52 protein-coding genes and 2 tRNA genes are annotated in these 49126 nt (G+C 68.0%); 24 read left to right on the top strand and 30 right to left on the bottom strand.

Features of this window, described 5'->3' with window-relative positions; translation table 11 throughout:
* Positions 1 to 100: 100 nt before the first annotated feature.
* Positions 101 to 571, bottom strand: coding sequence for an S-ribosylhomocysteine lyase (locus tag IEY31_RS16185; RefSeq protein ID WP_188973871.1), 471 nt, complete (start codon positions 569 to 571; stop codon positions 101 to 103).
* A gap of 116 nt (positions 572 to 687) precedes the next feature.
* On the opposite strand from IEY31_RS16185, the gene lspA reads away from it, so the two are divergent.
* Entirely contained in the window at positions 688 to 1263 is a 576-nt protein-coding gene (gene lspA, locus IEY31_RS16180) for a signal peptidase II (protein WP_188973881.1), read from the top strand.
* Positions 1264 to 1366: 103 nt separating this feature from the next.
* Here the strand turns inward: lspA and rpmB are convergent, their stop codons facing one another.
* From rpmB to ruvX, 7 genes are all read right to left on the bottom strand, one after another.
* A complete protein-coding gene (gene rpmB / locus IEY31_RS16175; RefSeq protein ID WP_188973869.1) occupies positions 1367 to 1582 on the bottom strand; it encodes a 50S ribosomal protein L28 in 216 nt (71 codons plus the stop codon).
* Between the two features lie 162 nt (positions 1583 to 1744).
* On the bottom strand, positions 1745 to 3439 hold the full coding sequence (locus IEY31_RS16170; protein ID WP_188973867.1) for a dynamin family protein: 1695 nt from the start codon (positions 3437 to 3439) through the stop codon (positions 1745 to 1747).
* 62 nt (positions 3440 to 3501) lie between these two features.
* The gene (locus IEY31_RS16165; protein ID WP_188973865.1) at positions 3502 to 4347 is read right to left on the bottom strand and encodes a PilW family protein; all 846 of its coding nucleotides are present in this window, start codon (positions 4345 to 4347) and stop codon (positions 3502 to 3504) included.
* Positions 4344 to 4829, bottom strand: a complete 486-nt coding sequence (locus tag IEY31_RS16160; RefSeq protein ID WP_229723718.1) for a PulJ/GspJ family protein — start codon at positions 4827 to 4829, stop codon at positions 4344 to 4346. The genes IEY31_RS16165 and IEY31_RS16160 overlap by 4 nt, the downstream gene beginning before the upstream one ends.
* A 42-nt stretch (positions 4830 to 4871) precedes the next feature.
* Positions 4872 to 5333 carry a type II secretion system protein gene (locus IEY31_RS16155; RefSeq protein ID WP_188973861.1) on the bottom strand — a complete coding sequence of 154 codons (462 nt, stop codon included), beginning with the start codon at positions 5331 to 5333 and terminating at the stop codon, positions 4872 to 4874.
* Positions 5333 to 7573 (bottom strand): hypothetical protein, encoded by a 2241-nt coding sequence (locus IEY31_RS16150; protein WP_188973859.1) that lies wholly within the window; start codon positions 7571 to 7573, stop codon positions 5333 to 5335. Before IEY31_RS16150 ends, IEY31_RS16155 begins: the two co-directional genes overlap by 1 nt.
* Before the next feature lie 122 nt (positions 7574 to 7695).
* Positions 7696 to 8112, bottom strand: coding sequence for a Holliday junction resolvase RuvX (gene ruvX / locus IEY31_RS16145; RefSeq protein WP_188973857.1), 417 nt, complete (start codon positions 8110 to 8112; stop codon positions 7696 to 7698).
* 38 nt (positions 8113 to 8150) lie between these two features.
* Here ruvX and IEY31_RS16140 point away from each other — a divergent pair, with 38 nt between their 5' ends.
* A complete protein-coding gene (locus IEY31_RS16140; protein ID WP_188973855.1) occupies positions 8151 to 8939 on the top strand; it encodes an enoyl-CoA hydratase-related protein in 789 nt (262 codons plus the stop codon).
* Positions 8940 to 8983: 44 nt separating this feature from the next.
* Here the strand turns inward: IEY31_RS16140 and IEY31_RS16135 are convergent, their stop codons facing one another.
* The 3 genes from IEY31_RS16135 to IEY31_RS16125 form a co-directional block, all read right to left on the bottom strand.
* On the bottom strand, positions 8984 to 9727 hold the full coding sequence (locus tag IEY31_RS16135; RefSeq protein WP_188973853.1) for a hypothetical protein: 744 nt from the start codon (positions 9725 to 9727) through the stop codon (positions 8984 to 8986).
* A 115-nt stretch (positions 9728 to 9842) separates the two neighbouring features.
* Positions 9843 to 10730, bottom strand: coding sequence for an SMP-30/gluconolactonase/LRE family protein (locus IEY31_RS16130; RefSeq protein WP_188973851.1), 888 nt, complete (start codon positions 10728 to 10730; stop codon positions 9843 to 9845).
* Positions 10731 to 10877: 147 nt separating this feature from the next.
* Positions 10878 to 10967: transfer RNA gene (locus tag IEY31_RS16125), tRNA-Ser, on the bottom strand.
* A gap of 160 nt (positions 10968 to 11127) precedes the next feature.
* Here IEY31_RS16125 and plsY point away from each other — a divergent pair.
* The 3 genes from plsY to IEY31_RS16110 all read left to right on the top strand — a co-directional run bounded on the left by plsY (position 11128) and on the right by IEY31_RS16110 (position 13308).
* Positions 11128 to 11745, top strand: coding sequence for a glycerol-3-phosphate 1-O-acyltransferase PlsY (gene plsY, locus IEY31_RS16120; protein WP_188973879.1), 618 nt, complete (start codon positions 11128 to 11130; stop codon positions 11743 to 11745).
* A 73-nt stretch (positions 11746 to 11818) separates the two neighbouring features.
* Entirely contained in the window at positions 11819 to 12118 is a 300-nt protein-coding gene (locus tag IEY31_RS16115; RefSeq protein ID WP_188973849.1) for a hypothetical protein, read from the top strand.
* Between the two features lie 170 nt (positions 12119 to 12288).
* Entirely contained in the window at positions 12289 to 13308 is a 1020-nt protein-coding gene (locus IEY31_RS16110) for an aspartate-semialdehyde dehydrogenase (protein ID WP_188973846.1), read from the top strand.
* A 101-nt stretch (positions 13309 to 13409) separates the two neighbouring features.
* Here IEY31_RS16110 and IEY31_RS16105 read toward each other — a convergent pair whose 3' ends face one another.
* The 6 genes from IEY31_RS16105 to IEY31_RS16080 form a co-directional block, all read right to left on the bottom strand.
* Positions 13410 to 15080 (bottom strand): adenine deaminase, encoded by a 1671-nt coding sequence (locus IEY31_RS16105; RefSeq protein WP_188973844.1) that lies wholly within the window; start codon positions 15078 to 15080, stop codon positions 13410 to 13412.
* Positions 15081 to 15143: 63 nt separating this feature from the next.
* Entirely contained in the window at positions 15144 to 15965 is an 822-nt protein-coding gene (locus IEY31_RS16100) for a hypothetical protein (protein ID WP_188973842.1), read from the bottom strand.
* A gap of 186 nt (positions 15966 to 16151) precedes the next feature.
* Positions 16152 to 16955 (bottom strand): aminoglycoside N(3)-acetyltransferase, encoded by an 804-nt coding sequence (locus IEY31_RS16095; protein WP_188973840.1) that lies wholly within the window; start codon positions 16953 to 16955, stop codon positions 16152 to 16154.
* A gap of 95 nt (positions 16956 to 17050) precedes the next feature.
* The gene (locus IEY31_RS16090) at positions 17051 to 18100 is read right to left on the bottom strand and encodes a peptidase C39 family protein (RefSeq protein ID WP_188973837.1); all 1050 of its coding nucleotides are present in this window, start codon (positions 18098 to 18100) and stop codon (positions 17051 to 17053) included.
* Positions 18101 to 18158: 58 nt separating this feature from the next.
* The gene (locus IEY31_RS16085) at positions 18159 to 19166 is read right to left on the bottom strand and encodes an alpha/beta hydrolase (protein ID WP_188973835.1); all 1008 of its coding nucleotides are present in this window, start codon (positions 19164 to 19166) and stop codon (positions 18159 to 18161) included.
* Between the two features lie 196 nt (positions 19167 to 19362).
* On the bottom strand, positions 19363 to 21051 hold the full coding sequence (locus IEY31_RS16080) for a long-chain fatty acid--CoA ligase (protein WP_188973833.1): 1689 nt from the start codon (positions 21049 to 21051) through the stop codon (positions 19363 to 19365).
* 474 nt (positions 21052 to 21525) lie between these two features.
* Here IEY31_RS16080 and IEY31_RS16075 point away from each other — a divergent pair, with 474 nt between their 5' ends.
* Positions 21526 to 22143, top strand: coding sequence for a VOC family protein (locus tag IEY31_RS16075; RefSeq protein WP_188973831.1), 618 nt, complete (start codon positions 21526 to 21528; stop codon positions 22141 to 22143).
* Between the two features lie 37 nt (positions 22144 to 22180).
* Here IEY31_RS16075 and IEY31_RS16070 read toward each other — a convergent pair whose 3' ends face one another.
* Positions 22181 to 22810, bottom strand: coding sequence for a rhomboid family intramembrane serine protease (locus IEY31_RS16070; RefSeq protein WP_188973829.1), 630 nt, complete (start codon positions 22808 to 22810; stop codon positions 22181 to 22183).
* Positions 22811 to 22929: 119 nt separating this feature from the next.
* On the opposite strand from IEY31_RS16070, the gene IEY31_RS16065 reads away from it, so the two are divergent.
* Both IEY31_RS16065 and IEY31_RS16060 read left to right on the top strand, forming a co-directional pair.
* On the top strand, positions 22930 to 24051 hold the full coding sequence (locus tag IEY31_RS16065; RefSeq protein ID WP_188973827.1) for a GGDEF domain-containing protein: 1122 nt from the start codon (positions 22930 to 22932) through the stop codon (positions 24049 to 24051).
* 309 nt (positions 24052 to 24360) lie between these two features.
* Complete coding sequence (locus tag IEY31_RS16060; protein WP_188973825.1) at positions 24361 to 24756, top strand: 2Fe-2S iron-sulfur cluster-binding protein; 396 nt, start codon at positions 24361 to 24363, stop codon at positions 24754 to 24756.
* 92 nt (positions 24757 to 24848) lie between these two features.
* On the opposite strand, the gene IEY31_RS16055 is transcribed toward IEY31_RS16060, so the two are convergent.
* Complete coding sequence (locus tag IEY31_RS16055; protein ID WP_188973822.1) at positions 24849 to 26762, bottom strand: hypothetical protein; 1914 nt, start codon at positions 26760 to 26762, stop codon at positions 24849 to 24851.
* Positions 26763 to 26785: 23 nt separating this feature from the next.
* On the opposite strand from IEY31_RS16055, the gene IEY31_RS16050 reads away from it, so the two are divergent.
* Genes IEY31_RS16050 through IEY31_RS16040 form a run of 3 tightly spaced genes read left to right on the top strand, consistent with a single transcriptional unit; the run spans position 26786 to position 27793 of the window.
* Positions 26786 to 26926, top strand: a complete 141-nt coding sequence (locus IEY31_RS16050) for a hypothetical protein (RefSeq protein WP_188973820.1) — start codon at positions 26786 to 26788, stop codon at positions 26924 to 26926.
* A 10-nt stretch (positions 26927 to 26936) separates the two neighbouring features.
* A complete protein-coding gene (locus IEY31_RS16045) occupies positions 26937 to 27122 on the top strand; it encodes a hypothetical protein (RefSeq protein WP_229723717.1) in 186 nt (61 codons plus the stop codon).
* Positions 27119 to 27793: an HD-GYP domain-containing protein gene (locus IEY31_RS16040; protein ID WP_188973816.1), complete on the top strand. Its 675-nt coding sequence runs from the start codon at positions 27119 to 27121 to the stop codon at positions 27791 to 27793. Before IEY31_RS16045 ends, IEY31_RS16040 begins: the two co-directional genes overlap by 4 nt.
* Before the next feature lie 123 nt (positions 27794 to 27916).
* Here IEY31_RS16040 and IEY31_RS16035 read toward each other — a convergent pair whose 3' ends face one another.
* From IEY31_RS16035 to IEY31_RS16020, 4 genes are all read right to left on the bottom strand, one after another.
* Positions 27917 to 28852 carry a DNA polymerase III gene (locus IEY31_RS16035; protein WP_188973814.1) on the bottom strand — a complete coding sequence of 312 codons (936 nt, stop codon included), beginning with the start codon at positions 28850 to 28852 and terminating at the stop codon, positions 27917 to 27919.
* Positions 28853 to 28888: 36 nt separating this feature from the next.
* The gene (locus IEY31_RS16030) at positions 28889 to 29650 is read right to left on the bottom strand and encodes a metallophosphoesterase family protein (protein WP_188973812.1); all 762 of its coding nucleotides are present in this window, start codon (positions 29648 to 29650) and stop codon (positions 28889 to 28891) included.
* 121 nt (positions 29651 to 29771) lie between these two features.
* Entirely contained in the window at positions 29772 to 30836 is a 1065-nt protein-coding gene (locus tag IEY31_RS16025) for an SIS domain-containing protein (RefSeq protein ID WP_188973810.1), read from the bottom strand.
* 212 nt (positions 30837 to 31048) lie between these two features.
* Positions 31049 to 31125: transfer RNA gene (locus IEY31_RS16020), tRNA-Arg, on the bottom strand.
* Positions 31126 to 31170: 45 nt separating this feature from the next.
* Here IEY31_RS16020 and IEY31_RS16015 point away from each other — a divergent pair.
* The 3 genes from IEY31_RS16015 to IEY31_RS16005 all read left to right on the top strand — a co-directional run bounded on the left by IEY31_RS16015 (position 31171) and on the right by IEY31_RS16005 (position 35003).
* Positions 31171 to 33096 (top strand): peptidylprolyl isomerase, encoded by a 1926-nt coding sequence (locus IEY31_RS16015; protein ID WP_188973808.1) that lies wholly within the window; start codon positions 31171 to 31173, stop codon positions 33094 to 33096.
* A 148-nt stretch (positions 33097 to 33244) separates the two neighbouring features.
* Positions 33245 to 34243, top strand: a complete 999-nt coding sequence (gene trpS, locus IEY31_RS16010) for a tryptophan--tRNA ligase (protein WP_188973806.1) — start codon at positions 33245 to 33247, stop codon at positions 34241 to 34243.
* Positions 34244 to 34253: 10 nt separating this feature from the next.
* The gene (locus IEY31_RS16005) at positions 34254 to 35003 is read left to right on the top strand and encodes a segregation and condensation protein A (RefSeq protein WP_229723716.1); all 750 of its coding nucleotides are present in this window, start codon (positions 34254 to 34256) and stop codon (positions 35001 to 35003) included.
* 74 nt (positions 35004 to 35077) lie between these two features.
* Here the strand turns inward: IEY31_RS16005 and IEY31_RS16000 are convergent, their stop codons facing one another.
* Positions 35078 to 35758 carry a metal-dependent hydrolase gene (locus tag IEY31_RS16000; RefSeq protein WP_188973804.1) on the bottom strand — a complete coding sequence of 227 codons (681 nt, stop codon included), beginning with the start codon at positions 35756 to 35758 and terminating at the stop codon, positions 35078 to 35080.
* Positions 35759 to 35885: 127 nt separating this feature from the next.
* Between IEY31_RS16000 and cdaA the strand changes: the two genes are divergently transcribed.
* From cdaA to rsfS, 5 genes are all read left to right on the top strand, one after another.
* Complete coding sequence (gene cdaA / locus IEY31_RS15995; RefSeq protein ID WP_229723715.1) at positions 35886 to 36797, top strand: diadenylate cyclase CdaA; 912 nt, start codon at positions 35886 to 35888, stop codon at positions 36795 to 36797.
* Complete coding sequence (locus tag IEY31_RS15990) at positions 36794 to 37786, top strand: CdaR family protein (RefSeq protein ID WP_188973802.1); 993 nt, start codon at positions 36794 to 36796, stop codon at positions 37784 to 37786. The genes cdaA and IEY31_RS15990 overlap by 4 nt, the downstream gene beginning before the upstream one ends.
* 117 nt (positions 37787 to 37903) lie before the next feature.
* A complete protein-coding gene (gene yqeK, locus IEY31_RS15985) occupies positions 37904 to 38536 on the top strand; it encodes a bis(5'-nucleosyl)-tetraphosphatase (symmetrical) YqeK (RefSeq protein ID WP_229723714.1) in 633 nt (210 codons plus the stop codon).
* Positions 38533 to 39858 (top strand): LCP family protein, encoded by a 1326-nt coding sequence (locus IEY31_RS15980; RefSeq protein WP_188973800.1) that lies wholly within the window; start codon positions 38533 to 38535, stop codon positions 39856 to 39858. Before yqeK ends, IEY31_RS15980 begins: the two co-directional genes overlap by 4 nt.
* A complete protein-coding gene (gene rsfS, locus IEY31_RS15975; RefSeq protein WP_188973798.1) occupies positions 39855 to 40247 on the top strand; it encodes a ribosome silencing factor in 393 nt (130 codons plus the stop codon). Before IEY31_RS15980 ends, rsfS begins: the two co-directional genes overlap by 4 nt.
* Before the next feature lie 83 nt (positions 40248 to 40330).
* Here rsfS and IEY31_RS15970 read toward each other — a convergent pair whose 3' ends face one another.
* Together IEY31_RS15970 and IEY31_RS15965 are read right to left on the bottom strand one after the other, a co-directional pair.
* Positions 40331 to 40834 (bottom strand): DUF3809 domain-containing protein, encoded by a 504-nt coding sequence (locus tag IEY31_RS15970; protein WP_188973796.1) that lies wholly within the window; start codon positions 40832 to 40834, stop codon positions 40331 to 40333.
* A 37-nt stretch (positions 40835 to 40871) separates the two neighbouring features.
* On the bottom strand, positions 40872 to 41138 hold the full coding sequence (locus IEY31_RS15965) for a DUF3248 domain-containing protein (protein ID WP_188973794.1): 267 nt from the start codon (positions 41136 to 41138) through the stop codon (positions 40872 to 40874).
* 45 nt (positions 41139 to 41183) lie between these two features.
* Here IEY31_RS15965 and IEY31_RS15960 point away from each other — a divergent pair, with 45 nt between their 5' ends.
* Genes IEY31_RS15960 through coaD form a run of 3 tightly spaced genes read left to right on the top strand, consistent with a single transcriptional unit; the run spans position 41184 to position 42620 of the window.
* A complete protein-coding gene (locus IEY31_RS15960) occupies positions 41184 to 41459 on the top strand; it encodes a hypothetical protein (RefSeq protein WP_188973793.1) in 276 nt (91 codons plus the stop codon).
* A gap of 55 nt (positions 41460 to 41514) precedes the next feature.
* Positions 41515 to 42063, top strand: coding sequence for an RsmD family RNA methyltransferase (locus IEY31_RS15955; RefSeq protein WP_188973791.1), 549 nt, complete (start codon positions 41515 to 41517; stop codon positions 42061 to 42063).
* Complete coding sequence (coaD, locus tag IEY31_RS15950) at positions 42060 to 42620, top strand: pantetheine-phosphate adenylyltransferase (RefSeq protein WP_188973789.1); 561 nt, start codon at positions 42060 to 42062, stop codon at positions 42618 to 42620. Before IEY31_RS15955 ends, coaD begins: the two co-directional genes overlap by 4 nt.
* A gap of 79 nt (positions 42621 to 42699) precedes the next feature.
* On the opposite strand, the gene IEY31_RS15945 is transcribed toward coaD, so the two are convergent.
* The 3 genes from IEY31_RS15945 to alr are packed head-to-tail and all read right to left on the bottom strand — an operon-like array spanning position 42700 to position 45511.
* The gene (locus IEY31_RS15945; protein WP_188973787.1) at positions 42700 to 43530 is read right to left on the bottom strand and encodes a VC0807 family protein; all 831 of its coding nucleotides are present in this window, start codon (positions 43528 to 43530) and stop codon (positions 42700 to 42702) included.
* A 15-nt stretch (positions 43531 to 43545) separates the two neighbouring features.
* Entirely contained in the window at positions 43546 to 44391 is an 846-nt protein-coding gene (gene prmC, locus IEY31_RS15940) for a peptide chain release factor N(5)-glutamine methyltransferase (protein WP_188973785.1), read from the bottom strand.
* A 58-nt stretch (positions 44392 to 44449) separates the two neighbouring features.
* Positions 44450 to 45511: an alanine racemase gene (alr, locus tag IEY31_RS15935; RefSeq protein ID WP_188973783.1), complete on the bottom strand. Its 1062-nt coding sequence runs from the start codon at positions 45509 to 45511 to the stop codon at positions 44450 to 44452.
* Positions 45512 to 45576: 65 nt separating this feature from the next.
* Between alr and IEY31_RS15930 the strand changes: the two genes are divergently transcribed.
* A complete protein-coding gene (locus tag IEY31_RS15930) occupies positions 45577 to 47559 on the top strand; it encodes a hypothetical protein (RefSeq protein WP_188973781.1) in 1983 nt (660 codons plus the stop codon).
* Positions 47560 to 47644: 85 nt separating this feature from the next.
* Positions 47645 to 48151 (top strand): hypothetical protein, encoded by a 507-nt coding sequence (locus IEY31_RS15925; RefSeq protein ID WP_229723713.1) that lies wholly within the window; start codon positions 47645 to 47647, stop codon positions 48149 to 48151.
* A gap of 79 nt (positions 48152 to 48230) precedes the next feature.
* Here the strand turns inward: IEY31_RS15925 and IEY31_RS15920 are convergent, their stop codons facing one another.
* Positions 48231 to 48746: an HD domain-containing protein gene (locus tag IEY31_RS15920; protein ID WP_188973779.1), complete on the bottom strand. Its 516-nt coding sequence runs from the start codon at positions 48744 to 48746 to the stop codon at positions 48231 to 48233.
* Positions 48747 to 49126 lie beyond the last annotated feature (380 nt).

Genomic DNA, 49126 nt, shown 5'->3' with positions numbered 1-49126 from the left:
CTCTTTCACGCTTCACTTGTCATGCTGCCCGCCTCTCTCGAGGCTCAGAAAAGATACAGGGCATTCGTGAAACTGTCAACCCCCCTGTTCGATACGCCGCTCAGGAGCGGTCCAGCAACACCGTCTCCTGGACCTGTAAACCCTGTGCCAGTGCGTCCTGGGCATGTTTGCGGGCCGCTTCCAGATCGTGGTCACGGAAGTTACCGCACTCGAGTTCGCTGACTCCAGGGATAGGTTGGCGGTGCGCTGCGGTGTCCTTAAGAGCTGCCTCGAAGGCTTTCAGAACGCCCTGCTCGTCGGGTTCGCCGATCACGGCCATGTACATGCCGGTGCGGCAGCCCATCGGCGAGACGTCCACGATGCCGTCGAGGTGGTCGCGCAGGTAACCGGCCAGCAGGTGTTCGAGGGTATGAATGGCGGCAGGTTCAATGGCCCCGGCATTGGGCTGAAGCAGCCGCAAATCGTACTTGCTGATGCTGTCGCCACGCGGGGTGGTCTTGACTCCAGCCAGCCGCACGTAGGGCGCCCTGACTTTGGTGTGGTCCAGATCAAAAGATTCAACGTTTGCCATGCCGACTATTGTGGCCTGCCGTCACCAGGCAGAAGGTGGCCGGCGGGTGAAGTGCGCCTTTCATTTCCTTCTTCTGCTCTCACCGTTCCCGCCGATTCTGCCCGGCCGCGCTCCATATACTGCGCAGCGTGCCGACGTTGACCGACCGCGCTTCCCGTTCTTCTCTCTGGCTTCCGCTGCTGATTGCCGCCGTGCTGATCTTTGCGGACCAGGCGCTCAAAGCCTGGGCGCTGGCGAACCTGCAAGAGGGCGCGCCGCCCCGCGTGGTCGTTCCAGGGCTACTGGAATGGGTGCTGACCTTCAACACCGGCGCGGCCTGGAGCATGTTCAGCGGTTCTGCCGCTCCGCTGGCCCTGGGCCGGATGCTGGTGGGGCTGGGCATCCTGGTGTATCTGTTCCTGCGTCCGCAGCACCGCTTTCTGAGCGTGGTGCTCGCCCTGATCTCAGCGGGGGCCATCGGCAATGCCATTGATGGACTGCGTTTCGGCAAGGTCACGGACATGATTCACGCGCCGCCGCTGAGTGCCGTCACCCGCGCCATCGGGCAGGGCGACTTTCCCATCTTTAACATTGCGGACAGTTGCGTGGTGGTGGGCACCATTGCCCTGCTGATCGGCAGCTTCGTGATGGACCGCAAACCGAAGGCCCCGGGCCGCGCGTCGGACGATCACGAGGTGAACCGGAAGCCCTGAGCCTGGGTTATTGAGACCTGTGTCCATAGAAAACTTGCAACACAACGAAAAGCGCCCCCTCCCGGTTTGGAAGGGGGCGCGCTCTTGATGGATCTGAACTAGTTCAGGTCAGGCTCTTGCGGCACTTGGAGCAGACCCGCAGGCGCAGGCTGGTGCCCGCACGGGTAACTGTCAGGGGCTGGAGGTTGGGCTTCTGAACCCGCTTGCTCACGCCGGTGACCTTGCGGCCCACGCCGCCTGCCGCACGGGCCTTACCCCGGCGGATGACCGAGTTCACGACAATCGGTCCCTTTCCGCATACTTCGCATACTTTCGCCATGTTGGTTTCTCCTTAGATCCGCGTCGGATTTTTGCTGTGACCGGGGGCCTGCGCTGGCCCCACCCTCTAGCAGCAGGGGGCCTGACACCACGCCGGACGAAATCCGACAAGCCTTGCGACTCTAGCACACCCCGGCCTGTTCGGGGAAGTGCGGGCGTGGCCTCAATCCAGCGCCCCGACCTCTTCCTTCAGGGCCTCCAGCTGGGCACCCAGCCCCGCGGCCCGCACCTTGGCGTGTTCCAGCCTTACGCCCTCCTGCTCCGTGAAGCGGGTGTAGGGGCTGATAGCGTCGCGCAGGCGAGCGTCGGCGCGCTCCTGCTCACGCTCGTACTCGCGGCGGACAATGGTTTCAAGGGCGGAGCGCAGGCCCTCTATCTTGGTCCGCAGCTGCCGGTGGGCCTGCAACCGCTTGTTGGGCAGCACGAACAGCCCCAGGCTCCCCAGGGTCAGGCCCGCCAAGATGCCGCCCGTGAAGTCCAGCGCCGACGCGCCGATCAGGGCCCCGATGCCCGCCCCGATGCCCAGCCCACCGGCCAGACCGCCCACCGCCCCCTTCATCGCGTCCTCCGCGTCGCGGGCCAGCTGACGGGCCAGCTCGTTCTCGGTCACGTTCTCCAGATGATCGTGGGCGCTGCCGGCAATGCTTTCCAGCAGGGCGCCCCGGTCATAGGCAAAGCGGGTGCGGGCCACCTCGTTGGACGGCTGACGGCGGATCAGAAAGGCCTGCACGTCCTCCCAGAAGTGCAGGTTGGCCTCCACAAAGCGGTCAATCATGCTGCCGAACTGACGGTCAATCGCGCCGGGCAGGTCCGCCACCGCCTCGGCACGGAACTGTTCTTCCAGCTGGCGGCTGTTCAGCAGACCCCGGATGTTGCCGAAGCGCAATTTGTCGTCGATAAAGCGGTCGGCGCGTGTCTCGAACTCGGAAAGCAGCCGGGCCACCCGGTTAAGCTGGCCGTCGAGTTCGCCCAGCATGGTGACGCGGTGATGCTCACGCTGGCCTTCCAGATCGCGCAGGATGCTCAGGTCTTCCGCGAGGGTCTGGCGCGCCGCCTCGGCACGGGTGATCTCGCCTGACAGCAGTTCCGCCGCCGTGCCCAGCGGGTTTTGCAGCTTGAGGCGGGTGCGCTCGGTTTCGGACAGGCGCATCTTCAGCACCTCGCGCAGCGCGTGGAACCCAGGATCACCGCCGCGCTGCTCGGCCCGCGCGCTGATCAGCAGGACCGGCGGCGTCAGGCCCAGCACGCCGCGCGCCCCGGTTTCCACAAACTCGCGCACCTGTGCCTTCTGCTCCTGGGTTTCCAGCAGATCGGCCTTGTTGACCACCATGATCACGCTGCGGCCCCAGCGGGCGGCCAGGCTCAGGAACTGACGCTCGGACTCGGTGAAGGGGCGGTCACTGCTGGTCAGAAACAGCACCAGATCGGCGCGGGGCAAGAAGCCCTCAGTCAACGCCTGATGCTGGCGGATGATCGCGTTGGTGCCGGGGGTATCCACCAGCGCCACGCCTTCCAGGCTGGGCAGCGGGTAGGTCAGGCGGCTGACAAAGGGATCGCGGGTGGCCTGCATCTGCCCGGCCTTCTCGCCATGCACCAGCACGTAGATGCGGTCGGTGGTGGGCGTGACGCCCTCGGGCAGCACCTGTGCGCCCAGCAGGGCGTTGACAAAACTGCTCTTGCCCGCGTTGAATTCGCCCACCACCACCAGCAGGAACGTTTCATCCAGGGAGCGGGCCGCCGTGCGGGCGTGCTCGATCACTTCGGGCGGCGCCCCCTGGGTTTCCAGAAAGGCCTGAAGGTCCGAGAGCAGCGTGCGCTCACGCGAAAGCAGGGCCTGGACGCGGTCGGAAACGAGCATGGAAGAAGTGTAGGGCCTCCACGCAAGGGCAGGCGTGAAGGCTCAGAACTGGTGAACGGCGCTCAGTTGGAGGCGACTTTGCCCAGGTTGGTGGGATAGACCGAGATGGTGTACGTGCCGGAGGCGCTGGGCAGGCGCAGGGTGGTGCCAGCAACCTTGCGAGTGGTGGCCAGATTAAGGGTCACGCCAGTGACCGGTTTGCTGGCCGTGGCCGCTGTGCCGTCCGCCGCCACATAGGTAAACATGGTGTAGGTGTTATTGATGGGTGAGGTGGTCGTAAAGCCTGTCGTGGCGGTGGTCGGAGCAATGTAGTCAGAGAGAATGTTGGCGCTGTTGCCGGTCGGCACACTGGGAGGCGTGGTGGGGACCGATCCTCCGGCACCAGGGGCGATGGTGCCCCGGTACTCGGCCAGAATCCAGGTTTCCCCATTGGTGTCATCCGATCCTGGGTTCCTCCAGCTGCCTGTGCCCGTGCCCAGGACCCATACGGAGCGTTTGACCGGATAGTAGGCCAGGAAGCGGTAACAGCCATCTGGGCCGCTCGTACTGGTTGAGGTGGTCGTAGCGCAACTCAGGGTAGCGTTCCTGGGCGGCAGGACCATCGCCAGAACAGGATCAGTACCCACCACCCAAGTGTTGCCACCCGCAGGCCTCTGGGTCAGCGAGGTGCCTGTCATGTTTATGGTCAGTCCAGGTGGATAGATGTACCAGGCTTCTTTCAGTTTTCCAGCAATGAGCTGCTGGGCATTCAACATTTCCTGTTGCATCTCGGCGCGGCTGCTGGACTGCGTGGACACTTGAGTGCCCTGGGTAAAAATGTTCAGGAGGACTGTCAGCACGAGGCCCATCAGGGCCATGCCAATCAGCAGTTCCAGCAGGGTGAATCCTGCCTGTGTCAGCTGTTTCATTGGGGCCTCAGCACATCAAGGGTCAGGACAATATCCTGCGCGCCGGTGTTTGAGCTGACGATCAGGCGGCGCATAGGGTACGGTGTACCGCCCGTCATCTGGACAAGGGGCTGGGCCGAACAATTCGCCGTGATGATGACATTCGTCCCGCTGGGAGCGCTGATGACTGCGCCGCTGGCGTTGATCGGCTGTGCCCTGGAGTTGAGGTTAATGTACGTGGCACTCAGGCCGTTGAGGGCAACGGTGGATGACGGCGCGCAGGCCCGTTCATAGTTCGATGAGATGACCCCCGCCGACGTATCGGCCCACGCTCCCCGAATGCTCTCCAACACTTGCTGGGCACGGGTGGCCGTGTCGAGTTGGCGTTGACTCTGACGATTGAGGTTCAGGCTGCCTGTCAGGGTGGCCATCAATACTGCTGCCAGAATTCCCAGCAGGGCAATGGCCACGAGAATCTCGATGATGGTGAAGCCCTGTTCCACAGCCCTACTCCGCTGTCGGGTTGAGTTTGCCGCATCTGTCATTCAGGATCCCGCCTTGGTCAGAATGACCTTTCCGGTCACACCGACAATCCTGATCTCGAGATCGTTGATTCCGCTCACGGGACTTTTGACGGTGTAGACGCTTCCCGTCGCCCCCGCCCCCAGCTCCCCGTAGGGGGCCTGATAGGTCACATTGGTCGTTGTTCCACTGCCACAGGTCGTCTTGCAGATCACCTGGATCCCGTTCGGCAAGACCTTCTGCACAGTATCGACCTTGTAGAGCTGGCTTCCGCCCGTGCCAGGCAAGACAAGCACAACGTCCGCGCTGCCCCGCTGCGCCTGTGAGCGGGCACGCCGGAAGTCGGTGGCCACCTGTGTGGCGGCCTCGCGCAGCTCTGCGGTGCGGATGCTGCGGATGAGACTCAAGCCGAAGATGCCCATGAGGATGCCAATAATGGCCACAACAACCAGAATCTCGATCAGGGTAAATCCTTGACGGCTCATCAGAAGCTTCCCGAGTTGACCTGTTTCCAGGTGAGATTTGTCAGTCGCTTCTGGGTATTCAGGGCGTCTGCCCCGCCCCAGATCTGCACAATAGGAGAAGCGGGAAGGATATCTTTTCGCAATCTGTTGTCGAATGAGAAATCATCACCATAGCCACGCGTCAAGATCACTTTTCCGCTTGACAGTTGCGCCACACCGTTGAGTCCATAGCGATCTTCCACAACGCTACCAATCACATGCCGGGACCCCTGAACCCTCCGCTTATCGTAGTCTTCGACATCGAATGTTCCCTGGCTTGCCATGATTGCAGCATGGTAGGTTGCTTCACTCTGAGTCAGTGTGCTCATCGTAATATCTTTGTTGGGCGTGAAAATAACCAGAGCATTGGTTGGCTCCAGGCTTCCAGCCTTTGGACACCCCTTCTGAGAATTGGCGTTGTCACAGGGTGTATTGGACATGGTTAGATCAGTATTCAGGGTTATCTTGTCACTACCTGTCACGTTGATTCTGGCGAATGAGGCCAGAGCAGGCGGCATTTTGCTTACATCCGCCGACGTGCTGGTCTCCTTTCTGAAAGGCCCCGAAACGGCCACGTCCTTGTCGCTATAGATAACACCATTAAAAGTTTTACCAGTTGGCAGCCAGCTGCTCCCGCTCTTCATATATAAAATATTATCGCTGCCGAATCTATACTCCCGAGTATTATCGACAATTTTTGGACGGACGTAGTAAGGAGGCAATCCCGTAGAGTTAAATGAATTCCTGAATTCAGTAGGCCAATCTTTATAAATCTTTTCATCAACCTCAAGCCAAGTCGAGGTATTGTATCTTTTGGAATCATCCTTTGTTTTAATACGAATGTACTGATAAGTGGGCGTGGGTTCTTTCCAGGCAGACTTATCGACATCGTACTCTGCCAATGGATTGCCATTGACATCTCCAGCCAGCATTTCAACTCCAGCCTCGTTTTCCCCAAGGACCAAGCCGCCCGCGATAGCTGTATCCCGCTGGTCATTATTGTTTACAGGGAGACGCTGATAGCTTTCTGTAAAACTGACATCTTTAGGTCCGGTTGCATCGAACTTCGTACCCTGAGTTTCCATCTTCTTCCTGAGATCGGCGTTTATCGCGTCAATACCAGAAGAAACGGCAGCTGTGGCGGGCTTGATTAGCGTCTTATATTCCCCATAGAATCCCGCTCCATCTTTCTTCTCACAGTCCGATCCCAATGGAGCAGACGTCGATGGAAAACTTGTACATCCAACACTTCTCACCTTGCCTTTAAATACCGCTTTATTGACACCGAAGAGCATCCTCACTTTCTGGTTAGTAAACAGGTCGCCATCAATGACATCATTATAAAATCCGCCATCGTCGGAACGCCATTCATTGATGAACAAGACATTTTCGAATGGGTTGGGAATGGTTATTTCAAACCACCAATCGCCGTTGGTAGTTCTGTTCGCAGATAAAAAGCGTCTGGCCCCATCGACATCACCTTTCACAGATACGCTGGTGACCCCCATATAGAACCTGTAGCGGCTGGCCGTGAGTTTGACCACCCGAAGGGGACGAATATCATATTTGATGTCCCCCAGAGAGACATTAGTCATGTTGGTTAGCCACCAGTTCTGGATCTGAGCACGGCTGGCCCCCACCGGTGGACGCTCCGAAGCAGGCAACTGGGTATAGGCTGCTGGTGTCACAGCGTCGGCCATAATGCTGTACGAATTCGCGGTGGGCGCGGCCACGGCCACACATTCCACAGCTGCTGGAAAAAGCTCCGCATCCTTTTGCTCACGTGGCGTTGCAAAGTCGCTGGCGGGCTTCCAGGGATTACTGACTCCAGACTGACCGCAGAAGGCCTTGGCATCGGCCTCTACCATTGACGGCAGGGTTCCCCACACCATCTGGAGGTTCGTGACCGTGGTGCCGCTCGAGTCGGTCCAGTTGGTGGTCAGCAGATTCTGATAGTCCCGGAACCTGCTGCGTACCGCGCTGATGTTCGACTCTGCCGCGTACTGCGCGACAAGCGTCGAGGCCTGGTCTCCGGTGTTCTGTCGGCTGCTCAGCCCCAACTGCAGGGTGGCGGCCAGAATGCCGGCCAGCAGCAACAGCGTAAACAGAACAACGATGATCATCGTGGCGCCCTGAGTGGCCCAGTCTCCACTGGCGTGGGCTGGGCCGGTCACTCGGGCGTGCGGTGACTTCCTGGCGGCGGCGGGACGATGTTGCGACATGCTTCCAGTCTGCCGCCCGCACCCTGCCAAAACCATTACCCGATCAGGGTTGCCCTCCCCCCTGAATGTGGGGGCTCTCCATCCGCCTGCCACTGGTCCAGATACACAGCGCGGAAATCAACTCAAGCGGAATCGGCCCTGCCCATCAGGTACAGCTCCAGAATCTGCACTGCCGCCGCCTCGTCCTCGTCGCTGGCGCCCAGTTCACGGGCGCGGCGGGTGGTGAACCGTTCATCCTGGTAGGCCACCGTGTAGCCCTGTTCCAGCAGAATCCTGCCGAAAGCCCGCACCCGGTCCGCCGAGGGGCTGTGCAGGCCGTCCGTTCGCAGCGGCAGCCCCAGCAGCAGCAGCCCTGCCCCGGTTTCGTGGACCTTCAGGCGAACGGCCTTCAGGTCCAGCGGCAGGCGCTTGCGGTCCACGCTGCCGCGCCCGAAGGCCAGCCGCCCGGCGTTGACCGCAAACCCGATCCGCGATTTGCTCACGTCCAGCGCCAGCACGGTGGGCAGGCCGGTGGGGGCAGAGGCGGGGGCATCACTCATTCACGCGAGTGTAGCGAAATGGACGCTAGGCTGGGGCCATGACCCAGGACAACGTGATTCTCTCGCGGACCCGTGCAGGCGTCTGCACCCTGACCCTCAACCGCCCGGACCGGCTGAACGCCGCCAACGACGACCTGCTGCTGACCCTGACCGCCGAGCTGAAGCGGGCCGGGGCCGACGCAGAGGTGCGGGTGGTGGTTATCACCGGCGCGGGTCGGGGTTTCTGCGCCGGGCAGGACCTGGGCGACGTCTCGGGCCGTGATATGACGTTCACCGAGCACCTGAACGCCACCTACAACCCGCTGATCCGCACCATTCGCACCCTGGATAAGCCGGTGATCAGCGCGGTCAACGGGGTGGCGGCGGGCGCGGGCGCGAGTCTGGCACTGGCCGGGGACATCCGGCTGTGGGCGCAGTCCGCACGCCTGATCGAGGTGTTTTCCAACATTGCGCTGGTGCCCGATTCGGGCAGCACCTGGTTCCTGCCGCGCCTGGTGGGTTACAACCGCGCCTTCGAGCTGATGGCCCTGGCCGAACAGGTGGGGGCCGACGCCGCCCTGAAGATGGGCCTGTGCGAGCACGTTTTTGCCGACGACACCTTTGCGGACGACGTTCAGGCCTACGCCGAACGCCTCGCGCAGCGCCCCGCCAACGCCCTGAAACTGACCAAGCAGGCGCTGAACGCCGCCGTGACGGGCACGCTGGACGAGGCGCTGGACCAGGAGGCGGCCCTGCAGCAGCTGGCCGGGGACCACTGGGAACACCAGGAGGGCGTGACGGCCTTCAAGGAAAAACGCGCACCGAACTTCGTGCGCGCCCAGGACTGAGCCCAGTGGGGAGGCTCTTCAGTCTCCCCTTCCGGAACTTGTCTCTACAGATCCAACGGATCGGGATTCTCGCTGGCGCGTTTGCCTTCCTCTACCATGTTGTCGTGGCGAAAGACCTTATCGCGCTCGGCTTCCAGGGCAACGCCGGCGGTGCTGTCGCCCGGCTCCAGCAGCTCGTCGGCATGCTGCACCGTGGGATCGGGTGACGTGTAGTCTCCCTGCGAGGCGTCGTGGTGGCTGCGGTCCGTCTGGTTCAGGTTGATCTCGCCGCGCTGCTGCTCCAGACGCTCCTTGTCGGGACGGGGATTAGTCATGGTGGAACCCTCCTGATTGGGGTGGGGGACGGCGGCGCCGATGTTGGGCTCGGTGGCACCCACCGGAGCGGCCCCGATGAAGTTGGGGCGGTTGTTCGGCTGGACGGGTGAGGCCGCGGAAGCGGCAGGCTGCTGCACGGTGTCCTGTTGCCTGGGGTCCTGCTGCGCCGTGCCGTCGGGCGAGTACACGGTCATCTCGCCGTCCGGCTTTGGCTCCTCGTCCAGCTCGCTGATCAGGCGTTCGCGGGCACTGATTTCCTGCTCCACTCGGCGGATCTCGTCCTGAATCCCGCCCAGGGTGTCCTTCTCGGCCCCCGCGTGATACGCGCGGCCCAGACGGGCAAAGTGGCCTTCCAGTTCGCGGCCCAGCTGAAAGGTTTCCAGGCGCAGGCGGGCCACCTGGGCCACTTCCTCGCCCCGGCGCTGCACACGCTCGGCCCCGCGCTTGACGCTGTTTAGAATGTTGTCCAGCATACCTGGCAGTCTGCGCCCCCCGACCGCTCCGGTGGGTGAGGGCACGTTTAGAGATTCTGAGCGGCGGGCTAGACCTGGCCCGACTCCCACACGCGGGCAGGGTTGGGAACGCCCGCTAGAACCGCGCTCCCCGCACCGATACCGACAGCCGGTACAGGCTGCTGCTGCCCGTGAGGTAGAGGACCGGTTCCAGGTGGCTGAAGGTCAGATTGGTGATGGTCTCCGGCACCGGCACCTCGCCCAGCCGGCGGCCGTCTGGGGCAAACACCTGCACGCCGCTGCCGCTGCTGCTCCACAGGTGGCCGTGTTCGTCGAGGCGGATCCCGTCGGGCATCCCAGGGGCGACAACAGCGAACACGCGCCCCTCCCCCACCGTGTGGCCGGACACCGGATAGGCACGGATGTGGTGGTGGCCCGCCGGATCGTGGGTGCGGCTGGTGTCGGTGACGTACAACGTGGTCTCGTCGGGGCTGAAGGCCAGTCCGTTGGGCCAGCGCATGTCGCGGACCTTCGCCTGCACCTCCCCGGTGTGGGGGTCCAGACGGTAGACCCAGCACCCATCCTGCTGCTGCTCACCGCCGTGGCCCTCCTTGGACTGGATCAGCCCGTAGGGCGGGTCCGTGAACCATACGCCGCCGTCGCGGGCCACGATGACGTCGTTGGGACTGTTCAGCCGCCTGCCGTCGTGGTGGGTGGCAATGGCGTGCCAGCCCCGCCCGCCGTCGTCGGAGCGCAGCACCGCGCGTTCGCCATGCGAGCAGGCGTACAGGCGCCCGGCCCCGTCACGCGTGTGGCCGTTGTGGAACTCCGAGGGCTGGAGTGCCACCCCCAGCCCTTCCTGAGGATGCCAGCGCAGCACGCGGTTGCCGGGAATGTCGCTCCACAGCACCGCGCCGTCGTCCAGACACACCGGCCCCTCGCCCCAGGCCGTGCCGTCCGCAAGTTTTTCCAGCACGGCGTCGGCGGGGATCAGCGGCTCTAAACCGGGAAAGGGATGGCCCATGAGGGTTCTTCTAGCACATCCCGCTTCCGGCCCGGGTCGACAGATTCACCCCCACGCCCCGACTTCCCCCACGTGAACAGCACCGCCTAGCAGAATTGAAAACGCCCTGAACGGAGATTCTCCATTCAGGACGCATTGTGTTCACTCTGGCGGAACGAGAGGGATTCGAACCCTCGATAGGGTTGCCCCTATACACGCTTTCCAGGCGTGCTCCTTCAACCACTCGGACACCGTTCCAACATGCTCGGCCGTGCGGGCAGGCGCACAGCAGAGTAGCGGGTGGGGAGGCGAAAATCAAACGGCGGGTCCGTTGACCCGGACAGATTTTCAGAATCGGCCCACCGCCAGACCCGGCGCAACGTTCCGGCCGTTCATTCCACAGGGGTTGGGGCCTACAATCGGGGGCGTGACTGTGTCCACCCTTCTGCTTGCGCTCTCGGCGGTGCTGGTCTCCTACGTGATCGGGTCCATTCCAGCGGCGTCCTGGCTGGCACGGTCGCGTGGCGTGGACATCCGCAAGGTGGGCAGCGGCAACAGCGGCGCCACCAACGTGCTGCGCTCGCTGGGCAAGGGTCCGGCATTTCTGGTGGCCCTGTTCGACATCCTGAAAGGCGCGCTGGTGGTGTGGCTGGCGCGGGCGCTGGGGCTGCCGCCGGAGTGGGTGGGCCTGTGCGGGGTGGCCGCGGTGATCGGACACAACTTCAGCCCGTTCCTGGGCTTCCGGGGGGGCAAGGGCGTGGCCACCAGCTTCGGCACCATTGCGGCGCTGGACCCGGTGGTGGGGGCAGGGGCCTTCGTGCTGGGGGTGGCCGCCATGTGGCTGACCCGTTTCGTCAGCGCAGGCAGCATTCTGGGCGCCATCACGGCCATTCTTCTGGTGGTGGCGCTGGGCCGGCCGGTCTGGCTGATGCTGGTGATCGGGTTTCTGGCCGCGCTGCTGGTCTGGCAGCACCGCTCCAACATCGGGCGGCTGACGGCGGGCAAGGAGTCCCGGCTGGGCGAGAAGGTTCGCTGAGTTGCCGAGACGTGCGGGCAGCCGCGCTATTCTGCGCGGGTCTTACAATCCACGCCCCCACCGGAGAACACAGATGCCCGTCAGGATCAGGATTTACGGCAAGGAAGCCACCTTCTCGCAGGGCTGCTGGGCCTGCGACGACGACAGCCTTCAGGCCATGTTGCAGAGTATGGCGGACCCCCGCGCCATCACCGAGACCCAGGAGCGTGAACACGCGGTCTACGCCGCTGGCCGCTTCGGCGGCTTGATCGCCACGCCGCTGGGCTGGGAAGCCGCCCCCCACCCGGAAGCCGAGATCAAGATGGAGGATTTTGCCCCAGGACCGCGCCCGGAAAGGGCCGGGTGGCTGGGTTTCCTGCGCAAGAAGAAGTGATTGGCTGCCGGGGCCTGGGCTAGCCCGCCCGCTTGACCCACCCCCCGGCAGCCTCTACCCTGCGTCCATGAGCCGCGCTGCCCTCACGACGATTGCCTGATAGCGGCGGCCTGTGTAATCACCGCCGCCCGCAGACCGCGTGGCGGATTTTTTCTTGAAGGAGATCAAGTATGCGCGTAGCGATTGTGGGAGCCACCGGAGCCGTCGGACACGAGCTGATGAGCGTGCTGGAAAAAAGCAGTCTGCAATTTGACGAGCTGCTTCTCTTCGCCTCGCCGCGTTCGGCGGGCAGCACCCTGACCTTCAAGGGGCGCGAGCTGACCGTGCAGGCCACCCCCGAGGGGGCCATTGACGCCGACGTGATCCTGGCCTCGGCCGGCGGCGCGATCAGCAAGGGGAAGGCCGCCGCGTGGGTGGCGGGCGGCGCGGTGGTGATCGACAACTCCAGCGCTTTCCGCTATGACCCGAAAGTGCCGCTGGTGGTGCCAGAAGTGAACGGCGAGGCCGCGCTGCAGCACCAGGGCATCATCGCCAACCCCAACTGCACCACCGCCGTCGCCGTGCTGGCCGTTGCCCCGATCCACCGTGAGTACGGGGTGAAACGCATGATTGTCTCTACCTACCAGGCCACCAGCGGCGCGGGCCAGAAGGGCATGGACGAGCTGCTGGAGCAGACCCACATGGTGCTGCACGGCAAGGACGCCACCAACGACGTGTTCGCCCATCCCATCCCCTTCAACGTCATCCCGCACATCGACGCCTTTCAGGACAACGGCTACACCAAGGAAGAGATGAAGGTGGTCTGGGAAACCCGCAAGATCATCGGGGACGAGTCGCTGAAGATCAGCTGCACCGCCGTCCGCATTCCCACGCTGCGGACGCACAGCGAGGCCATCACGCTGGAACTGGAGCGCCCCGCCACCCCGGAAGCGGTGCGCGAGCTGCTGTCCCGCTCCGCCGGGGTGGAAGTGCGCGACGACCCGCAGGGCCAGCTGTACCCGATGCCCCTGACCGCCAGCGGCAAGTACGACGTGGAGGTGGGCCGCATCCGCGAGTCGCTGGTCTTTGACGGCGGCATCGACCTGTTCGTGGCGGGGGACCAGCTGCTGAAGGGCGCGGCGCTGAATGCTGTGCAGATCGCCGAGTACCTGCAGGAGCACGGGGCGCTGAAGGGCAAGCAGCGGGCGTAAAGCCGCCGGGAAACGAGAGCCGCCTGAAGAAAGTCCGGGCGGCTCTTTCCTGTCTACGATCTCCACCGGCACCGCCTTGACGCGGCGGTTGAGGCGCCCGGTTATCGCTCCAGCAGGTGCCACGCTTCCACGTCCAGCAGGCCGCGTGGGGTCAGTTTCAGCGATGGGATCACGCTCAGGCCCAGGAAGCTGAGGGTGGTCACCGGGTAGGGCAGGGTGCAGCCCAGGGCGCGGGCGGCGGCAGTGACCTCGTTCAGGCGGGCGGCGGCCTGCTGGGGGGGCAGGTCGGTCATCAGGCCCGCGTAGGGCAGGGGCAGGCTGGCCTGGACCGCGCCGTCCACCACCACCACCGCGCCGCCGCCGATGTCGCGCAGGGCGCGGCCCGCCGCCCGCACGTCCTCGTCGCTGCCGCCCAGGAACGCGGCGTTGTGGGCGTCGTGCAGGATGCTCAGGCCCAGCGTGCCCCGCTGACCCATGCCGGTGCCGGAGGTCCAGCACGCCGCCCGGTGGCCGCGCCCGTAACGGTCCGCCACCACCAGCCGCGCCTCGCCGCTACCCGGTGCCCCCCGGCCGGTGGTGATCTGGTCCGGGCACACCTGCATCACCGGCCAGTGGGCGGGCACATCGAACGTCGCGCTGTCCCAGTCGGCCCCCAGGTTCACGCCGCCGCCACCCAGCGGTGGGGTGACCTCGCCGGGCCGGGCCTCCGCACCACCCACGAAGGTGTCCAGCACCTCGAAGCCCTGCAGGTCGCGCAGCAACACCATGTCGGCGTGGTGGCCGGGGGCGATCAGACCGGAGCTGTGCAGGCCCCAGTACTCCGCCGGGTTGCAGGTCACGAGGGCGATGGCGTCCGCCGGATGCAGCCCGCCCGCCACGCACGCCCGCAGCAGGCGGTCCAGGTGGCCCAGTTCCAGAAGTTCGTCCACGCTCACGTCGTCGCTGACCAGCATGGCGCGGCGCGGGCGCTCCCGCAGCACCGGCAGCAGGGCCTCCAGATTGCGGGCCGCCGAGCCCTCACGCACCATCAGCCACAGGCCCGCGCGCAGGCGCTCGCGGGCTTCCTGCGGGGTGGCGGCCTCGTGATCCGAGTGCAGGCCCGCCGCCGCGTAGGCCATCAGGTCCCGGCCCCGCATCCCGGCGGCGTGGCCGTCCAGACGCCCGCCTGCTGCGCGGCCCGCCTCCAGAATGGCCCACACGGCCGCGTCCCCGCCCAGAACGCCGGGGTAGTTCATCATCTCGGCCAGCCCCAGCACGCCGGGCACGCGCAGCATCCGGGCGGTGTCTGCCGCCGTGACCTGTGCGCCGCCGTCCTCGAATTCGCTGGCCGGCACGCACGACGGCGCTGAAGCCCAGACCCGCAGGCCCGAGGTGGCCCCGGCCTCCAGCATCCATTCCAGGCCGCGCACGCCCAGCACGTTGACCACCTCGTGCGGCTCGGCCACCACACCGGTCGTGCCGCGCGGCAGCACCGCCCGCGCGAAGCCCGCCGGGGTCAGCAGGCTGGACTCGATGTGAATGTGGCCGTCGATGAAGCCGGGGGCCAGGAACGCGCCGTGCGCCTCGATCACCCGTGTGGCCTCGAAGCCCATGCCTGCGCCGCCCAGCGCCGCCACCCGGCCACCCGCGATCAGCACATCGGCCTCGAAAATCTCGCGCGTGGCCGGCTGAACCACCTGTGCGCCGCGCACCAGCAGATCGCCCGCCTCTTCCCCACGCGCCACCCGTACCAGACGGCGCCGGTCCCCCTGTCGGTCCCTTTCAGACTGCATGCGGCAGTGTAGGGGGCGGGGGTCAGGCCGTCCAACCCTGTGGGGGCCGGACGCGCCGCCCCCCTATCCGCCCTTGAACCCCTTGAGCAGTGCCCCCCGCTCGGCCAGCGCCCGCTGAAACAGCGCCTGCTGCTGGGCCTGCTGGTACGCACGGGCGCTGTTCATGCCGCTGGCGGGGGTGGGGTGCGCGGCAGTCTTGCCCGGCTTGGGCATCGGGGCCAGGGTGCCGAAACGGCGGGCGCGGAACATGCCCGGATGCTCCTCGAACACGGCGGTCACGCCGTCCGGCAGCGCAGCGATATGCAGGGCAAACGCCTGTTCCTGGGCTAGTTCGGCCTGCTTGGCGCCGTCGCCCAGCTCGGTCAGCAGGCGGTCGATCAGGGCGAAGACCTGCGCGGCGTAGGTCTCCACGTCGGCGCGGACGGGCAACTCGCCCCGGTGGATCACGCGGTTGCGAAAGTCCGCACCCAGCGCCGTGGACGTCAGAAAATCCGGCTCCCGGCCCTGCCGGAGCAGGTAGGCCAGCGCGAACATGCCCAGCTGCCGCTCGGACTGGCTGGCAACGTGCCGCCAGGTGCCCGTCAATGCCGCCGTCGCCGCCCCAAAATCCGCCGCCGTGTCCGAGGCCCGCTCCAGCGCGTACGCACGCACGTAGAACTCGAAAAAGCGTTCCAGCGCCGCCGCGAAGCTCGCCACGGCCTCGCGGGCGTAGCCGTCCATCAGGGCGCGGGTGCCCAGGTCAAACAGCACCTCGAACTTCTGCTTGCGCACCAGCACGCAATAATGCGCCCCGCAGCGCACACAGGTCAGGTCATGCACGCTGCTGTCGGCGTACTCGGCGCGGTTCTCGCGGCCACAGGTGGGGCAGGTGGTGGGAAAGTCCATGCGTGGGGGCAGTGTAGGGCAGGTGGCCACGCGTTCAGGCCACCAGTGAACCTGCCTTCTGACGGTGAAAACGCGGACCCCATTTGTAGAGTCGACAGCCCTGAGCGCGGGGCGGGAAGGGGCGGCTCGCTCCGTCGCCGGACCTCCGGCCCAGTGTCCTATGCTCCAGCGCCTGCACTCAGAACGTCAACCGGGAGCGTCAGCCGTCCACCACTGCACGGCAAAATCAACCAGCGCCCGCTGGGCCATCAGTTTCGCGGTGGCCGAGCCGACCTTTCCCACCGTCACCGCGCCGCTGGCCTCAAAGGCGGCCTTGACGGGCGGGAAGGCGTCCTCAGCGTAATCGCACTCGTCGAAGGTCACCCACGTCGGCTGACCGTCCAGCAGGACGGGGCCGCTGAAAGGCACGGTGGGCTGCTTCCCGGCCCGGACCTCCGCCAGGTGCAGGCTGGTGTTGTTCTGCGTGCCCAGCAGCAGCACCCGCCCGTCCAGGTCATACACGCGGGCCAGGGGGGAGCCGTCCCCCAGCGAGAACGTCAGGGGATGGTCCGCCGTGATGAATTCGGCCTGGCGGCCCCACGCGGCAAAAGAACTGTGAGGGTGATTGCTGCGCCTGGCCCCGGGCCACGTTCTGAGCAGTTCGGCGACGCGGCCCACCCCGCGCGAGGGCGTCAGTGCCGGGTCAAAGGCGGGCATCTCGGCGCGAATGGTGTCCCACCAGGACGGCGGTACAGCCGGCCGCCGCCAGCCGGCCGGATCGGTCAGGTGCATCGTAAAGGTGGGCATGACGATCGTTCCCATGGGCGTCACGGCGTCCTGAAGCGCCTGGATCACGGCCACCGTACCGCCGGCCACCCAGCCCAGGCGGCTCAGGCTGACGTGAACCATCAGGACGTCACCGGCCCCCACACCCAGGGCGCGGAGATCGGCGGCGAGGCTGGCGCGGGTGCGGGGCGTGTCGGCCAGAGCGATGGCGTCCGTTTCGGTCATGTTCGGTCCCTGGCCCGGTCAGGCCGTCAAGAGGGTGGGAGGGCGTCGCCCCTGGACGACCCGGACGCTGGGCCACGGACGAGCCGCCGTTCCCGCTACTCCCCGATCACGTAGCTCAGGCCCCCACTGTGCGACAGCCACAGCCGCTCGAAGGCGGCGCGCGGATAGGTGCGGCGCACGGTGTCGTTGCTGGGTGCCGCGGGATCGTTCAGGACGGGATTGCCGGCCTTGTCGAAGCCGATCAGGACCATCAGGTGGCCGCTGCTGGTGGGAAGGGCCGCGCCGGGCAGTTCGCCCTTCTTCCAGCCCAGGCTGACGGCCAGCGGCACGCCCGCAGCCGTGAACTTCTCGGCGGCGGCCAGACTGGGCAGCCGGGTCACGTAGGCACGCTGCCCCAGCGCTCCGGCGTAGGCGGCGTTGAAGGACCAGTTGCCGGTGCCGTCGTAGGCGCGGTCATAGGTGGCCTTCGCCGCCTGCGGCACCGTGACGTCGATGCCCCGCGCCGCCAGAATCATCGAGACGCTGGTGGGGCTGCACCACACCTCGCCGCCGTCCGGGTAGATCATCTGCGAGCGCTGCGGCACGTCAAGGACCTTGCCCCAGGCGGCCCGGTCGCTGGCCGCCCCCAGGCCCGCCGCCTGCCGCGCCCGGTCAGAGGTGGCGAAGGCCAGCAGGCGGGCCGTGGTGCCCTGACCGCGCAGGGTCACGCGGTACTGGTACGTCGTGGCCCTGGTGTTCAGGCGCAGCGTATCGGTCAGGACCTGCCCGGCGCTGTCCTTCTGCCCGTTCACGCTGCTGCGGCCCTCGGCGCTGCTCCAGCTGCCGAAGGAGTACCAGCGCGACCAGTCCGCACCCACCCGCGCCCGCACCTCCAGCGTGACGCTGCCTGCGCCGGGCGTGACCGCGTTCCACGACGGCACCAGTTCGTCGAAGGCAGGCACGGTCAGCGGGGCCGAGGTCAGCGTGCCGCTCGCCGCGCCGGGGGCCAGGGTGAGGGCCTGCGCGTGGAGCCCGACGCCCCTGAGTTCCGCGCCTGCCCAGTCGGCCGCTTTCTCGTGGATGGTGGTGGTGCTGCTGGGATAGGTCATGGTAAGCGCCCCCGCGCTGCCGGACAGTGCCAGCATGAGAAGAAAACTGTGTCGCATGGATGGGGCGACTATGCCGCCTTGATCCCGGCGGGTGGTGAGGACCGCCCCCCCCGCCTCAGCCCTGCATGTACAGGAACGCCTCGGGCAGGGCCTCGCGCCACGTCACCCAGGTGTGGCCGCTGGGGTACTCGCGGTACTGGTGGGGCAACCCCCTATCGGCCAGCAGGCCCGCCATGCGGCGGTTCGGCCCGGTCAGCCACTCCAGCACGCCGGTGTCCAGGCTGGTTTTCAGGTGCGTGGGCGGAGTCTGGCGCAGTTCCTCCAGCAGCCATTCCCCGGCCCCGGTGGTGTCGATCACGCCCGCCGTGTCCCGCGCGCCGGGCCGGGCGATGAATGCCCCGCTGTGGCTGACCACGCGGCTGAACAGCTCCGGGTGACGGCTGCCCAGATACAGCGAGATCAGCCCGCCCAGGCTCGCGCCCCACAGGCCACGCTCGCTGACGGTGACCAGCTCGCCCTCCACGCGGGGAAAGACCTCCCCGGTCAGAAAATCCAGGTAACGGTCATTCAGGTAGTACTCCTCGCTGCGGTCGCCCGGTTCCACGAACACCAGGGCCGCGCCCGTCGCCAGTCCCGCCTCCAGCGCCCGGTCCATCACGTCCCCCAGCTTGCCGGTGCGGTAGAAGGCCACGCCGTCCTGCACGTAATAGACCGGAAGGGGGGTGCCGGCCTCGTAGCCGTGCGGCGTGTAGACGATGGCGCGGCGGGTGCCGGGGAAGACGCTGCCCTCCCAGGTCAGGCGCGTAGTCGTTCCCTTGCGCGCCGCCTCCGGGGCCAGCCACAGCGGGTGCCGCGCGTACTCGCCCACCACCGCCGCACGCGGGTAGGACCACCACGGATTCAGGGACTTCTGAGGGTTGTCGGGATCGGCAAAGGCCTCGCCCGCCGCGTCCAGCCACGCGTATTCCACCCACGCGCCGCGCGGCAGCCTCAGTGTGAGGGGCTGGCCCGCCGTGACGGGCAACGCGGGTTGCTTGCGCCAGTCGGTGAAGTCCCCCACCAGGGCCACGGCGCCGGATGGGGGGCTGAAGGTGACGTGTTGCCCGGAAACGGAAACGGCCATAGGGGGGATTCTACGTTTTGGGCATTGACCTGGGCCTTGACGCTGGATCCGGCGAAACCGAGACTACCCGCCGTGCCGGGGCAGCCCTATCCAGGGTTTGTCAGAGCGTCATCCTGTCAGGCGTGCGCCAGAAGGCACCACACAGCCAAAAAAGCGCCGCCTCTTCAGTGAAGAGGCGGCGCGGTAAGGCTGAACCTTACTCAGGCTGCTCGGGGCGCTGCGGTGAGTTGCCTGCCGAGTAGCCCCGGTACTCCTCACGCAGCTCGCGCTTCAGGAACTTGCCGGTGGCGCCGATGGGAATGCTGTCGGTCAGCACGGTGGCGTCCGGCAGCCAGAACTTGGCGAAGTTGGGTTCCAGCAGGTCCAGCAGTTCCTGATGGGTCACGCTCTGGCCGGGACGCGGCACCACCACGGCCAGCGGGCGCTCGTCCCACTTGGGATCGTCCATGGCAATCACGGCGCACTGCGCCACGGCGGGGTGGGCCATGATCGCGTTTTCCAGGTCCACGCTGCTGATCCACTCGCCGCCCGACTTGATCAGGTCCTTGCTGCGGTCCTGGATGTGCATGTACCCACGCTCGTCGAGGGTGGAGATGTCCCCGGTGTCAAACCACAGGTCACCGTCCAGTTCAAAGAAATTGTCCTGTCCTGCGCCCTTGTAGTAGCTGTTGGCGATCCACGGCCCGCGCGCGATCAGGTTGCCCATGGTCTTGCCGTCGTGCGGCAGCCGCTGGCGGTTGCCATCCACGATCTCCAGAAAGACCAGCGGCACGCTGCGGCCCTGCTTGGCGCGCAGCCGGTAGCCCTCGTCGCTGGTGGGATCCACGTCGAATGGCACGCTGCTCGCGGTGCCCAGCGGGTGCGTTTCGGTCATGCCCCAGGCCTGCAGCATGGTCAGGCCATGCCGGTTCTGGAAGGCGCGGATCATGGCTTCCGGCGCGGCGCTGCCGCCCACGATCACGCGCTCCAGGCCGTCCAGACTGTACGGCTCCCCGGCCTCCCTGGCGCGGTCCAGCTCAGCCAGCAGGCCCATCCAGATGGTCGGCACGCCCGCCGTGATGGTCACCCCTTCGTCCTGCAGCAGCGTGGCAATGCTCCGGCCGTCACTGAAGACCCCGGCAAAGACCTGCTTGGCGCCGTACATGGCGCAGGTGTAGGGCAGGCCCCAGGCGTTGACGTGGAACATCGGCACGATGGGCAGCACGCTGTCGGCCTCACCCACGTTCAGGGCGTCCTTGGGGGCGCTGGCCAGCGAGTGCAGCACGGTGGAACGGTGGGTGTAGATCACGCCCTTGGGGTTGCCCGTGGTGCCGGAGGTGTAGCACATTGCCGCCGCGTCGTTCTCGTCCAGACGCGGATAGCGGGGCAGAGGCTCCGCGCCCATCACGAAGGTGTCGTAGTCGTGGATGCCGGGCATCTGCTGCGGCAGCGGTCCCATCACGATGATGTGTTCCAGCCTGGGGCAGGCGGCCTTCAGCGCCGGGATCATCGCCGCGAAGACGTTCTCGATCATCAGCACGCGGTCCTCGGCGTCGTTCAGGATCCAGGCCACCTGCTCGGGGTGCAGGCGGATGTTGACCGTGTGCAGCACCAGCCCCGCGCTGGGCACGCCCAGGTACGCCTCCAGGTGCCGGAACGAGTTGACCGCCAGCGTTGCCACCCGGTCCCCGCGCTCCAGACCCAGGCCCAGCAGACCACCCGCCAGCCGCAGGGCGCGGTCTGCCACATCGCCGTAGGTGGTGCGGTGTTTTTTAGGTATGGGGTTGCCCGCGTCGTCGCGGCCCGCGGCCAGCAGGCTGACCACCTCGCGAGCACTGTACTGCCCGCGAATGCGCTCCAGAATGGTGGGCACCGTCAGTTGAACGTCCATCATGTTGCCTTGCATAGTTGAGCCTCCACAGAATTTCACGGAACAGGGAAAGAAAAGCGGCGGTGGCCCGCTGCGGCCACCCTGACAGATCGCTGGTGTTTGCGCCGAGTATAGAGAGTACGGGCCACGGCAGACGTGTTCCCGCGTGCGTTCTGCCCCGGCTGGCCGGAAGACGAACCGCCCGTGACCGACGGGAAGCGCGGCCACGCGAGGGGACCGCATGCGGCGGGGGCGGCGCTAGGGGGTGGGCTCGGGCTGCTCCGTGTCGGGCACGGGCGGCCTCGCGTGTGCCCCGCCCCGCAGCGGACGCGGCCCGGCAGGCACCAGGACGCCGGTCCCGTCATCCTGACCGTCACGCGGCGGGGGGAGAGGCCGGGTGTCCCGCCGGAACACCCCCACAAGCCAGCGGCGCAGAGTCATACCCCAGCGTGCGCGGGGTCACGGCCCCCCTGCAAGCCTGCCGGTCACGATCTGCGTATGCTGGCCCCCATGCCCGCCACCCTGGATCATCTGGTCATCGCCGCCCGCACGCTCCAGGAGGGCCGCGCGTGGCTTGAAGGCCGCCTGGACGTGCCCATGCAGGACGGCGGCAAGCACGGGACCTTCGGCACCCACAACGCGCTGCTGTCGCTGGGGCCGGACAGCTACCTGGAGGTCATCGCCACCGATCCCGACGCGCCCGCCCCGTCCCGCCCGCGCTGGTTCGGGCTGGACACGCCGGCGTTGCAAAAGCGGCTGGAAGGCGGCCCCGCGCTGATTCACTGGGTGGCGGCGCTGGCGGCGCTGGAACCGGGGCCGGAGGTGCTGGAACTCTCGCGCGGCGAGAACCGCTGGGCGCTGACCGTGCCCGAGGACGGCGGGCTGCCCATGGGCGGCGTGGCCCCGTCGCGCATCGTGTGGCACACGCCCCCGCCCCCCGAACGCCTGACCGATGTGGGCGTGCGGCTGGGCCGTCTGCGCCTGGGCACGCCCACCCCTGACGCCCTGCGCGCCGTGCTGGACCGCCTGAACTTCATGGGCGAGGTGGAAGTCTATGAGGCCCCGCAGCCCGAGTTGCATGCCGTGCTGGAAACGCCGGGCGGCCTGGTGACGCTGGGGGACTACTGAGTGACCCTGTGGGACTACTGGCCGGGGCAAAACAGCCCTACGTTCTGCCCTCCACCCGGCGCGGCCTGCGCCCATGCAGCAGCAGCGCCGCCAGCAGGCCCGCCAGAAAACCGAACAGATGCGCCTCCCAGGACACCGCCGGATTGCCCGGCAGCACGCCCCAGATGATGCCGCCGTACAGCGCGGCTGCCACCACGGCCACGCCGATCGCGGCGGGGGTGCGCTCCCACCAGCCCACGCCCAGCAGGTACGCCAGATAGCCGAAGATCAGCGCACTGGCCCCCAGATGCACGCTGCCGCCGCGCCCCAGCAGCCACACCAGACCGCCGCCCACCACCGCCACCACCAATGTCATCGCCAGGAACCGGCCCACGCCACGCACCGCGCTCATGAAGGCCAGCACCGCCAGCGGCACGGTGTTGGCGATCAGATGATCGAAACCGTAGTGCAGGAAGGGGGCGATCAGCACATGCCAGAACGTCCCCGGCGCACGAGGCTCGATGCCGTAGACGTCCAGGCCACCGCCAAAGGCGAACAGGTCGATCAGTTCCTGCGCCCAGATGGCGGCGATCAGCGCGGCCGTCACGCCCAGCGCGGGACCAGGCTGCGGCCGCCCCGGCGCGGTGCGGGGCTCCGGGCGGCGGACGGGGGATGGGGGCGGTCTCATGGCCCCAGTCTGCGGGAAATGGGCATGAGGTTCAGTGGGTCCGCCTGGGTCCGTGCGGCCCGCCACGAATGCCCACCTGTCAGGTGTGAGCAAGAGCGGGCCGACTACGCTGGACGCATATGAGTCCGGACGCCAGCCTCCTCCTACCCAGCCGCGATCCTTACGGCAGGGCAGTCCGGCGCCGGCTGTACATCGGCACGCTGTGCAGCGCCATGGCGCTGCTGCTGAGCTTTCTTGTCTTGCAGCGCGTGATGAACCTGAACGAACCGTACCTTCAGTACGTCGCGCCGGTGCTGCTGGCACTCTGCGTGCCGGGCCTGTGGTGGCTGCTGACCGGCGGGGCCCTGCTTGTCATTGAGCTTGCCTCTGTCGGGGTGCTGAGCGCCGCGAGCACCGTCCACATCGTCCTGGCCAGTCTGACGGGGGCCTCGCTGCCTGGACCGTATCCCAACAGCGGACCGTACTGGACGGTCCTGTGTGTCTGCATCCTGGCCTTTCTGGCCCTGCCGCAGGGCCGCGCGGCCACGTTCAACCTGACGTACCTGCCCTTCAGCCTGCTGCTGCCGTGGCTGCTGCCCACGACATATGCCGCAGCGTCTGTCGGTGGTCTTGTGAGGGTACAGATCAATGCCGTGATGGTGTTTCTGCTGGTCTGGGGCCTGTCGTGGTTCCGCGCCCAGTACGCCGTCCAGAACGAGACCCAGGAACTGCTGCGACAGCTGGCCTTCACCGATCCCCTGACCCGGCTGCCCAACCGCCACGCGGTGTATCCCGCTGTGGAGGCCCTGCTGAGGGACGTGGAGCGCGGACAGACTGGGTCCATTTTTCTAATCGACCTGGACCACTTCAAGCGCATCAACGACCACCACGGCCACGGCGTGGGCGACGAGGTGCTGACGGCGGCGGGGCAGGTGCTTCAGAACTGCGCCACCGAGGCCGGGGCGTCGCCGCCCACGCTGGGGCGCTGGGGAGGCGAGGAGTTCATCGTGGTGATGCCGGGCACGACGCCGGAGCGTGCCCAGATCCGCGCCCAGCAGCTGCTGGCCGAGTTCCGCGCCTGGACGTGGCCGCAGCACCTTCAGGTGACGGTGAGCATCGGCTCCAGCAGCGTGCGTCCGGGCGAGGACTTCAACGGCCTGCTGGCCCGTGCCGACGCCGCCCTGTACGCGGCCAAGGCCTCGGGGCGGGACCGGGCCGTCGTGCAGGGGCACGCGGACCTGGGTGGGTCGCCGGAGAGCTGATTTGTGGCTTGAGAGGCGCATATTTTTCTCCCTTCAGGAATGTAAAAACGGCGGGTCAGGCGTCACTGGGACGCGTCCGGCAGCAGACCTCTCTACACCCCGGAGGGCGGCGGGAGCACGGGCAGGCCCGCAGCAACACGCAGCAGGCCACCGGGGCGCTGCGTCTGGGGGAACGTCTGCTCGCTCATGGACCGTAAGCTACAGGCCGGGGCGAGCTACAGGCCAGGGCAGCAGCGGTCAAGCGGGGGCGCAGCGCAGGGTTTCCGGCGGGCCACACCACAGGACTCCAGGCATGCCATCCTGTCGGCCATGACCCAGCTCACCCCCCAGGACATCACCCTTCAGATTGAAGGCTTCGGAGAACTCACGGCGCGCACGGGCGAGCGGCTGGTGCTGGCGCTGGAGCGCGGCGGCGTGGACATCCTGCACCGCTGCGGCGGCGTGGCGAGGTGCACCACCTGCCGCGTGTCGTTTCAGGAGGGCGAACCCGACGCCATGACGCTGGCCGAGTACGACAAGCTCACGGAAAAGGACCTGCTGGGTCAGGCCCGGCTGTCCTGCCAGATCGAGTGCGCGCCGGGCATGCGCCTCACGCCGCTGCAGACGGCCAGCAGCAGCGGTCTGGAACCCGGCAAGGCCCCCGCAGAGACCATCGAACCAGCCCCCGGATGGACCACCCGCCCCGGCGCGTCCACCGAGGGCTGAGCGCCAGCGCCCGGCGTACCGGCACCCAGCATTCAGGCCAGGGGCATCGGCTTGCCCAGACAGCCCAACGCAGACGGCTCAGCACAGGGCGCTCAGTTCATGCGCCGGTGCCGCTCGGCCTCGAAACGCGCGATCTCCGAGGGACTGGACACCTGCCGCGCCACCGACAGGCGCAGGTCCTCGGTCTCGATGTCGCCGGGGTCGATGCCCAGAATGGCCGTCGCCAGCAGCACCACCCGCCGCTCCTGCCCCCGCTCGATCTGCGAGGCCCGCAACTCGGCCCGCAGTGACCCCACCAGCGCCCGCTGGATGGTCATGCGCTGCTCCTCGGCCCACTCGCTCTCCTGGATGCTGGGCAGGAACTCGCCCTTGTAGGCGGCCACGGCGGCGGGCAGCTGATCGCGGGCCACCAGTTGCAAGACCCGCTGACTGTCCAGCGTGACGCTGGCCTTGCTGCTCAGGCGGTACTCGGGGGCCTGATGTGCGCCCTCGACCAGAATCACGTCCGCGCCGATGGCCTCGCGGATGTCAGTCACGCACTGCCGGAAATACGTGGCCGCCTTCTTGGGATCGCGGTCCGGCCACAGCTGCGTTACCACGTCCTGCCGGGTGCTGCGCGGATGCAGCGCCAGGTAGGTGAGCACCGCCACGCTGCCGCGCACCCGCATGGCGCAGGGAATGCCATCGCGCAGGGCCAGTTCCTGGCCCAGGGTCATGATCTCCAGGCGCATGCCGCTGGTAAACAGATCGTCACGCATGGTCCCGCTCAGCGCCGAGGTGTCCTCCAGCGCGGCTTCCAGCAGCGGGGCCAGATTTGGCTGCAGCCGGGCGTAGGCCAGCATTTCCTCGATTTCCCGTAGATCCGGCGCTATGACAGTCTGCGACTGGGTGCGGGGCAGGCCCGCAAGTTCCAGCAGCGCCTCCGAGAGCAGACCGGTGCAGCGCGGCAGGTCATTCATGCGGTACGCGCAGTACGCCGCCAGCAGCAAGGCCCGCGTGGCGTCGATATGCGCGCCGCGCTGCGTGGCCTCCTCGCGCACGTCCAGCTGCATCCGCAGGGCCGAGGCGCTGTCACCGCGCCGCAGGGCCATCATGGCCAGAACCACGCGGGCGTACAGCGACAGATCGGGATTCAGGGCGCGCAGCCGGGCAATGGTGCGCACCGCCTCGGTATGTTCCCCGACCCGGCTGTGGTGGTTGGCAAGATGCGACAGCGCGTATTCGGTGATGTAGAACTCCCGGAGCTTCTCACCGCGTTCCGCCAGATCCACAAGCTGCTCGACAAAACCGCCGTAGTCGCCCCCGATCAGCATGATGTTGACCTTGCGGGCGTCCAGGTGAAGAGCCACGTACTCGTCGCGTAAATCCGAGGCAATGGCCTGCGCCTTCTCGATCGTTTCGGCGGCCGTCTCCAGCTGACCCGCCTCGACCTGGATGTCAATCAGGGTGTAGATGGCCGCCAGCAGGGGACGCCTGTTCGCGTCCTGTTCCAGCACGGGCAACGCGCCGGTCAGCAGCTTCAGCGCAGTGGATAATTCACCCTTAAGGACATAGGTAGAAGCCAGGGTATGGGAGAGACGTGCCGCTATTTTCCTGTCACCCAGCGAGAGGTACCCGCGCCGCGCGTCCTCAATGGCCTTGACCGCGCCGGGTTCGCCCAGCTGCTGCAGGGTCACGCCGTACCAGCGCAGCGCCCTGAACAGCAGTTCTCCCTCCAACCGGGGCAGCAGGTCAATAAAGTGGGACGCCGCTTTCCTGTTTTCACCGGTGGCCCGCAGCAGGTTGCCGTATTCCACGGCAGCCTCGTCATTTCCAAGGGCCATCGCCAGTTCAAGCGACTGCTCCGCTGCTGCGAACTGACTGGTTCGCAGTAGCGAGATCCCCAGACAGGTGATTTCTTCAGCGTTCAGGTCATCCTGGGCCTGCAGAACTGTTAAAACGGAGTGATAATCACCGGTATCGAAGTCCGCCCGGAGCTGTGCCAAACGGCTTAAACGCTTGTTCACACTTAACCGTTTAGGATAACCCTATGAAAAAGACCCTGCGCACCCTGATCGGCCTTGCCCTCGCCCTGGCAGTTACCTCGGCCAGCGCCGTTCCAGTCGGCGGCGCCGGACTCGAACGCGTTCCAGCCACCAGCACTGGCATGTCCAGCGTGATCGGGAACTGAGGTCGCTGACATGGCCGTATCTTATCCCCGCAAAATGCAGCAGGTCCGTGAAGCCTTCAACACCGAGACTGCCACGCAGACGCGCCAGCAGGCCGCCGTCTCAAACGTCCGTCCGGCCACCGCCTCGCTGCTGACCAACCGTATGGACAGCCTCTCGTTCCGGATGGGTCGCCTGTCCTGTGCTGGCCTGGAATGAACCGCAAGTGGGTTCCCTGGCACAACCAGCAGATTGGAACCTGGACCGCCGCGCCTGGCACGCATGAACTGCTGATTGACACGTACCTTCAGGAAGTTGATGCCTGGACCACCACAGTGGTGGGCCGCAGCTGCGCTGGCCACGAACGCCGCGTGATGACCCTGGCACTCAAGCTGGCCGAGGCCGCTGGACTGCTTCTGGATGAGCGCGATGTACGGCAGGTTGTCTGGGCAGCCCTGCTCCACGACATTGGCAAGGCCGCCATCAGCAGCAAGATTCTCGAGAAGCCAGGCCCCCTGACGGCCGCAGAGTTCAGGACGATTCAGCAGCACCCGGCCCTGGGCCACCGGCTGGCACGGACTGCGCCGCAGATTGACGATGAGATTCTGGGTGCCATCCTGCACCACCATGAGCACTGGAACGGCGAGGGCTACCCGCTGGGCCTGATCGGCGAGTCAATTCCCCTGCTGGCGCGCATCATCAAGGTGGCCGACGTGTACGACGCGCTGGTCTCTGACCGGCCCTACCGCGCCGCCTGGACGGCCGACGAGGCCGCCGCCTACCTGCTGCAACACTCGGGCATGGCCTTTGATCCCCGGCTGATTCCCCTGTTCGTGTACCGCGTGCTGCCCCGTTACCCGCATCCAGGGACGGACTTCTCGCTGGACTGACCGTCCCACGCTGCGGGCGTCCATCGCCTGCATCCCTTCAAACAGACATCAAGAACCATCAGCGGCAACTTCGGAAGGACGGGAGTTGCGTTTTTTATGCGCTGACGGCAAACAGGACGCACCTCAGCTCAGGCCGAAGGCCTCGCGCACGCCCAGGGCAAACACCTGGAAACTGAGGCTGGGGCTGGCGTAAGCTTCCAGCGCACCTTGCAGGGCGTCCAGGGCGGTGTCGGCACGGGCACGCTGGTGGGCCGGGCGCTGACGCCACGTGAACCGCAGGGCTTCGGGATGCCACGCCGGATCAAAACGTTTTTCCAACCGTTCGGCGGCCTCCAGAGCGCTCAGCAGGCCCACGCCCAGCGAGTTGTCCAGCTCGCGGGCGTCCGCCAGCGCGGCACGCACGCCGTCCAGATCGCCCAGGACGCCCGCACGCCCAGCGGCGAAGGCGATCAGTTCAGGGTCCGGAGTGTGCCCGGCGCGGACCAGGGCCGATTCGAGGGTGTGATCGGCCAGCGGGGCCACACCCAGGCGGGCGCTGCGGCTGACGATGGTGGGCAGCACCGAGCGCCGGTCCTCGGCGAGAAACAGGAACAGCGCGCCGTGCGGCGGCTCCTCCACCAGCTTGAGCAGGGCGTTGGCGGCCTCCGGTCCCAGATATTCCGCGCCATTCACGATCACCACCCGGCGGGCGAAGGTGGGGCGCACCTCCAGAAACTCGTAGATGTGCGTCTCGTACTCGCGTCCCTTGTCGCGGCCCTGCAGCACCGCGCCGATGGGAATCAGCTTGCGCCGCGCCGCCTTGCCGGTAGCGGTGGTGGTGCGCGGCTCAATCAGCAGCGCGTCCGGGTGTGCGTCAGCCGCCAGCGCCAGGCACGAGCGGCAGATGCCGCACGCCTCGCCGTACATTCCCCGCGCACCCTGGCAGTTCTGCGCCGCCGCAATGGCCCACGCGGCCGCCAGCTTGCCCACCCGCGCCGGGCCGGTCAGCAGCAGCGCGTTGCCGGTAAAGGCCTCGGCCTGCTCGATCAGGGGGACGTGCAGGGTCACGGCCGCTGGCATGGGCACCCTGCCGTGATGATCGCGCCGGTGCCCACGCTATTTGCCCACCGCCAGCCGCGCCGCGAGCACCTGCGGCAGCCCCGCCTCCAGCGAGGCCTCCTGGGCGCGGGGGACGTCGTAGGCCACGCGAATCACCTCAAACTGGGAGCGGACCGTGTCGTAGATGCCGTAGCTGGCCCTGGGGTTGCCGTCGCGCGGCTGGCCCACGCTGCCGGGGTTGAGAATCACGCGGGTGGTGGGCGGCACCATGTAGCTGCCGCCGTCGTGAAACAGCTGGCCCTTGATCCACTCGCCGGTGGGAGCGTTCAGGGTGGCGTACACGGCGGGAACGTGGGTGTGGCCCACGAAGCCCAGCCGGCCCTGCCACTGCCCGAAGGCCTCGCGGGCCGCCGCCACCGAGTCGGTGTAGTCGTCCAGGCTGACCGGCGTGCCGTGGCGGTAGCGGGCGCCCACGTCCGGATCGTCGATGCCGTCGCGCCAGGTGCGGACCCAGGCGATATCGCGCTCCGAGAGGCGCTCGATCTGCCAGCGCAGCGCCAGCGACACCACGCTGTCGCGGGTGGCCCGCTTGCCGTCGACGTATTCCAGCAGCATCTGGTCGTGGTTGCCCATGACACACACGGCGTCCAGGTCACGCAGCACGTCCAGCACCTCGCGCGGATTGGGGCCGTAGCCCAGCGCGTCACCCAGGTGAAACACCTGATCGTAACGGCGTGAGGCCGCGTCCAGCAGCACCGCTGCCAGCGCGGTGTTGTTGGCGTGAATGTCAGAAAGCAGCAGCAGCCGCACATCCCGCATGATAGCGCTCCGGCGGAACACAAGCAGCGCTCAGGCCAAAGGGTGAACCCGCTCCGGAAAACAGTTTTTCAGGCGGTGGAGCGCCGGGCGGCGTCTGCGCCCTGCCCGGGACGTGCCCTGCTTAGTCCTCTTCGCGGTCGTCGGGATCATCCAGATCGTCCTCGTCATCCTCATCCCTAGCATCGGCCCAGTCTGGCCCGGCGTCGTCGACGCGGGTGCGGCGCAGGTCGTCGCGGGGAGCGGTCAGGCGCAGGTCGCCGCCGTCCTCACTGCCGCCCTCGCCGCTCAGGGTGGCCTGGGCGCGGGCCAGCACCGCAGGGTCGGCAGGCTCGGCCCCGTACCGCTCGGCCAGGTACGCGGCCACCCACGCGCCGAAGTACCACAGCGCCAGCGCGGCGGGGTAGCCCTGCGCGCCGTCCGGGGCAGGCACGTGGATGATCTCGTCGATGCGCGAATCCAGCACCTCGCGGGCCAGCAGCAGCGAGGGATCGGTGTCGCCCAGAATCAGGGCCACCTTGGCGTCGCCCTGCTCATGGCGGGCGTCGAAGGCCCCGCTGACCAGTGGCAACAGGTCGCCCAGCAGCGGCACGGCCAGCGTCTTGCCGGTGCGGGCCAGCAGCTGCTGCCACGCGTGCGGCAGGGCGTCGGCGTCGCTGGCGGCCAGCAGCAGCGGCGTGCGCCCCCACAGGCTCCAGGCCAGGTCGCGGGCGGGGTTGTTCTCCTCGACATTCGGAGCGCAGCGCAGGGCCAGAGCCGCGAGCGCGGCGTCGGCCTGCGCGGCCTCGTCGGCGTGCCCACTGGCGTAGGCCACCGCCTGCGCGAAGTGGTAGGTGGACAGCGGCCCGCCCGGCACCAGCACGTCGATCTCGCCGGGGCGGCCCCCGGTGCTGATGCGGCGCGCGGTGGCTCCGGCGACCTCGGACAGATCGGCGTAATCGGTGGCGGCGGCGGCCACGTCGGGACTGCCCAGCACGAACTGGGTGCCCGCGCGGGTCAGACTGGGCAGCGCCAGGGCCTGCAGCAGGTGCGCGGCCAGGGTGCCCTCGCCCACGCCGACCAGACCATAGGGAGCCGCCTCGGGGGTCTGTGGTCCGTCGTAGCTGCCGGGCAGGGCAGACAGCAGCCGCAGCAGGCCGCCGGACGCCGCATGGAACTCAGCCGCGTGATCAGGAGTGGAGTCGCTCATGTCCCCAGCGTACAGGCCGGGGGCGCCCGCCAGCCTCCAGCCGCATGAAGGGCACGAGAAATACGCTCCACAACGCGCTTTGCGGCTTCACGCCCGTTTAACCTTGCATGCTAGACTCTTGCGCGTGTGTTTGCCGGCAGTTGCCCCACCCTGCGGCCCGGTCCACAAAAAAACCACCCCGCAGGGTGGCTTGACCGGACTGAAAAGCTGGGTGGTGCACTCGACTGGACTTGAACCAGTGGCCTTTGGCTTCGGAGGCCAACGCTCTATCCACCTGAGCTACGAGTGCATTCAGGGTCTGGGGTACGCTAGCACCTATATTTAAGGAGATCAAGTGAAGCGAAAGAAAGTCACCAATGTCATGCTGATCGTGCTGGCCCTGCTTCTGGTGGTCGGCATGGCCTACCAGTTCACCCCCAATATCGGGCAGCTGTTCAGCGGCAATCAGGCCAGCGGCACGCCCGCGCTGAAGGTCAACGGGCAGACCATCACCGCCGAGGAACTTGACCAGGCCCGCCGGGCCAACCCGGTCCTGAGCACCACCGACACCGGCGTGCTGGGCGACGACTTCAAGACCGTCGTGGTGGCCAGCCAGATCCAGCAGGCGCTGGTCAAGGCCGCCACCCAGGACATCAAGGTCAGCCGGAGCGACGTGAACGCCGAGGTCACCAAGGTCCGCGAGGCCAACGGCTTCCAGGACAACAAGGCCTGGACCGACGCCCTGCAGGGGGCCGGCCTGAGCGACGCGGGCTACCGCGAGTCGGTGGGCGAGCAGCTTGCCGTGCAGCGCAAGGTGGAGGAGCTGAAAAAGGCGGCCCCCGCCCCCACCGACGCCGAGGCCAGGCTGTACTACGACCTGAACCCCGAGGCCTTCCAGAGTGACGCGCGCGTTCAGGGGCGCCAGATCGTGGTGGCCGACGAGGCCAAAGCCAAGGCGCTGCTCGCGCAACTCAAGGGCGGCGCGGACTTCGCGGCGCTGGCCTCGGCCAACAGCAGCGAGTTTGGGGACCGCGGCGGGGCGCTGGGACCCATCGAGAACGGCGCGCCCCGTCCGGTGGCCCAGGTCGCCCTGCCCGCCGAGGTGGGCGCGGCGGCCTTTGCCCTCACGAATGGCGGCCTGACCGACGTGGTGTCCAGCGGCGGCAAGTTCTACATCGTCAAGGTGGAGAAGTACCTGGCCCCGGCCCCCAAGCCCTTCGAGGACGCGAAGACCGACATCCTGGCCGCCCTGAAGACCCAGAAGGAAAACGCCGCCGTCGAGCGGTGGCTGACCGAGCTGGACAAGAATGCCAAGGTCGAGTACCTCGATCCCAACTGGACCATCGAGAACCCCACCGTCGCCACCGTGGCCGGCCGCGACATTCCGTACTCGGAAGTGGTGGAGGGCGTGGTCGGCAACCAGCAGTTCAGCTCGCTGCTGGAGCAGGTGCCGGCGGAGCAGGCCGCCAGCCTGGTGAACGGCCTTCTCAAGCCGCAGGTGCTGCAGGGTGTGATCCAGACCTACGCCGCCCCCACCCTGGCCGAGCGGCTGAAGCTGCCGCTGACCGGCACCCGCCAGGACATCGCGCAGGGACTGGCTGCCTACGGCGCCCGCGACGTCAAGGTCAGCGACGCGGACCTGCAGGCGTACTACACGCAGAACAAAGCGCAGTTCGAGACCCCCGCCAGCGCCACCGTCGCCGAGGCCAGCTTCCGTGACCGCACCCAGGCGCTGGCCTTCCGCACCGACTGGAAGGGCGGCGACTTCACGGCAGCGGCGGGCAAGGCCGGGGCCACCGTCAGCGAGCGCGGCGAACTGACGGCGGGTGACGGCAAGCTGAGCCCCGAACTCGAGGCGGCCGTCTTCGCCGCCAAGTCCCTCAAGGACGCGGGCGAGGGCAGCCTCAGCGACGTGGTGAAAGTCGGGGAGCGGTTCTCGGTGCTGTACGTCACCGATCTGCAGCCGGCGGTGACCCAGCCCTTGAGCGCCGTGAGAAGCCAGATCGAGCCGCAGGTGCTGGCCGCCAAGAAGAACGAGGCCGGACAGGCTTTCCTGGCCGAACAGGTGGCCACCCTGAAGCCGACCGACAATCTGGAAAAGGTGCTGGCCGCCCAGGCCAAGCGTGTGGCCGCCGCCGGGCCTGGTCTGAACGCGCCCGCCGCCGGGACCGACACGGAAACCGGGCCTGGAACCGGGACCCCGGAAACGCCGGACAGCACCGTCCCCGGCACGCCGGACCCCGACGCCCCCGCCGACACGGCGGAACCGGCCACCCGCTAGTCTTCTTTCCCCGCCGAACGGGCTGCCCCTGTGTGGGCGGCCCGTTTTCCTGTGGCGACAGCTCTCCTGTGGCGACGGGCGGTGCCGGTCCTGTCCTGCGTGGCTGCCACATAGCGCCGCGTCTCCGGGCCGCTAGAATGCCCCGGTGATGTCCCGCGTCTTTTCTGGAATCCAGCCCACCGGCGAGCCCCACATCGGCAACTACTTCGGGGCCATGCGCAACTACGTCGCACTGGGCGAGCAGTACGGCAAGGGCAGCATCTACTGCGTGGTGGACCTGCACGCGCTGACCAACCCGGCGGCCTTTGACCCCAGACTGCTGGCAAAACGCACCTTCGAGATGGCGCTGGCCAACTTCGCGGTGGGGCTGGACCCCAGCCGTGTGGTGTTCTTCGCGCAGTCGCATGTGCCCGAGCACCAGGAACTGAGCTGGATCTTCACCAACCTGACCCCGGTGGGCGAGCTGGAGCGCATGACCCAGTACAAGGACAAGGCGGGGGCGCTGGAAAGCGTGCCGGCGGGCCTGTTGATGTACCCGGTGCTGATGGCCGCCGACATCCTGCTGTACAAGGCCGACACCGTACCGGTCGGAGAGGACCAGACCCAGCACATCGAGCTGACCCGCGAGATCGCCCGGCGGTTCAACCACACCTTCGGCGAGACCTTCCCCGAACCGAAAGCCGTGTACAACAAGGACGCCCTGCGGATTCCAGGGGTGGACGGCCACGGCAAGATGAGCAAGAGCAAGGGTGAGAACAGCACCCTGGGCCTGCTGGAGAGTCTGGACAGCATCTGGCAGAAGCTGCGGGCCGCGCCCACCGACCCGGCCCGCGTGCGCCGCACGGACCCCGGCAACCCCGACGTGTGCCTGATTTTCGACTACCACAAGCTGTTCTCGGACCTGCCGACGATTGAAATGGTGGACGTGGAATGCCGCCGCGCCGGCATCGGCTGCGTGGACTGCAAGAAGAAGTTGATGGAAGGCGTGACTGCCACCCTCTCCCCCATCCAGCAGCGGGCGGCGGAACTCGCGCAGCACCCCGACGACATCCGCGACGCGCTGGCGCAGGGCGCGAAGGAGGCCCGCGCCATCGCCGCGCCGGTTATAGCAGAGGTGCGCGAGAAGGTGGGTTTCCTGAAGCTGTGAGGCCGCCGCCTTGACCGCCGCCGTCCTGGCCCCCCCCACCCCGGTCAGCGGCTTCGTGGTGGACCTGCCCGGTTTCAGCGGCACGCTGGCCGAACTGGCCTCAGCGCTGCGAACCGGGCAGGTGGGGCCGCAGGAGGTGGCGCTGCTCACGCTGACGCGCAGCGTGCTGGCCTGGGTACAGGCGCTGACCGGCGGAAGTTTTGCCGGGGCGCACCCGGACCTGCTGCCCACCCTGGCCACCGTGATCGCCCTGAAGGCCCGGCTGCTGCTGCCCGAGCCGGAGCCGGAAGCGTGGCAGGAAGACGCCCCCGACGAGGCGCTGGAGGACCTGCTGGAAGGCGTGGAGGCACTGGCCGAGCTGGACACGCTGGTGGGCTTTCTGTTGGCCCGCCGCCGCGAGCGCGAGGGCATTATTCCGGCCCGGCCCGTGACGCTGGACCTGCCGCGCCGTGAGCGTGCGCGCAACCCGGCGGGCAGCCTGGCGAAACTGGTGCGGGCCGCACAGAACGCCGTGCGCCAGGTGGACACGCCGCTGCTATCGCGCGACCGCCTGACCCTGGCCGACGCCCTGGGGGCACTGCGGGCCTTTGGGACCCGGCTGCGCCACTTCACCTTCCGGGGCCTGCCCGCGCAGGACTGGAATGAACGGACCACCTACTTTGCTGCCCTGCTGGAAGGCGTCAAGGAGGGCGAGTTCAGTGTGCAGCAGGCCGAGGTCTACGGGGAGATCAACGTGCAGTCGCATCTGGTGGAGCTGTAAAGCAGCGGGCGGCAGACCGCACCGGCTGCCGCGCAGCGTCACTCTCCTTCAGCCTCTTTCAGCGTTGCTTCCCGTCAGAGGGCCGTCGTTTCCCCTGGCTCCAGAATCCGCACGTCCACGCCCTGCGCCTCGCCGTCCCGCTTGAACACCTGGGGATCACCGGTCAGCGGGGGAAAGGTGCCGAAGTGCATGGGAATGGCCACCTTCGGGCGCAGCAGTTCCAGCGTGCGGGCGGCCTCCTCGGGGCCCATGGTGTAGTGATCGCCCACCGGCAGAATCGCGGCGTCCAGCCCCCGGTCCCCGATCAGGCGCATGTCGGAAAACAGGCAGGTGTCCCCGGCAAAGTAGAGCCGCTTGCCGCCCAGCTCGATCAGCAGTCCGGTGGGCATGCCGCCGTAGGTGCCGTCTGGAAACGAGCTGCTGTGCCAGGCGGGGGTCAGGGTCAGGCGGCCCCAGTCGGGAGCGTAGGTGCCGCCGATGTTCAGGCTGACCGCCTGCGCGGCGCCGTGCTTCTGGGCGTAGCCCGCGATCTCGGCGGTGGCGATCAGCGGCACGCCCGCCTTGCCGAAGGCCAGCGCGTCGCCCCAATGGTCGCCGTGCGCGTGGCTGATCAGCACGGCGCTGAGCTTCCAGGTCAGGGCCTCTTCCAGCGTGACGGGCGACCTGGGGTTGCCGGTGATGTAGGGATCGATCAGCAGGCGGTGCTCGCCGCTGTGAAGCAAAAAGGTGCTGTGGCCTAGGAAACGGATGTTCATGGGTGGTCCTCCGGAGGCAGAGTCGGGGGCGTGAAGTGCGGACAGACCGTATAGTAGGCGCGCAACCCTGAAGTTTTTCCGGCCCTCCTGCCCGCCGCGTTTTCTCCAAGGAGTCCCTGTTCCTCTTATGACCACCCCGTTCGGCCAGATTGGTGTCCAGGATGTGCTGGACATTGTCGTGGTCGCCTTCCTGGTGTACCAGGGCTACCTGCTGGTGGCCGGCACACGGGCCGTGAATGTGGTGCGCGGGATTCTGGTGTTCGCCGGGGTGTGGGTGGCCGCGCAGCTGCTGGGCCTGACCACCCTCAGTTACCTGCTGGGCCGCGCCGGCACGGTGGGCATCTTCGCGCTGCTGGTCCTGTTTCAGCCGGAACTGCGCGCCGCGCTGGAGCGGGTGGGCCGCCCGCGTGGGCGCGATGCCAGCGCCAGCGGGGCCGCGCTGCAGGACCTGGCCCGCGCGATGGAACGCCTGGCCGAGCGCAAGACCGGCGCGCTGATCGCCATCGAGCGCCGCACACCGCTGGGCGAGTACGCCGAGACCGGCGTGAACATCGACGCGCTGGTCAGCGTGCCGTTTCTGGAGGCGCTGTTTGCCCGCAACGCCCCGCTGCACGACGGCGGCATCATCCTTCAGGGCGCGCGGGTGGTGGCGGCCGGCTGCCTGTTTCCGCTGCAACCCGCCGACGGCACCTACCGCCGCTACGGCACCCGCCACCGCGCGGCCATCGGGCTCTCGGAGCTGACCGACGCGGTGGTGCTGGTGGTCAGCGAGGAACGCGGCAGCATGCGTATTGCCCTGGGCGGCCGCCTGGGGCCGGACCTGAACGGCACCGAACTGCGCGAGCAACTGCGCGAACTGGTCTACGACTACCCGGTGGGCCGCGCTGCCGTGCCGGTCAAGCCCACGCCTGAAACGAAAAGTGCCCCGGAGACCGGGGACGTCCGGGCAGACGCGGCGTCCCAGACCGAGGTGCGGGCTGAGTTGCGCCCTGAAACGCGCCCCGAACCGCGCCCTGAAACGCGCAAGGAGCAGACGTGAGCGGCGGCGATCCGGGCTCCCCGCTGCAGGAGCCGCCCGCCTGGCGGCGCTGGCTGGAGCCCCGCTACGCGCTGGGGCGCAGCGTCCACAACCTAGGCCTGAAGGTGCTGGCGGTGGCGGTGGCGATCACGCTGTGGTTTGTGGCGACGGCAGACCGCCGGGCCAACGTGGAGCAGGGCTACGACGTGCCGGTGACGGTGCGCGACACCACCGGCGGGCGGGGCGAGGGCACCCGCGCCACCAGTGACCTGAATCCGGCCACGGTGCGCGTGACGCTGTCCGGGCGGCCCGAGCGGCTGCGCGAGTTGCGGGCCGGCAACATCGAGGCCATCGTGGACGTGACCGGCGCCCCGGAGGGCAGCTTTACCCGGCCCGTGACCGTGGCCGCGCCCAACGGCACTGCCGTCAGCCGCAAATCGCCCGATACGGTGCAGGGCTTCGTGGACACCCAGCTGACCCGCACCCTGCCGGTAACCCTCAGCGTGATCACGCCGCCCGAGGCCAGCCTGCCGCGCTACACGGTTATGCCCGCCGAAGCCCGCGTCACCGGCCCCGGCCGGGTGGTCGTGCGGGTCTCGAGGCTGGTGAGCAGCCCCGAAAACCTGGGGGCGGCCTCCGAACGCGAGGTGCCGCTGATTGCCCTGGACGAGGCCGGGCAGCCCATCGAGGGGGTGCAGACCAACCCGGCCACCGTCACGGTGCGCCGCCTGGACACCGGCGAGTTGCCGATCAAGACCCTGCGGGTGACCCTCAACGATCCCCCGGCCAACCTGAAGGTCACGGCCCGCAGTATCCAGCCCAGCAGCGTGCGGGTGGTGGCCTCGCCTGACCTGCTGGGCCGCCTGCGCGAGATCAGCGGTACGGTGACTTACCGCCCCGGCAGCTACAGCGCCCCAGTGCGGCTGGACCTGCCAGCCGGGGCACAGGCCCTGGAAAACGTCACGGTCAGCCTGACCGTCGAGCCAGTGCCCGCAGACGACACCCCCTGAGCGGCGATGGGGGGAAGAGAGGGACGGAAGCGTTTCCAACTGTTGCCCATATCAAGTGTCGGTCAGGCGGACGGCGTATAGTGTGGCAATGATGTGGAGGAGCGGCCACATGGCCCAATGATTGCCCACGTCCTGAAGCTGCATGCCCAGCCCACAGCCTGGACCGGCTGGGAGGAGCGGGTGCGGCTGATGGTCCGCCCCAGACGCTTTGAGCATGTGGTGCGGGTGGCCGAGTTGGCCGCACAGATCGCGGCGGCCAACGGAGCGGACGTGGCGTGTGCCTACGCGGCGGGCATTCTGCATGACATTGCCCGCGACCTGCCGGACGCCGAACTGCTGCGCCTCGCCCCGCCGGAGTGCGAGATCGACGGCCTGCACCCGCTGGCGCTGCACGGCCGCGCTGGCCGCGCCCTGCTGGAGCGCTGGGGCTACGCTGACACGGTGGTGCTGGAAGCCGTCGAGGACCACACCACCGGCCCACGCGGCGACAACCGGGTGGCGCAGGCCGTGTACATCGCCGACGTGTCCGAACCTGGACGTGGCGTCAACGCAGACATCCGTGAACTGGCGCTGCAGGACCTGAACGCGGCTCTGGAAAAGGCCATCATCTCCAAGGTCACCTACCTGCAGGGCCGGGGCATCACGGTGCATCCGCGCACGCTGCGCTCGTACCACGCCCTGCCGTGCTGCGCCCACCTGACGGACAGCGGCGATTCCGGCCACGCGGCACCCACGTCCGCCTTCCAGTGACGGCCGCTCGCCCGAACCCCCCTGGCCCCCGCGCCCCGCGCTGGCCCCTGGCCCGCCTGCGGGCGCTGCAGACCTTTGGCCTTGGGCTGGCAGCCCTGACGCTGGGTGGACTGGCGCTGCTGCAGGGCGTGGGCGCCTCCGGGCTGGCGCTGGGCACAGGCTCGGCCCCGCAGTTCACGGTGCTGCTGGCCGGGCGCGACATCGTGTACTGCTACTACCACCAGCCGTGCAAGGACCAGGACAACCCCGTGGGGGCGCTGGAGCCGCCCAACACCGATACGCTGATGCTGGTCAAGGTGGACGGCTCGCGCGTGCGGGTGCTGAACATTCCGCGCGACACCAATGTCGGCCCGTTTGATCCGGGTCAGCGGCCCAGCATCCAGAAGATCAACGGCCGCTACGGCTCCGGCGGCCCCGAGGCGCTGACCCGCGCCGTGGAAACGGTGGTGGGCGAGCGGGTGGATTCCCATGTGGTGGTCCGCACCGATTACGTCGAGCGGGTGATCGACGCGCTGGGCGGGCTGGACGTGACCGTTCCGGAGGGCGGCATCGAGTGGGTGGACAACGCTGCCGGCGTGAATTTCAAGCTGGACGCCGGGCCACACCATCTGGAAGGCAGAGAGGCCGTACTGTACCTGCGCGTCCGCAAGGGGTTCGGTGACGATTACGGGCGCATCGACCACCAGAAGCAGGCGCTGGCGCAGCTGGCGGCGAGGTTGCGCAGCCCGCGCGGACTGGCCGCCCTGCCCACCATCCTGGGCGGCATCGGCAACGGGGTGGACACCAACGCAGACCCTGAGCTGCTGACCGCGCTGCGGCCCTACCTGTCCAACCTCAAGCTCAGCTTTGCCACCCTGCCCACCGACACCATCCCCGGCAGCTTCAACCTGGCGGTCAACCGCGAAGCGCTGAACACACTGTGGGGAGACCGGCCGGCCATGGCTTCACCCACGCCAGATGTAAAGGTCAGCGTGATGGACGCCACGGGCGCGGGGCTGGGCAGCGCCGTGCGGAGCGCCCTGAACACCCTGGGCTACCGGCAGGTGGAGGTCCGCACGGTGCCCGAGAGCCGCGAGACCAGCCAGGTTTTTACCGGCCAGGACGTCAGCGCCGCAAACGCACTGGCCGATCTGCTGGGCCTGCCGCGCCTGCAGGGTGAGCGTTTCCCGGTTGAGGCGGGCGAGGTGGGTATTCTGTTGGGTGTGGACGCCCGCGAACACCTCGCGGCCCTTTTCCCCTATGCCCGGCTTTCCGCACCGTCACCCGTTCCAGCAGCGCCACCCGCGACGCCGGGCACCCCACCCCCCACGGAGACCCCATGACCCTGAACACCAAACCGAACGCCCCCTCCAAATCCTCTGCCCACGAGCTGGACCAGCGCCAGTTGCGCGCCATCGTGGACGCCGCCCGCGAGCGCCGCGCCGAGGACGTGCGAGTGCTGGACCTCTCGGACGTCAGCAGCACGCTGGAGTACTTCCTGATCTGCACCGCCACCGCCGGGTTGCAGCTCAACGCCATCCAGGAAAACGTCCGCATCAAGGCGATGGAGGCCGGCCTGCCGCGCCCCAGCGTTGAAGGCCCCAGCGAGCGCTGGCTGCTGCTGTCGTTCGGCAACATCGTGGTCCACATCATGACCAAGGAAGCCCGCGAGTATTACGACCTCGAGGGACTGTGGAGCGACGCCCGCACGCTGGACTTTCCCGAGGAGTAAGCAGCGGTTCACAGATTTTGGAACCAGAGAGGGAGGCGGGCCGCGTGGCCGGCCTCCCTTTTTGGAGAGCGGGCCAGCTCGGCTCAGCGTGCCTCCAGCGCCTCGCGCAGGCCCTCGGGCAGCTCCCGCGTGACCCGGTCCAGGGTGCGCCCGGCGGCGGCGCGGACCATCTTCTCAAAGGCCGCGCCGCCCCAGCCCTGAACATCGGGGGTGGCGAGGTGGGCGCGGAACAGAAAATTGAAGGCCACTTCCACTGCCGTCTCGCCGCTGCCGGCCGCCTGCGCGCCCTCCAGCACCTGGGCCTGCCCGGTGACCTCCACCCACGCCCGCTCACCCGCGATGGGCTGCGGCGTCAGCGTCGCGCCGTCGGGGGTGTGCGCCAGCACGCACAGGAACGGCAGGTCGGCCTCGCCCAGCACCGGCAGCGGCACCAGCAGTTCGCCGCGCACCCCGGCGCCGTCCACACGTAACCCCCGCAGAAAGTGCAGGCGCGACAGCGTGCGCATCGGATCACGCACGAAGGCCAGCGTGTCCTGGGCCGAGCCAGGGGCCTGCAGGGTAAAGTGCCGCCCGGCCTCGATGATCACCGGGCCACCAGCGGGGTCACCGGGCCACCGGGCGCGTTCAGTCCACCCACTCGATCACCACGCGCCCGCCCTCCAGGGCCAAGAGCAGATCGGCGTCACTGGCACTGCGCAGCCGGGGCAGGTGCGCGAAACGCGGTGTGGCCGAGGCGTAGCCCAGCCGCACGATCACGTCGTCGCCGACCTCGTCCTTGCCGATCCGCCACACCAGCTGCCCGCCCAGCGCCTCCAGCTCCTGCGGCAGCACGCTTCGGACCACCTCGGCCTCGGCCGCGGCGCTGGGGTCGGGCGGCAGCGAATCGCTCATGGGGCCATTGTACCCGCCGGGCCAGGCAGGGTAGAACGGGGCACGATGACTGCTGATGCCCCCCTGCTGTCCTGGCGTGTCCTGGAAACCCGCGTCGGTCTGGACGCCCTGCCCGACTTTCACCGGAGCTTCCTGACCTGGCGCGGCGTGGAGAACGCGGACGAGATGCCCCTGCGCCGCGTCTCGCAGCGTGTGGACGCCGAACTCAACCGGCTGGTGCAGTCCGGGCAGGCGCGCCGGCAGGAGGACGACTGGCTGCTGGAGGCCGGGGCCCTGGGCGGCTTTGGGGCGTACGAGGCCCTGACGGATCCCGAACAGTGACCCCGCTCCCGTCTCTGCCCTGTCCATCCAGCACACCAGCCAGCGGGGGGCGGGCATGAGCCTGCGGATTCTGGGCGGCAGCGCCCGGGGCCGCAGCCTGAAGGTGCCGGACAGCGCCCGGCCCAGCGGCGCACGCGTTCGCAAGAGTCTGTTTGACCTGCTGGCGGCCCGCGCCCCCACCGGCACCTTCATCGACCTGCACGGCGGCAGCGGGGCCATCGGGCTGGAGGCGGCCAGCCGGGGTTACGCGGTCACGCTGATCGAGCAGGACACGCGCGCCGTCAAGGCCCTGGAAGCAAATGCCCGCGCCCTGGAACTGCGGGTGCGGATCGTGCGCGGCGAGTCCCAGAAGCTGCTGCCCCGGCTGGGCACCTTCGACATCGTGTTCAGCGACCCGCCGTACCAGGCCGATATTCCCGCACTGACCGCGCAGCTGCTGGCCAGCCAGATTGTGGCAACGGGCGGTCTGCTGGTCTGCCAGCACCCGGACCGGCTGGCCCTGCCGGAGCATCCCGGCTTCGCATGCGAGGTCCGTGAGTACGGCAGCAACAGCCTGACCCTCTACCAGCGGGCCGCGGCGGCGGATAGGGTGGAAGGCGAATGAAAGCCGTTTTTCCCGGATCGTTTGACCCCATCACCAGCGGGCACATGGACGTGCTGACCCGCGCCAGCCGCATCTTTGACACGGTCACCGTGACGGTCATGCACAACGCCCGCAAGCAGGGAAGGCACCTGTTCACGCTCGACGAGCGGCTGGACATCCTGCGAGCGGCCACCGGGCATCTGGAAAACGTCGGTGTGGATTCCTTCGGCGGGCTGCTGGTGGACTACATGGCGCAGGAGCACAAGGGAATCATCCTGCGCGGGCTGCGGGCGGTCAGCGACTACGAGTACGAGTTGCAGATCGCGCACCTGAACCGCCAGATCGGCGAGGTGGAGACCGTGTTCATCATGGCGGCCACCCGCTGGAGCTTCGTGTCCAGCAGCATGGTCCGCGAGATCGCCAGCTACGGCGGCGACATCCGCGAGATGGTGCCGCGCGCCAGCGCCGAGGCCCTGCGCCTGAAATACGCGGACGTGTATGAGGAACGGGAGAACGCGGCCGCCTCTGCCCGGCCAGATACCCGGACAGGCGCGCAGGAAAGCGCGGCAGAGCCGTGAGCCATGCAGGGCCGTAAATAACGGGCGGGTGCGTCAGCCCTGACCCCGGCTGACGCACCCGCAAAATGCGAAGCCGTGGTCAGGCGGGGTCGCCGACCTCCGCCGGCATCTCGCCGCGCTCGCGCATGGCGGCGGCCAGCTTGGCAGGCTCCAGCAGGCTGGCCTCCGGCCCGAAGCGGACCTTGACGGCCCGCTGCACAAACCAGATGGCGGCAAACACCCCGACCAGACTGATGACCAGTCCCGGCACCCGCATCACGGCGTTGACGGCCGCGATCTGGGCATTGAAGTCGTCGGTGCCGAATTTGGCGGTCACGCGGGCGTAGTTGACGATGCTGTTGACCACGCCGCCAATCAGGTCCACCACCGAGAACACCACGGTGCCCAGCACCAGCCCCCGGTGAACCGCAGGGTCCCGCATGGCCTGCTGCGTGGCGGCGCGGTCCTCGGGCTTCTCGCCAATGCTGGCGGCGTCCAGAAACACGCGGAACAGCGGCACAGACGTCGCCGCGCTGATCAGGAACAGGATGCCGGTCAGGTAGGACCGCGCGCTGTCCTTGATGGCGTACCAGAAACCGTCCACGTACCAGAAGGCCAGCGCGCCGGAAAAGATCGCGCCCGCCCCGCCGATCAGGGCCACCGGGCTGACGTTGCGGTTGACGCCCAGGTCCCACAGGACGTAGACCACCGGAATCAGGGCGGCCAGCAGGTAGGCGCGCACGTTGCCGGCCGTGCCGCCCCCAAACACCTGCTCGGCAACGCTGATCCCGCTGCCCAGGACATTGGGACTGAGAATCATGATGGGAATCAGCAGCGTGAAGACCAGATCCCAGACGGTCTTGGGCACGCGGGCGCGGGCTTTCTTGGGGGGCGTGGCGGTAGGGTTGAATTCGGAGGCCGGGTCGCTCATACGGCGCGCATTCTCTCATCCCTGGGTGAGGGCCATGGGCGCGGCCCGCACGAAGCGTTCCCGGCCGGTCAGGTCCGGGTGGAGGGTGGCCTCCCAGCCCTGGGCACACAACTCGGCGGCGAGGGTGGGGGCGTTGCGGGGGTCCAGTTCCAGCCACAGCACTCCGCCGTCAGCGAGGGCAGCGCGCGCCTGCAGAACCAGCCGGCGGGCCAGCGTCAGGCCGTCCGGGCCGGAGTACAGCGCCAGATCGGGGTCGTGACGCACCTCCGGGTCAGCGTGGGCGCGGTCGCCCTCGGGCAGGTACGGCAGATTCGCCAGAATCAGGTCGAAGGGGCCAGGCAGGGCGGCCAGCAGGTCGCTTTCCACGAACGCCACCTCCAGGCCGTTCAGCGCCGCATTCTCCCGCGCCAGGTCCAGCGCCTCGGGACTGAGGTCTGCCCCCAGGACCGCCGCGTCCGGCCGTGCCTGCCTGAAACCCAGCGCCAGCGCCCCCGTGCCGGTCCCGACGTCCACCACACGCGGCGCACGCACCGCCCTCACCTCAGCCAGCGCCAGGGAAAGCAGCCACTCGGTTTCCGGCCTGGGAATCAGCGCCCGCCGGTCCACCCGCAGCCCCACGCCGCCCCACTCCAGCGTGCCCAGCAGGTGTTGCAGCGGCACGCGGGCCGCACGCTGCCGGACCAGTCCTTGCAGCCGGGCCGCGTCGGCTGCGTCCACCTCTTCCTGGCCGCGCAGCAGGAATGCGGTGGGCGGGAGGTCCAGCGCGTGCAGGATCAGCGCCCGTGCGTCCACGTCCGGCGAGGGCACGCCCGCCGCACGCAGGGTCTGAACGGCGGCGGCAAGGTGACCGCGCAGATTCACCCTGCCTGCGTCCCCAGTGCCCAGATCCCCAGTGCCCAGATCCCCAGTGCCCGCATCCTCACGGCGCGGCCAGCCGCTCGACGCGTGCGCCCAGCCCGGTCAGCACCTCGTACTCGTTGGTGCCGCCCCAGCCCGCCACGTCGCCCGCAGTGATGGCGTCTGGCCCCCAGAACCGCACCGTGTCGCCCACCTGCACCGGCAAACCGGTCACGTCCACCATGCACTGGTCCATGCAGATGCGGCCCACCACCGGGCGGCGCTCGCCGGCCACGGTCACGTGGGCCTGCCCGGTGGCATTGCGCGGGTAGCCGTCGGCGTAGCCCAGCCCCACGGTCGCCAGCAGCGTGTCGCGCGGGGCGTGCCACAACCCGCCGTAGCTGACGCTCTCGCCCTCCAGCGCGGTGTGCAGGTGGGTGACCTCGGCGTCCAGGGTCATCACCGGGGTCAGCGGCAGCACGCCCCCCAGGTGCGGCGGCGCAAAGCCGTAGGACGCCAGACCCGGCCGGGCCAGCCGCATGCCCGGCAGCGCCCCCAGGCTCAGGATGCCGCCGCCGTTCGAGGCGTGGGCCAGCACCGGCGGCAGCTGCGCCAGCACGTCCTGAAAGCGCCGGAACTGCTGCCAGGCAAACGCCAGATCCGGCTCGTCGGCGGTGGCGAAGTGGGTGTAGGCCCCCTCCAGCACCCCGCGCTCGGCCAGCCGCTGCCCGACGCGCACGGCGTCCTCCGGGCGTGCGCCCAGGCGGTTCATGCCGGTGTCCACCTTCAGGTGCGCGCGGGCGTGGGGCGGCAGGGCCTCGGCCTGCTCCAGCGACGCGACCGGCAGCCTCACGCCCAGGTCGGCCAGCAGTGGCACCTCCCCCGCACGCGGCGGCGTGAGCAACACCACCGGCTTGCCGGGGTTCAGGGCCGCCAACGCTCCGGCCTCCTGCGGCGTCGCCACCGCCAGCCCCCACACGTCGGGGTGCCGGGCGGCCACGCACGCCACAATTTCCAGGCCGTGGCCGTAGGCGTCGGCCTTGACGGGCAGCAGCAGCGGCACCCCGGCGCGGCGCGACAGGGCGCGGAGGTTGCCTTCCAGGGCGGCGGCAGAGGTGCGGGCGTGGGCGCGGGCAAAGAGCATGTCAGCGCCGATGGTAGCGCGGGGTGGGCGGCGGCGGGAGGGGGGCGTGTATCCTTTTCACAGTCATGCCCAACGTCTTTTCCCGCCGCCGTCCCGCCCCACGTCTGTCTGCCGCCCTGGGTGTGCTCACCGCCCTGCTGCTCTCGCCCGTCGCCGTGGCCCAGACCGGGGAGGGGGGCAGCGCGGTGGGGGGCCTGCTGCCGCTGGTCTCGGTGGGTGAAAAGTGGATTCAGGACGTGGAGAGCTACACCGTACGCGTGTCGCCGCAGGACGCCGGGAAACCGCTGGGGCTGGAAATCTACTCGCCCACCTTCAATCTGGCCGATTACGTGGATGGGCGGCGCGCGGCCGGCTACTTCGGCGACGAGCTGTACAAGAAAAATGAGGCCTTCGACACCACCTTCACCCTGGTCGGCCCTGACGGCACGGTGGCCGAGCGGCGCTACGGGCAGAACCGCGAACACACCTGGGACAGCCTGTTTGCAGGCGGCCTCAGCGCCGGAACGTACACGCTGCGGGTCAACAGCCGGGGCGACGGCAAGAACGCCTACGCGCTGCGGGTGGCCTCGCCGTTCGCGCTGGAAACCAGCGACTTTACCGTCAACGCCCGCAGCAACACGCCCGAGCCGCTGCTGGCCGCCCGCCTGAACGTCACCCCCGACTGGGTGGGCAAGACGGTCAGCGTGCTGAACTACGACATCGACGGTTCCCAGGAGGCCGAGACCTTCGTGCTGCAGCCGGGCGACAAACGCGCGAACCTGACGCCCAGCGACAACGGCAAGACCGCCGTGGACCGCTTTACCATCACGCCGGAAATGGTGGGCGAGTGGCAGATCTTCATCCGGGTGCTGCCCACCACACGGCAGTACAGCAACGCGGTGCGCTACTCGTTCCGGCTGGGCGATCAGCCGGTCACGGCGCGGGTCGGCGGCTTCAATCCGCCGGCCGGGGCCAAGATCGACAATCAGCTGCTTGTCGATGTGGTGGACCCGCAAGGCCGCCCGATTCCCGGCGCGTCCTATACGCTGGTCGGCACCAGCGCCGTGCGCCCGCAGCTGCCGCCCGGCTACGTCCCGCTCAGCTCGACCATCGTGCAGGGCACCGGCAACATCGTCTCGCCCAGCGAGGTGCGCTACCAGCCGGGCTTTACCAAGGTCCGCTTCGTGGCCCGCGCCCCGGAGGGCCAGCTAACGGTCGACGCCGTGGCGCTCTACGGTGACCAGCGTATTCCGCTGACCGGCGTGCCCTTCGAGGTTGCCGGACGCACCCTGAACACGCCCGCCAGCGTGCCGCTGCTGCCCGGCGACTACCCGGTCAAGCCCACCCCCATTCCCGGCGCCACCTTCACGCCGCCGCTGCCGGGCCGGGTTGCAGACGGCACGGCCGGCAAGGTGACCATCGAGTACCGGGTGCTGACCGACGTCACCCTGATCACCGCCCCCGACATCCTGAACGCCTGCGACGTGACCCAGCTGACCGCCAGCGCCCGCACCGACTTTCCGTACCGCCTGCCGGGCCGGCTGGCCCTGAACCTGCCCACCGGCTGGACCAGTGACTACCCGCTGGAAACGTCGGGCGAGTTCAGCGGGGGCCAGCCGCTACGGCTGAAGGTGCCGGTGCGCGTGTGCCGCAGCGACACCGCTGAGGCGGTGCTGAGCCCGATCGGCCTGCGGACCACCGGGGCGGCCAGGGTCCAGAATCCCGGCGGCGCCAATGTGACCCGCAGCGTGCAGGGCGGTGCGCGGGCCAGCCTGAACAAGAGCGTGGAGGGCGGCGTGCAGAACTACCAGGTCCGGCTGGTCTTCACGGTGGACAGCACCCTGGAAAACGTCCGCCTGATCGACCCGCTGCCCACGGGTGGCAGCACCCCCGTCGTGCGCGGCCCGCTGCAGTTCCAGGGGCCGAGCCTGGCGAACGTCCAGCCACGCGTGGACGGCAACGCCATTCTGCTGAGCCGCGTGATTCCAGGCACCTACACGCTCACCTACACGCTGTTCAGCGACCTTCCCGCCGACCGGGTCGTGACGGCGCCGGACCTGGGCTGGTAGAGCTGGACGGCCAGGAACTGCCTCCCCTGCCGGACGTGAGGCTTTTCTCCCGGCAGGCAGCCTGGGCTCCGGTTAAGATGGCGGCATGAGAGGCCGCGCAATGCTCTGGACCGGTGTGGTGCTGGGCAGTCTGGGCCTGTCGGGCTGCAGTTCGCTGCCGCCCGCGCCTCTGGCCGGCGACCTGCTGGGCGCGCCCACCACCCTGAATCTGGACGGGCAGGTGATGAGACTCACGGCGACCCCGCAACTGCGGCAGGACACCCAGCGCTTTATCGTGCGCGTGAGGGTCAGGGCCAACCCCTCTGCTGCGCGCCCCGTGGGCCGTCCCCTGGCCACGCCGCGCCCCCTGAAGGTCACGGGCCTCTACGTGGTGACGGGTTCGGGCCTGTGGCAGTCGCCGCGGCTGAACGACGTCACGCAGGCCTCCACCTGCCGCGAGCGCGTGTGCGCGTGGGGCAGCGGGGAGGCGGACGGCTTCACGGCGGGCGAGGACGTGCGTGTGATTGCGCAGCTGCGCGACGCCAGCGGCCAGATCTTCTGGCTGCGCGACGTCCGGGATCAGCGCATTGCGGTTGGGGCGCTGATCCGCTAGACCGCGCCGCGTGAAACCGCATTGCGGTCAGACCAGTCCCGAACGCGCGGTGGGATTCATGCGGATGGCGCAGGCCAGATCACTCCTGATCGTCGTAGTGGTGCAGCAGCGCAGCGTCCGGGTCAGCAGCAGGGCGGTGGTGGAGGGCCACCAGATCGGCCACGCGCGCCCTGGCCCCGGCGTTCACCAGCAGGGCCGCACCCAGTTCCGGGTGCCGCGCCCGGATGCCCAGCGCCCCTAACGGTGGCAGCAGCCGCGCCAGCCGCGTGGGCACCAGCCCCACCAGCACGCGCTCAGCCACGCGGTACGGGCGCACGCTCTTGCCGCAGTCGTGCAGCAGGGCGGCGGCCACCAGCTGCGGGTCTGCCCCCGGATGCTCGCGCAGCAGATGCAGCGTCACGCGGCAGGCGTGTTCACGGTCCCGCGGGTCCATGCCCCGGTACACCCGCGCCTCGCCCGGCGTGAGCAGCGCCGCCGCCCACGCGTCGTCCGGGTGCGCGTCGCTGGCCCGGACACTGCGCACCAGCCGCCGCACCTTGGCCGCGTAGCCCCGCGCTTTGCGGGCCACGCGCTCAGGCAGCCGCAGGGAAGTCATGGAGGGCAGGATAGAGGAAAGCCGGTTCCGCACACGCAGCATCCAGACCACCTGGAATCCAGACCCGGCACAGAAAAGTGGGAGGCCAGCCCGATCAGCCGCCTCCCACCCCTGTGGCCCTCCGAACTTCATACGGATTCCGTTTAAACAGGTATACTCAGGGGATCAGAACTGTTAATTTTGAGCACACTGCCGAGGACTTCTGGGGCATCTACCGCCGCAGTACCTGCGCCGTCGAGAGACGCCGGAGTCAGCTGCTCGCGTTTCTGGCTGAGGGGAAGGGCAACCAGGAGGCCTTAACGCTCACCCGCTACTCCTACCAGGGCGCGGACAAAATCATCGACGCCTACCACGCAGGTGGGTTGGCGAGTCTGAAAGAT

This window comes from Deinococcus aerolatus, from assembly GCF_014647055.1.
GTDB classification, from domain to species: domain Bacteria; phylum Deinococcota; class Deinococci; order Deinococcales; family Deinococcaceae; genus Deinococcus; species Deinococcus aerolatus.
This window is presented reverse-complemented; position numbering and strand designations above follow the sequence as displayed.

Excerpts from the sequence above, each read along its gene's own strand:
- IEY31_RS15965 (WP_188973794.1), bottom strand. The coding sequence starts at position 41,138 with ATGAGCGATTCGCTGCCGCCCGACCCCAGCGCCGCGGCCGAGGCCGAG.
- IEY31_RS15930 (WP_188973781.1), top strand. The coding sequence starts at position 45,577 with ATGCCCAACGTCTTTTCCCGCCGCCGTCCCGCCCCACGTCTGTCTGCC.
- IEY31_RS16090 (WP_188973837.1), bottom strand. The coding sequence starts at position 18,100 with ATGCGACACAGTTTTCTTCTCATGCTGGCACTGTCCGGCAGCGCGGGG.
- IEY31_RS16075 (WP_188973831.1), top strand. The coding sequence starts at position 21,526 with ATGCCCGCCACCCTGGATCATCTGGTCATCGCCGCCCGCACGCTCCAG.
- IEY31_RS16085 (WP_188973835.1), bottom strand. The coding sequence starts at position 19,166 with ATGGCCGTTTCCGTTTCCGGGCAACACGTCACCTTCAGCCCCCCATCC.
- IEY31_RS16155 (WP_188973861.1), bottom strand. The coding sequence starts at position 5,333 with ATGAGCCGTCAAGGATTTACCCTGATCGAGATTCTGGTTGTTGTGGCC.
- IEY31_RS15945 (WP_188973787.1), bottom strand. The coding sequence starts at position 43,530 with ATGAGCGACCCGGCCTCCGAATTCAACCCTACCGCCACGCCCCCCAAG.
- IEY31_RS16040 (WP_188973816.1), top strand. The coding sequence starts at position 27,119 with ATGAACCGCAAGTGGGTTCCCTGGCACAACCAGCAGATTGGAACCTGG.
- IEY31_RS15955 (WP_188973791.1), top strand. The coding sequence starts at position 41,515 with ATGAGCCTGCGGATTCTGGGCGGCAGCGCCCGGGGCCGCAGCCTGAAG.
- IEY31_RS16035 (WP_188973814.1), bottom strand. The coding sequence starts at position 28,852 with ATGCCAGCGGCCGTGACCCTGCACGTCCCCCTGATCGAGCAGGCCGAG.
- IEY31_RS16030 (WP_188973812.1), bottom strand. The coding sequence starts at position 29,650 with ATGCGGGATGTGCGGCTGCTGCTGCTTTCTGACATTCACGCCAACAAC.
- IEY31_RS16060 (WP_188973825.1), top strand. The coding sequence starts at position 24,361 with ATGACCCAGCTCACCCCCCAGGACATCACCCTTCAGATTGAAGGCTTC.
- IEY31_RS15960 (WP_188973793.1), top strand. The coding sequence starts at position 41,184 with ATGACTGCTGATGCCCCCCTGCTGTCCTGGCGTGTCCTGGAAACCCGC.
- IEY31_RS16150 (WP_188973859.1), bottom strand. The coding sequence starts at position 7,573 with ATGTCGCAACATCGTCCCGCCGCCGCCAGGAAGTCACCGCACGCCCGA.
- IEY31_RS16070 (WP_188973829.1), bottom strand. The coding sequence starts at position 22,810 with ATGAGACCGCCCCCATCCCCCGTCCGCCGCCCGGAGCCCCGCACCGCG.
- rsfS (WP_188973798.1), top strand. The coding sequence starts at position 39,855 with ATGACCCTGAACACCAAACCGAACGCCCCCTCCAAATCCTCTGCCCAC.
- yqeK (WP_229723714.1), top strand. The coding sequence starts at position 37,904 with ATGATTGCCCACGTCCTGAAGCTGCATGCCCAGCCCACAGCCTGGACC.
- IEY31_RS16045 (WP_229723717.1), top strand. The coding sequence starts at position 26,937 with ATGGCCGTATCTTATCCCCGCAAAATGCAGCAGGTCCGTGAAGCCTTC.
- coaD (WP_188973789.1), top strand. The coding sequence starts at position 42,060 with ATGAAAGCCGTTTTTCCCGGATCGTTTGACCCCATCACCAGCGGGCAC.
- IEY31_RS16025 (WP_188973810.1), bottom strand. The coding sequence starts at position 30,836 with ATGAGCGACTCCACTCCTGATCACGCGGCTGAGTTCCATGCGGCGTCC.
- IEY31_RS16095 (WP_188973840.1), bottom strand. The coding sequence starts at position 16,955 with ATGACCGAAACGGACGCCATCGCTCTGGCCGACACGCCCCGCACCCGC.
- ruvX (WP_188973857.1), bottom strand. The coding sequence starts at position 8,112 with ATGAGTGATGCCCCCGCCTCTGCCCCCACCGGCCTGCCCACCGTGCTG.
- rpmB (WP_188973869.1), bottom strand. The coding sequence starts at position 1,582 with ATGGCGAAAGTATGCGAAGTATGCGGAAAGGGACCGATTGTCGTGAAC.
- IEY31_RS16100 (WP_188973842.1), bottom strand. The coding sequence starts at position 15,965 with ATGGACTTTCCCACCACCTGCCCCACCTGTGGCCGCGAGAACCGCGCC.
- IEY31_RS16170 (WP_188973867.1), bottom strand. The coding sequence starts at position 3,439 with ATGCTCGTTTCCGACCGCGTCCAGGCCCTGCTTTCGCGTGAGCGCACG.
- IEY31_RS16140 (WP_188973855.1), top strand. The coding sequence starts at position 8,151 with ATGACCCAGGACAACGTGATTCTCTCGCGGACCCGTGCAGGCGTCTGC.
- IEY31_RS16165 (WP_188973865.1), bottom strand. The coding sequence starts at position 4,347 with ATGAAACAGCTGACACAGGCAGGATTCACCCTGCTGGAACTGCTGATT.
- IEY31_RS16135 (WP_188973853.1), bottom strand. The coding sequence starts at position 9,727 with ATGCTGGACAACATTCTAAACAGCGTCAAGCGCGGGGCCGAGCGTGTG.
- IEY31_RS15925 (WP_229723713.1), top strand. The coding sequence starts at position 47,645 with ATGAGAGGCCGCGCAATGCTCTGGACCGGTGTGGTGCTGGGCAGTCTG.
- IEY31_RS16065 (WP_188973827.1), top strand. The coding sequence starts at position 22,930 with ATGAGTCCGGACGCCAGCCTCCTCCTACCCAGCCGCGATCCTTACGGC.
- IEY31_RS16000 (WP_188973804.1), bottom strand. The coding sequence starts at position 35,758 with ATGAACATCCGTTTCCTAGGCCACAGCACCTTTTTGCTTCACAGCGGC.
- IEY31_RS16105 (WP_188973844.1), bottom strand. The coding sequence starts at position 15,080 with ATGCAGTCTGAAAGGGACCGACAGGGGGACCGGCGCCGTCTGGTACGG.
- alr (WP_188973783.1), bottom strand. The coding sequence starts at position 45,511 with ATGCTCTTTGCCCGCGCCCACGCCCGCACCTCTGCCGCCGCCCTGGAA.
- IEY31_RS16080 (WP_188973833.1), bottom strand. The coding sequence starts at position 21,051 with ATGCAAGGCAACATGATGGACGTTCAACTGACGGTGCCCACCATTCTG.
- IEY31_RS16185 (WP_188973871.1), bottom strand. The coding sequence starts at position 571 with ATGGCAAACGTTGAATCTTTTGATCTGGACCACACCAAAGTCAGGGCG.
- trpS (WP_188973806.1), top strand. The coding sequence starts at position 33,245 with ATGTCCCGCGTCTTTTCTGGAATCCAGCCCACCGGCGAGCCCCACATC.
- IEY31_RS16130 (WP_188973851.1), bottom strand. The coding sequence starts at position 10,730 with ATGGGCCATCCCTTTCCCGGTTTAGAGCCGCTGATCCCCGCCGACGCC.
- IEY31_RS16110 (WP_188973846.1), top strand. The coding sequence starts at position 12,289 with ATGCGCGTAGCGATTGTGGGAGCCACCGGAGCCGTCGGACACGAGCTG.
- cdaA (WP_229723715.1), top strand. The coding sequence starts at position 35,886 with ATGACCACCCCGTTCGGCCAGATTGGTGTCCAGGATGTGCTGGACATT.
- IEY31_RS15920 (WP_188973779.1), bottom strand. The coding sequence starts at position 48,746 with ATGACTTCCCTGCGGCTGCCTGAGCGCGTGGCCCGCAAAGCGCGGGGC.
- IEY31_RS16115 (WP_188973849.1), top strand. The coding sequence starts at position 11,819 with ATGCCCGTCAGGATCAGGATTTACGGCAAGGAAGCCACCTTCTCGCAG.
- IEY31_RS16050 (WP_188973820.1), top strand. The coding sequence starts at position 26,786 with ATGAAAAAGACCCTGCGCACCCTGATCGGCCTTGCCCTCGCCCTGGCA.